Below are 57,671 nucleotides of genomic sequence, written 5' to 3'. Positions count from 1 at the left end.
TACGGCTGGCGCTACGTGTTCTTCGTGATGGGCGGACTCGGCCTCATCATGGGCATCGCCTGGATCAAGACCGTCTACGGGCCGAAGGAGCATCCTTCGATCAACGAGGCCGAGTTCGACTACATCAAGGAAGGTGGTGCGCTGGTCGATCTCGACGCGCCCAAGGAGGAGCGTGCGCCCGAGTCCGGCTCCGGATGGGACCATATCCGCCAGCTGCTCTCCAATCGCATGATGCTTGGCGTCTATCTCGGCCAGTACTGCATCAACACGCTGACCTATTTCTTCCTGACCTGGTTCCCGGTGTACCTGGTCAAGGAGCGCGGCCTGTCGATCCTCCAAGCCGGCTTCGTCGCGACGCTGCCTGCGCTGTGCGGCTTCATCGGCGGCGTGCTCGGTGGCATCATTTCCGACGCCATCCTGCGCAAGACCGGCTCGCTGACCATGGCGCGCAAGATCCCGATCGTCGGCGGCATGCTGCTGTCGATGTCGATCATCGCCTGCAACTATGTCGACGGCCAGGCACTGGTGGTCGGCTTCATGGCGCTCGCCTTCTTCGGCAAGGGCATCGGCGCGCTCGGCTGGGCGGTCGTCTCCGATACCTCGCCAAAGGAAGCCGGTGGCGTCTCCGGCGGCCTGTTCAACTCCTTCGGCAACCTCTCCTCGATCACCACGCCGATCGTGATCGGCTACATCGTGGCCGCGACCGGCTCGTTCAGCGGGGCCCTGGTGTTCGTCGGCATCAACGCGCTGGTGGCCGCGGTCGCCTACCTCGTCGTGGTCGGCAAGATCGAGCGGGTGGTGCTCAAACGTTCCTCCTGAGCGCTCCGAGTCATCGGAGCGGGACAGGCAACTCAACGGCGGCCCTCAAAAGCCGCCGTCTTTGTTTTGGGGATGATCGATGCTAGAAGTGCCGGGGAAACGCCTTATTCATCTAAGGCATGTATCGATGTTCGACCTCAACCAGCTCCGCTGTTTCGTTACAGTAGCGGAGGAACTGCATTTCGGCCGCGCCGCCGCGCGGCTGAACATGACTCAGCCACCGCTGTCCCGGCAGATCCAGGTGCTCGAGCACATCATCGATGCGCCGCTGCTGGAGCGCACCAGCCGCTCGGTGCGCCTGACGCCGGCCGGGCGCAGCTTCCTGCCCGAGGCCCGCCGCATCCTGAAGCTCGCGGAAAGCGCCTCGCAGGTCGCCCGCCGCATCGCACTCGGCAAGACCGGCTCGTTGAAGATCGGCTTTACGGCCGCAGCCGCCTATGGCTTCCTCCCCGAGCTGGTCGCGGCCTGCCGCGCCAAGCTGCCCGAGGTCGATTTCTCACTCAAGGAGATGGTCTCCGGCGACCAGTTCGAGGCGTTGACCTCGGGCCAGATCGATGCCGGCCTGCTGCGGCCGCCGATCGCGCGACCTGAACTGACCAGCCGCCGTGTCGTCGCCGAGCCCCTGCTCGCTGCGATCCCGAAGAAGCATCCGCTGGCGAATGCGGAAAACATCACCATCAAGGACTTCGACAACCAGCCCTTCGTGATGTATTCGCCCTATGAGAGCCGCTACTTCCACGATCTGCTGGTGGCGCTGTTCACTCGCGCCGACATCCTGCCGCGCTATGTCCAGCATCTCAGCCAGATCCACTCGATCCTCGCGATGGTGCGCGCCGGCCTTGGCCTCGCCATCGTGCCGGCCGCAGCTGCCGGCCTGAAAATCTCCGACGTCCGCCTGCGTCCCCTGAAACTGCGCACACGCGTTCCCGTCGAGCTGTTCATGGTCTGGCGCCGCGACAACGAGGATCCGCTGCTGGCGGCGCTGGTCAAAATCGCAGGTGAATTGTCCTCAGCCGAGCTGGTGGAAGATTGATGCTCAATCCGCATCGGTCGATATAGGCTTTGGCTTGGACGCGCATCGAACGGTCTCCTAAACAACGGCGAATGGACGCGGCCTGCGTCCTCCACAACACACAATCAGGGAGCAGCGCCCGTGAGCAAAATGACCCCGCAGGAAATGGCCCAGAAGATCGGATCCGGCCTCCTGTCCTTCCCCGTTACGCCGTTCAAGGCGGATTATTCCTTCGACGAGGCGACCTACCGCGCCAACATGGATTGGCTGTGCGGCTATGATGTCGCAGGTCTGTTCGCCGCCGGCGGCACCGGCGAGTTCTTCTCGCTGACCCCGACCGAGGTCCCGCACGTGGTCAAGGTCGCAGTCGAGGAGACCAAGGGCCGCGTGCCCGTGCTCGCCGGCATCGGCTATGGCACGGCGATCGCCCGCGAGATCGCGATCGGCGCAGAGAAGGCTGGCGCTGACGGCCTGTTGCTGCTGCCGCCTTATCTGACCCATTCCGAGCAGGACGGCCTTGCCGCCCACGTCGAGGCCGTCTGCGCCTCCGTGAAGATCGGCGTCATCGTCTATAACCGCGACAACGCCATCCTCCAGCCCGACACGGTCGCCCGCCTCGCTGAGCGCTGCCCGAACCTCGTCGGCTACAAGGACGGAATCGGCGATATCGAGCTGATGACCCGCGTCTACACCAAGCTCGGCGACCGGCTGACCTATGTCGGCGGCCTGCCGACCGCCGAGACGTTCGCGCTGCCCTATCTCGACATGGGCGTGACGACCTACTCGTCGGCTGTGTTTAATTTCGTTCCGGAATTCGCCACCAACTTCTACGCCGCGGTGCGCAAGCGCGACCATGCGACGATCCACGCCGGCCTGAAGGATTTCATCCTGCCGCTGATCGAGATCCGCAATCGCAAGAAGGGCTACGCGGTCTCGATCATCAAGGCCGGCATGAAGATCATCGGCCGCGATTCCGGCCCGGTCCGCCCGCCGCTGACCGATCTCACCGAGCAGGAGGTTGCGGAACTGGCCGCGCTGGTGAAGAATCTGCCTGCCGCAGGATCGACACGACAGGCGGCAGAATAAAGCAAGACAACAGGGAGGAGCGTGCGATGGCCCAGACTGAGATCTCCGGCACGCCAGTCGCCGGCGCACCGGTCGTCACATCGATGCAGGTGATCCCGGTCGCGGGTAGCGACAGCATGCTCCTGAATCTGAGCGGCGCGCACGCGCCGTTTTTCACCCGCAACATCGTCATCCTCACCGACAATGCCGGTCACACCGGCCTCGGCGAGGTGCCGGGCGGGCAGAAGATCTGGCAGACGCTCCAGGATGCCCGCGATCTCGTGATCGGCAAGACCGTCGGCGCGATGAACAACATCCTCGCGGATATCAGAACCACCTTCGCCGACCGCGACGCCGGCGGCCGCGGCAAGCAGACGTTCGATCTGCGCGTGATGATCCACGCGGTTACCGCCATCGAATCCGCCCTCCTCGACCTGCTCGGCCAGCATCTCAATCTTCCCGTCGCGGCCCTCCTCGGCGAAGGCCAGCAGCGCAAGAGCGTCGAGACGCTCGGCTATCTCTTTTTCGTCGGCGACCGCCGCAAGAGCAAACTCGACTACATCAAGGGCGAGACCGGCAAGGCCGAATGGTTCAACCTCCGCCATCAGGAGGCGATGACGCCGGAGACGGTGGTGCGACTGGCGGAAGCCACGCAAGACCACTACGGCTTCGCCGACTTCAAGCTGAAGGGCGGCGTGCTCCGTGGCGAACAGGAGATCGAGGCCGTCACGGCCATTGCAAAGCGCTTTCCCGACGCGCGCGTCACGCTGGACCCGAACGGCGCCTGGTCGCTCGACGAGGCGATCCGTCTCTGCAAGGACATGCACGGCATCCTCGCTTATGCCGAAGATCCCTGCGGCGCCGAGGCCGGCTTCTCCGGCCGCGAGATCATGGCCGAGTTCCGCCGCGCCACGGGCCTGCCGACCGCAACCAACATGATTGCGACCGACTGGCGCCAGCTTTCGCACGCGCTGCGGCTTGGCGCGGTGGACATTCCGCTCGCCGATCCCCACTTCTGGACGATGCAAGGCTCGGTGCGCGTCGCCCAGACCTGCCGTGACAACGGCCTGATCTGGGGCTCGCACTCCAACAACCATTTTGACATCTCGCTCGCCATGTTCACACATGTCGGCGCTGCCGCCCCCGGCAAGGTCACCGCGATCGACACCCACTGGATCTGGCAGGACGGACAGGCGCTCACCAAGGAGCCGCTCCAGATCAAGGGCGGCAAGATCGCGGTCCCGGATCGTCCGGGCCTCGGCATCGAGATCGACCGTGCGGCCATCGAGGCCGCGCATGAACTCTACAAGCAGCATGGACTTGGCGCCCGAGATGACGCCACGGCCATGCAAGACTTGATCCCCGGCTGGACGTTTGACGACAAGCGTCCCTGCCTCGTGCGTTAAGAAACTCAGGCTTGATCCCGGAAAAGCGGAGACCGGTTTTCCGATAAGGATCATGCCCCTTAAATGGAGGAACGAGATGACTGCGATCCTGAAGAACTTCATCGGCGGCGAATGGGTCGACGGCTCCGGCGTCACCAAGAACATCAACCCCTCCAACACCAACGATCTCGTCGGCGAATACGCCAAGGCCGACAAGGCACAGACCGAAAAGGCGATCGCCGCCGCAAAGGCCGCCTTTCCCGCCTGGGCGCAGTCGACGCCGCAAGCGCGCTATGACGCGCTGAACAAGATCTCGCTCGAAATCATTGCCCGCAAGGAAGAGCTCGGCCGCCTGCTCGCCCGCGAAGAAGGCAAGACGCTCCCGGAGGGCATCGGCGAGGTCGCGCGTGCCGGCCAGATCTTTGCGTTCTTTGCCGGTGAAGCGCTGCGCCTGATCGGTGAGAAGGGCGCCTCCGTGCGTCCCGGCCTCGACGTCGAACTCACCCGCGAGCCGGTTGGTGTCATCGGCATGATCACGCCCTGGAATTTCCCGATCGCGATCCCGGCCTGGAAGATCGCGCCGGCGCTCTGCTACGGCAATACCGTCGTGTTCAAGCCGGCTGAACTGGTGCCGGGTTCCGGGCACGCGTTGTCCGAAATCATCGCGCGCTCCGGCATTCCGGCTGGCGTGTTCAATCTCGTGGTCGGCTCCGGCTCCGTCGTTGGCCAAACGCTGCTTGAGCACCCGGACGTTGCGGCGATCTCCTTCACTGGCTCGGTGCAGACTGGCCGCAAGATCGCGCAGGCCTGCGTGCTCTCGAACCCGATGAAGAAATTCCAGCTCGAGATGGGCGGCAAGAATCCGCTGGTCGTGCTCGACGATGCCGACCTCAAGACCGCCGTCGAGGTCGCCGTCAACGGCGCCTATTTCTCGACCGGCCAGCGCTGCACGGCTTCCTCCCGCCTGATCGTCACCGAAGGCATCCATGACCGCTTCGTCGCAGCGGTGGCCGAACGCCTGAACGGCCTGTCGGTCGACGACGCGCTCAAGGCCGGCGTGCACATCGGCCCCGTGGTCGATCAGAGCCAGCTCGACCAGGATCTGCGCTACATCAAGATCGGCCGGGACGAAGGCGCCAAGCTCGCCTTCGGTGGCGAGTTGCTCAAGCGCGAGACGCCCGGCCACTACCTGCAGCCGGCACTGTTCACCGAAGCCAACAATAACATGCGCATCGCGCGTGAAGAGATCTTCGGCCCCGTCGCCGCCGTCATCCGCGCCAAAAACTACGACGAAGCGCTGGCGATCTCCAACGACACCGAATTCGGCCTCGCCTCCGGCATCTGCACCTCCAGCCTGAAATACGCCTCGCACTACAAGCGCAACAGCGAGTCCGGCATGGTGATGGTCAATCTGCCGACCGCCGGCGTCGACTATCACGTGCCGTTCGGTGGCCGGAAGGGTTCGAGCTATGGCGCCCGCGAGCAGGGCTCCTATGCGCGCGAGTTCTACACAACGGTGAAGACCGCCTATACCTATCCCGGCTAACCAAGAGGAAGATATCGTAGGGTGGGCAAAGCGAAGCGTGCCCACCGCTTACGTTCGGTATGAAGTATCGTGGGCACGGCGCGTTGCGCCTTTGCCCACCCTACGACTTCAGTTTCTGAGGTAAAGCAGATGGACCAGGACGTCGCGGCAAAAGAACAGCCCCGCTACATCAAGCTCAACGCGCGCGACAATGTCGCGATCGTGGTCAATGATTTCGGGCTTCCCGCCGGCTCCCGCTTTGCCTGCGGACTGACGCTGCGCGCCTTCGTGCCGCAGGGGCACAAGACGGCGCTGGTCGACATCGCACAGGACGCAGAGATCGTCCGCTATGGCGAGGTGATCGGTTACGCGCTCGCGCCGATCCTGGCCGGCGAATGGGTCGATGAGGCGCGCATCCGCATGCCGGAGGCCCCTGACCTCGACAAGCTCGAAATATCGACCGCTGTCCCCGCGCCGCTGCCGCCGCTCGAAGGCTTTACCTTCGAAGGCTTCCGCAATACAGACGGCTCGGTCGGCACCAAGAACATCCTCGGCATCTCCTCCTCCGTGCAATGCGTCAAGGGCACGATGGAATATGCGGTGAAGCGCATCCGCGCCGAACTGCTGCCAAAATATCCGAACGTCGACGACGTCGTGCCGCTGACCCACGCCTATGGTTGCGGCGTTGCCATCAATGCGCCTGATGCGGTGATACCGATCCGCACGCTGCAGAATATCGCGCAGAACCCGAACTTCGGCGGCGAGATTTTGGTCATCAGCCTCGGCTGCGAAAAGCTCGCGCCCGAGCGGCTGGTGCCGGAAGGCGTGAGCGATGCCATCGTGCGCATGCAGGACGAAGCCTTCGACGGTTTTGGTGCGATCGTCGACGCAATCATGACCCAGGCGGAAGCGCGCCTGAAGGTCCTCAACAGGCGTACCCGCGAGACCTGCCCCGCGTCCGATCTCGTGATTGGCCTGCAATGCGGCGGCAGCGACGCGTTCTCCGGCGTCACCGCCAACCCGGCGCTCGGCTTCGCTGCCGACCTCCTGGTGCGCGCCGGCGCCACCGTGATGTTCTCGGAAGTCACCGAAGTGCGCGACGCCATTCAGCTGCTCACGCGGCGGGCCATCAACGAGGATGTCGGCCGCGCGCTCGTGCGCGAGATGGCCTGGTACGATTCTTATCTGGCCCGTGGCGGCGCCGATCGCAGCGCCAACACCACACCCGGCAACAAGAAGGGCGGCCTCGCCAACATCGTCGAGAAGTCGCTCGGCTCGATCGTCAAGTCCGGCTCGAGCGCGATCACCGGCGTGCTCTCGCCCGGCCAGAAGGCGACGCAGAAGGGCATGCTGTTTGCAGCAACGCCCGCGAGTGACTTCATCTGCGGCACGCTCCAGCTCGCTTCCGGCATGACCCTGCAGGTGTTTACCACCGGCCGCGGCACACCCTACGGACTGGCGGCTGCGCCCGTGATCAAGGTCGCGACCCGCACTGAGCTTGCCCGTCGTTGGAAGGACTTGATCGATTTCGACGCTGGCGGCATCGCCACCGGCGCAAAGACCATCGAGGAAACCGGCTGGGAGCTGTTCCGCCTGATCCTCGACGTCGCCTCTGGCCGCACCAAGCCATGGTCGGATCGCTGGGGCATCCACAACGACCTTACGCTGTTCAATCCGGCGCCCGTGACCTGAGCGCGACTTCCGCGCCTGCAGGACCAAAAGGACCGCTCGATGTCCGGCATTACGACCCTGCGCACGATCCGCATCGACGAGCGCCCGAACTTGATCTGGGTCGAGATCGAGACCGACGAGGGACTGACCGGCCTCGGCGAAAGCTTTCGCGGCGCGCAGGCGGTCGAGGCCGCGTTGCACGAACTCGTCGCGCCGCTGGTGCTCGGCCAGGATTCCCGCCGCATTGAAGCGATCTCGCGGCAATTGCTGACGCCCTATCTCGGCTTTCACAGCGTCAGCGCCGAGGTGCGCGCGGCCAGTGCGATCGACATCGCGTTGTGGGACCTCAAGGGCCAGCGCCACGGCATTCCCGTGCATGAGGCACTCGGCGGCGCCAGCCGGCTCGAGATCCGCGCCTACAACACCTGCGCCGGCTATGCCTACAACACCAGGAGCTCCAGGCGCCGCGAGATCGGCGCTGACGATGCAGCGCTCGGCCCCTATGACGATCAGATCGCCTTCATGCGCGATGCCGGGTCGCTTGCCGAAAGCCTTTTGAGCGAAGGCTACGGCGCCATGAAGATCTGGCCGTTCGATCCCTTTGCCGCGAATGGCGGCCACGCGATCTCGCTCACCGACCTCAAGATCGGACTGGAGCCGTTCCGCAAGGTCCGCGACGCGGTCGGCGATCGCATCGAGATCATGTGTGAATTGCACAGCCTGTGGGGCACGCACGCCGCCGAGCGCATCTGCCGTGCGCTCGAAGATTACGGCGTGTTCTGGGTCGAGGATCCCCTCAACAAGATGGATGATGTGCAGGGCCTTGCCGATCTCAGGCGCCGCGTGAAGACACCGATCTGCGGCAGCGAGACGCTGGCGGGCGCGGCGAGCTTCCGCAATTTGCTTGCGGCAGACGCCGTCGACGTCGTGATGCTCGATATCGCCTGGTGCGGCGGCCTCAGCGAAGCGCGCAAAATCGCTGCACTTAGCGAAGCCTACAACAAGCCGCTCGCCCCGCACGACTGCACCGGACCCGTCGCACTGATGGCGGGCCTGCATCTGGCGCTGCATGCGCCGACCGCGATCTTCCAGGAGGTCGTGCGCGCGACGCTGTCGACCTGGTACCGCGACCTCGTCACGGCGCTGCCGATCGTGAACAACGGCATCGTGTCAGCACCGACGGCACCGGGCCTCGGGCTCGCCCTCAATCCGGAGCTGCGCCGCCGCGCGGACGCAGTGGTGCGAGAGACCAAACTCGGCGCGTAGCACGATCGCCCGTCTTTCGCGAAGCCGTCTGGAAACATTTGACGCGGAGAATTTCTTGCTCATTTCGTCATGTCGTCTCACGCAACCAAATTTATCCGCGTGCGAGAGACGAATGTCGGTACACAAGCGAACCTGTTGCGGCAGTGCCGCGACCTAACGCCCGCATCCAGTGCGGGCGCCGTCAGCATTCTCACGTCATGCTGCCCGGCATGAAACACCGCACGCGTGGGTGACCGTCGATATAGTGCTTCCACACCATGGTGCGGCCGATCTTGTTCGGCTCGGTGACCACGGCACCATCGGGGACGACGACCCATTCGTCGTCGAGATGCACGCGGTAATGTCCTTTATCGGACTCCCAGTCGACATCGGCGACGACATAGCCGTCGGCATCCGAACAGCACTGTCCGTACTCGCTGCGCAGACTCTCGAACCAGGGTTTGAGCGGCGAGTTCGCATAGCGTCCGTCGTCGCGCGCCATCGCCGATGTTACCAGCAGCAGCAGCAACGTCGCCGCACACGGTCTTGCAAATCCCATAGCGTCATCTCGCGGATCGAAGTCGGCGCCACGAGGAACAGACGACGTTGCTCACGCCCTTTGACCATGCGCGGAAGCGGCGACTCGTCCCTCCAGCAGATTTGCCGACAGCTATGCAAATCCAGCGCCAGCGCGCATTCCGGGGAACTACTGGCGCAGACCTGGCGAGCATTCGTCTTTCGACGCATGCGCCGCTGAGGGGAATGACAATGACGTGTGAGGCAGCGGCCGCGACGGCTGCGCGGCCAGCTTACTTCTTCGCTGCCGGCGCCATCATCATCGCGCCGCCCTTCTTGGTGGCGGGCGCGGGCTTCGGCGCAGTCGCGGCGGCCTGCGCGGGGAGATATTTGGCGATGATGGCCGGATCGACCTCGGCCATGTTGGCATCCGGCAGGCGCTGCCAGGTCTCGTCCTTGCCGAACAGGGAAATGCCGAGGAAGCCGCGCATGGTCAGGACCTGACCGTCCGGGCTGACCGTCATCTTGGCCTTCCAGATATTGCCGTCGCGCGGATTGACCACGTTGCCACCCTCGTACTTCAGCCCGTCACGCTTCATGTCGCGGATGAAGGAAAGCCCGAGCACCGGCTGGTTCTTGCGATCATCCGTGCACTTCGTGCAGGTCTCGTTCGGGTCGTCGCCAGCACGCGGGAAGGTCTTGGCGATGACGCCTTCGAAGATGCCGTTGTGGTCGATGAAGAGGAACCAGCCGACCGTCTTGCCGTCCTCGACCTTCTGCCAGAGGCCAGCAGCGGTTGGCTGCTGTGCGGCAGCCGGCTTCGCCGCGCCAATCGACAGCACGACGGCGAGTGTCAGGAGCGAGAGCAGCCGAAAGCTCGAAAAAGGATTCCGCATCATGATCACCTTGCTAAGCCGCCACTGCAATGGCCGCAGACTACGGCGATTTCGCGAACGATTCCAGCACCAGAAACATGGGGCATCGCCCGTCCGTTCCCGTCGCGATCAGTTGACACCGAGTTTCTTTTGCAGGCTGGAGGACGAGGTCGTGTACTGGAACACGAGCCGCTTCTCCGGATAGACGTAGCGGTGGGCTTTTTGCGACATCAGTGCGGCCTCGTGGAAGCCGCACAGGATCAGCTTGATCTTGCCGGGATAGGTGTTGATGTCGCCGATGGCGAAGACGCCAGGCACGTTGGTCTCGAACGCGGAGGTCTCGACCGGCACCAGATTGTTCTCCAGCGCAATGCCCCAATTCGCGACCGGGCCGAGCTTCATGGTCAGTCCGAAGAACGGCAGCATCGCATCGCAGGCAATATCGCTGACATTGTTGTCGTTGCCCTTGACGGTGGCGCCGGTCAGTTGGCCGTCAGCGCCTGACAGCGCGGTGACCTGGCCGAGCCGCAAATCCAGCTTGCCGTCGGCCACCAGCGCGCGCATCTGCTCGACGCTGTGGGGCGCGGCACGAAAATCGTCGCGCCGATGCAGCAGTGTGATGCGCTTGGCCAGCGGATGCAAATTGAGCGTCCAGTCGAGCGCAGAATCGCCGCCCCCGACGACCAGCACGTTCTTGTCGCGGAACGTCTCCATCTTGCGCACGGCGTAATGCACCGAGGTGCCTTCATAGGCTTCGATGCCCGGCACCGGCGGACGCTTCGGCTGGAACGAGCCGCCGCCCGCCGCGATCACCAACACCTTGCATTCGAACACCTTGCCGGCGTCAGTGGTGCAGCGAAAGGCGGGGTCGCCGATTCTCTCCACGGTCTCGATCATCTCGCCGAGATGGAAAGTCGGGTGGAACGGCTTGATCTGCTCCATCAGTGCGTCGGTGAGACCCTGCCCCGACACCTGCGGAATGCCGGGAATGTCGTAGATCGGCTTTTCCGGATAGAGCTCGGCGCACTGTCCGCCGACCTTGTCGAGGATGTCGACGAAATGCGCCTTCATGTCGAGAAGGCCAAGCTCGAAGGCGGCGAACAGACCGCAAGGGCCGGCGCCAATAATCAGCACATCGGTTTTGATCACGTCGCTCATGTCGTCTCTTTATCGGTCGTTATCGGTTGGACGGCGCCCTTTTGGGCCGAGGTGACCCTGCCTGTCTAGCCAACGGGGATGGATCAGGGAAGGCATAAAAGCGGGTGCGCCCCGCAGCCGCGCCCACTTGCAGGGTCAAAATAACTGGGCTGTAACGAGGTTGGATATGACGGAGATCAATCGGTGAACGCACCAAGCCGCCTCGATACGACGCCGCGCCTGGAGGACTTCCCCTTTCGCCTCGGCGACAACGTCCGCTTCGGCGATCTCGACCCGAACCAGCACGTCAACAACGCGGTCTACGCCACCTATTTCGAGACCGGCCGTGTCACGCTGATGAAGAGCCCGGAATATGGGCTGACACCGCCGGGGCTCGCCTGGATCATGGTGCGGCTCGACATCCACTTCCGCGCCGAACTGCGCTGGCCGAACACGATCGAACTCGGTCTCGGCGTGGTGAAGCTTGGGCGGACGTCGGTGACCTTCGAGCAGGTCGTGTTTTCGAACGGGACGTGCATTGCGTCGGCGACGTCGGTCGGTGTCCTGCTCGACGAGACGACGCGCCGGCCAGCACCGCTGACCGCTGAGGTGATCGAGAAATTCAGACCCTGGCACAAGCGCGGCATCGAGGTCCGGCCGCCGAGCACGTAAGCAAGAAGAATCAGGCCTGGCGTTCCGGCGTCGCCACCACGAGCCCGTCGAGTTCGTCGGAGACCTTGATCTGGCAGGACAGGCGCGAGTTCGGGCGCACATCGAAGCCGAAGTCGAGCATGTCTTCTTCCATCGGCGTCGGGCTGCCGACCTTCTCCCGCCAGACTTCGTCGACATAGACATGGCAGGTCGCGCAGGCGCAGGCGCCGCCACACTCGGCTTCGATGCCCGGAATGCTGTTGCGGATGGCTGCTTCCATCACGGTCGCGCCGTTCTCGACGTCCACTGTGCGGGTTTCGCCCTTGTGATCGACAAAGTGAATTTTGGCCATGTGTGCTCGTGCTGCCGCGATCTGGGGAAAAGGAGGGTCCGGGCTGTCCTATAACGGGTCGATCCGGACCGCGCCATAGCGTTTTCAAGCGAAGTGGATACCGGTTCGCGGGAAGAAAACGCGTCAAAACAAAAGACTAGTGCGCAAGGCCCCTGACGCCGGGGGCGCCAACCTAGTGCTTGAGGATCGCCGCAATAGCCGCGCGAACTTCGGTGACCGCCTCTTTCAGCGTGGTGAAGGCGTGGGGCTGGTTGTGGCCGATCCGGATCGCGGTTTCGAGGCTGGCGGCGGCATCGGCGACCGCAAAGGCTCCGATCCCGCGCGCCGAGCCCTTGAGCTTGTGCGCGAGCGCGCCGGTCTCGGCCGGAAGCGCCGTCATCGCCGCGATGAGCCGAACCGCCTGCTCGGCGAACATCGCAAGTACTTCCTGCTCCAGTTCGGCATCGCCGAGCGTCATGCGCGAGAGGTGGTCGAGGTCAAGCGGGCTGTCGATGGGCGCTAGCGGGGGCGAGGGCATCCATTCCATCCGTTGCAGTTCAGGCGTCATGACACAGGCCCCGGCATCGCGGATGTTCCGCCGGTCCGGCGGTGAGCTTTGCCTCACCCAAGCATGGAAATGGTTAACGAAGTGTTGGCACCGTTTTACGCAAATCCGCCCGTTTATTGACGAAAAGTTGCCGCAATCGGCCAAGTTCCGTGGAGAATTTCATTTAGGGCTAAGGCGTTACGGCGCGATCCTGTTAACGATGATTAAGATTGTCTTAATCGCGGGCATTTCATTCGCGACGCTCTGCCAATAGGATGTTGCGGAAATTGGCGGACAAGCCGTCCGGGTGGGGATGGCTCGGAGATCCGCGCAAGCGGCATGATCCGGTCTGTGGGCTTGCGCAGCGCGCAGGGCTCGCGGGGGGACGCGTACAAGTAACGAGGGCTCGGATTGAACATGGCCAACACTCCCAAAAAGGTCAAAGACCCCACAGAAGTTGCGCTTTCTGCAATCCAGGAAGCCCTCAACATCAGCGACACGGCCGCCGATACCAGCCGCAACGCATCGATGCGCAACGAAACGGGGCCTTCGGTGGCGCCGCCGATGCCTCCCGTGTTCGACGAGGCGGCCTTCGAGCCGCGCCCCGCCGCCAATGAGCGCGCCGTGTTCGATCCGATCGAGGAACCGCGCTCGTCGCGCCGCGCCGCCAATGACGACCGCGAGACCATCGGCCAGCTGCTGCAGTCGCTGCAGACGGGCCGCCCTGCCCGCAACATCTACACCGGCGCAACCATCTTCACCGTCGTCTGGCTTGCGGCCTGTGCCGCGCTGACGGTCGGCTTCCTGCCCTCGATCCGGGCCTCGATGGGCGAGAGCGGCGGCGTGCTGGCGATCGCCGGCCTCGTCACGATGTTCTTCGCGCCGATCATGCTGTTCTACTTCCTCGCCAGCCTGGTCTGGCGCGGCCAGCAGATGAGCCAGGTCGCGCAGGCGATGGCCCAGGTCGCGATCCGCTTCTCCGAGCCCGAAGGCTCGGCATCCGATTCCATGGTCACCGTCGGCCAGGCCATCCGCCGCGAGGTCGCGGCGATGGGCGACGGCATCGAGCGCGCGATCGCGCGTGCCGGCGAGCTCGAGACGCTGGTGGCCAACGAGGTCGCAGCACTCGAGCGCGCCTATTCCGACAACGAAGTGCGCATCCGCGCTTTGCTCCAGGACATCGCGCATCAGCGCGACAATCTGGTCGGTCAGGCCGAGCAGGTTCGCAGCGCCATTTCCGGCGTGCAGATCGACCTCCGCCACGACATCGCGCTGATCTCGGACGCAATCGCCTCGCGCGTCGACGAGGTGGCGAAATCCATCACCGGCGCGCTGGAAGAGCGCGGCGCCCACATCACCGGTGCGCTGAGCCACGCCGGCGACAACATGATCCTGGCGCTCGGCGAGCGCGGTGGCGACCTGCTCGACCGCCTCGAGGAGGCCAGCGCCGAGACAACGCGCGCGGTGCTCGACGCCAGCGAGCGGCTGACCACCAGCCTCAACTTCAAGACCGGTCATGTCCACGACGAGTTCGTCGACCTCGCCGACCGCGTCCACGAGATGCTGAACGAGCGCATCGACCGCATCACCGGCGAGTTCGAGCAGCGCTCTTCGGCGATCGTCGACGGCATCTCCGACCGCACCGAGCAGGTGCACGACTCCCTGAAGAATTCGTCGGACTCGCTGCTGCTCGAGCTCGAGCTGCGCTCCAACGACCTCTCCGCCAAGATCGACGACGCCGGCAACCGCCTCGCCGGCCAGATCATGACCTCCGGCGACAAGGCGAGCGAGGCGCTCGACGCCACTGTCAACACGCTGGTCGCCAAAGTCGTCAGCCAAACCGAGACCGCGCACGACTCGCTGTCGCTGCAGATGAGCGCGTTCGACGAACTGGTGAAGAATCAGGGTTCCGAACTGGTCGAGAAGTTCGCTCGCGATTCCGGCACGCTGGGTGCCCTGATCACGCGCCACATCTCCGAGTTCGACCGCACCGTGAAGACCTTCGGCGGCGACATCGTCGAGCGCATGGGCCAGCGCACCCACGAGATCCATGAGTCGCTGAAGACCTATGTCGATAATTTCGACACCCGCTTCACCTCCAACGGCGGCGCAATCACCGCCGTGCTCGACCAGCGCCTGGTGCAGTTCGAGACCACGATCGGCGAACGCGTCACCAACCTCGATAACTCGCTGAACGGCAAGATCGCCAGCCTCGACGGCACCATCGAGGGTCACATCAAGACCTTCGACGACCAGCTCGTCGGCCGCGTCGCCGCACTCGAGCAGTCGTTCGACACCCGCGCGAAGTCGGTGACCGAGACCATCGACGGCCGCTTGAACACGCTCTCCACGTCCCTGACCGACGGTGCCGCGCAGGCGATCCAGTCGATCGACTCCCGTTTGACGCACCTCACCGCGACGCTGACTGACGGCGCTTCGCAGACGATCCACTCGATCGATACGCGTTTGACCCATCTCACGACGGCGTTTAACGGCGGCGCCTCGCAGGCGCTCGAATCCATCGACACCCGCCTCACCTATCTGACGACCGCTCTGACCAACGGCGCCTCGCAGGCCGTGCAGTCGATCGACACCCGTCTCACGCTATTGACCTCGACGCTCACGGACGGCACCGCGCAGGCGATCGAGGCGGTCGACCGCCGCATCACCGGCGTCGCCGATCTCATCGACGGCCGCACCATGCACCTGACCGACACGGTCACGGCGCGCTTCCAGGACATCCACCAGGCAATCGAGACCAAGGTCGGTTCGGTTGCCAACGACATCGACGTCCGCGTGGCGCAGTTCGAAGACCTGCTCGGCTCGCGTGTCGAGGCCGTCGCCGGCCGTATCGAAAGCAGCGGCCGTCAGGCCAGCGAGGACATGATGTCCCGCGCCGAGATGATCTCGACCGCGATCCGCTCGCATGTGGAAGACGCCGAGCGTTCGCTCACCAACCTCGTGGTCAACACCAGCGAGACGATCCAGACCGGTGCGCGCACCGCGCAGCAGTCGCTGATGACGGTCTCCTCCGACGTCAACGCCCAGCTCAAGATGACCTCCGCCGAGGTTGAGCGCGCGCTGACCGCAGTCGGCACCGGTGCAGCGAACTCGATCCTGACCAGCGCCCGCGAGGCGCAATCGTCTCTGGTCGCGGCCTCGGGCGATGCATCCAACCAGATCAAGGGGCTCGCCGCCGACGTCGAGCGCACGCTGTCTTCGGCAGGCTCGGCCACTGCGGCCTCGATCCTGGCCGGCGCGCGCGAGGTGCAGACCACGCTCGTCACCGCCTCTTCGGACGCGGCCAACCACGTCAAGACGCTCACTGCCGACGTGCAGCGTTCGCTGTCGCTCGCCGGCACCAGCACGGCGGAATCGATCACCGCCGGCGCCCGCGATGCGCAGGGCACGCTGATCGCGGCCTCGACCGAGACCGCCAACCAGATCAAGGCGCTGTCCTCGGACGTGCAGCGCTCGCTCTCGATGGCAGGCACCTCGACGGCCGAGACGCTCATGAGTGGCGCCCGAGAGGCCCAGAGCACGCTGGTCAATGCGTCCTCGGATGCGGCGAGCCAGGTCAAGTCGCTCGCGGCCGAGGTGCACCGCTCGCTCTCGCAGGTCGGCCAGTCGACCGCCGAGACGATCACGACCAGTGCCCGCGACGCGCAGAGCACCCTGCTCGCGCTCTCGGCCGAACAGACCGGCCAGGTCCGTTCGCTCGCAGCCGAAATGCAGCGCGCGCTGGCGACCGCCGGCGGCGCCACCATCGAGGCGCTCACCAGCGGCGTGCGCGAGGCCCAGGGCACGCTGATCTCGGCATCGACGGATGCTGCAAGCCAGATCAAGTCGCTGACGACCGACATCGAGCGCACGCTGACCTCGGTCGGCGCCGACACCGCCTCGACGATCCTCAGCAGCGCACGCGAGGCGCAGACCTCGCTGACCTCGACCTCGGCTGATGCCGCGAGCCAGATCCGCACGATCTCGACGGAGATCGAGCGCGCGCTGAGCACAGCGACGTCGAACGCCACCAACGACATCCAGACCAGCGCGCTCAACGCCCAGAACGCGTTGATCAATGCCTCGAACGAGGCGAGCTCGCGGGTCAAGTCGAGCTCGGCCGACGTCGAGCGCTCGGTGCTCGCCGCCAGCAGCAGCTTCGGCCAGGCCATGACCGGCAAGACCGACGAAATCGTCACCTATGTGCAGCAGCAGGCTGATCGCCTCTCGAACATGATCGACGCCAAGCGCGGCTCGCTCGTGGATGCGATCGGCACCAAGACCAGCCAGCTCACGCTCGACATCGACCGCGTCACCTCCGACGCGCTGAAGTCGATCGAAACGCGCGGCACGGCCTTCTCGCAGACCATGATGGGCAACGGCAACGAAGTCGCCCGCACCATCAATTCGGCGAGCGAGATCGCGACCAGCGCGGTCGGCAGGTCGCTCAAGGACCTCGAGACGGCCTCGCGCGCGGCGATCGACCAGTCGCGCCAGGTCTCGATCGCGGCCGTCACCGAGATGCAGGAGACCAGCAAGATCCTGCGCACCGACACGGTCGCCCTGTTCGAGCGCCTGCGCGAAGGCAACATCCTCCTCCAGGAGGTGCTGACCGGTGCCCACGACAACCTCAACTCGCTCGAGCGGGCGCTGGTGACGCGCGTCGCCGACTTCGTCTCGGCGATGAACGACGTCACCTCGCGCAACGGCGCTGCGACGCAGAACCTGGAAGACCAGCTCAACGTCTTCAACACGAAGACCACGCGGGCGCTGCAGGATCTTGGCGAGCTGTCGACCCAGTTCGACGCGCACGGCAAGGCGCTCGTCGAGGCCGCGCAGGTCGTCGAGCAGAGCAACAAGAACACGACCGCCTCGCTTGCCGAACGCAAAGCCGCGCTGGAATCGCTCGTCACCACCATCGACCTGCGCACCGCCGATCTCGACCAGCGCCTGTCGCGCTTCACCGGGCTGCTCGATGAGTCGCTCGCTGCGGCCGAAGAGCGTGCCCGCGACATTGCCCGCGTGGTCGCGGAGACCGCCGGTGCGGGTTCCGCCGCGATCACCCGCCAGTTCGAAGCGGTGCGGTCGGCCTCCGAAGAGGAGCACCGCCAGACCATCGATGCCATGCACGACATCTACCGCCAGACCACCGACGAGGCGGATGCGATGTTCAAGCAGTCGACCGAGAAGTTCGGCAACCTCGTCGGCAGCATGAAGCAGATGGCGTTCGAGATGCACAACGAGCTCGAAGCCACCCGCAACGAGCTGCGCCGTGGCGTGCTCGAGATGCCGCAGGAGGCCGCCGAGAGCACCGCGCAGATGCGCAAGGTGATCGTCGACCAGATCGAGGCGCTCGCCGAGCTCAACCGCATCGTCGCCCAGCACGGCCGCGGTCTCGACGTCACCACGACGGGCCGCGCCAGCGTGCAGCGTCAGGAAGAGCCGATGATGGCGGCCGTCGGCGGCCGCAGCAGCGAAACGCGCGTCCGCGAAAGCACCAGCGCCTCGACCCTGCCGCCGCCGGACCTCGGCGTGCCCGCCGCTCGCCGCACCGAGGCGCCGCCGGTTGCCCCTGGCGGCAACGACCAGGGCCGCGACGGCTGGCTGTCGGATCTCTTGAACCGCACGGACGCCAACCAGGCTGCTCCCACCGGTCGTGAGACCCCGCGCGGCCGTCAGGCCGCACCCGCCCCGCAGCCGCAGGCCCCGCAGAGCAGTGGCAATCCGCTGGAATCGCTGTCGCTCGACATCGGCCGGCTGATGGACCGCAACCTCGCTTCCGAAATGTGGGACCGATACCAGCGCGGCGAGAACAAGGCCTTCACCAAGCGCCTCTACACGCCCGCCGGCCAGAAGGCTTTTGACGAGGTCGCCCGCAAGTATCGCGCCGACCGCAACTTCAAGAGCACGGTCGACCGCTATATCGGCGAGTTCGAACGCCTGCTCGACGAAGTCGCCCGCGACGGCCGCGGCCCGCAGGAGCTGCGCAGCCACCTGACCTCGGAGACGGGTCTGGTCTACACACTCCTCGCACATGCGGCGGGTCGGTTGGGGTAACACTCGCAAGTAGCGAGTAGCGAATGCAAACGGAGGCCTCCCGGCCTCCGTTTTTGTTTGAGCGTGTTATTCAAACGAACGCTTGGGGGCCGCGCGCGCCAATCCATCCCGTTACCCTGAGGCGCCGGAGCGTAGCGGAGGCCTCGAAGGGCGACAGCCCGGCGGCGTATCTCGGCCGTTCATCCTTCGAGGCTCCTCGCGCGCCGCGTTGCGTCGCGCGGCTCGCACCTCAGGATGACGGGACTGATAGTTAGGTCTGACCCAGCAACCGTCATTGCGAGGAGCACAGCGACGAAGCAATCCGGCTGTCCCCGCGGAGACAGACTGGATTGCTTCGCTTCGCTCGCAATGACGGAGGTGAGAGACGCGAACGCCGCCCCTACTGCCGCCTACGCTCGTTCGCGGGCGCCGGCTTCGGTGCCTCGGCCGGCGGCGGGGCGGCGGCTGGTGCGCTGTTGCTGGCGCCGAACAGCACGCGGGTCGGGTTGCGGTCGAAATTGTTCACGGCGCGGCTGATGTCGCCGAGCGTGCGGCGGCCGTCGGTTATCAACGCACCGGAGCGCTTATCGAAATCCTCGGCGAGCTCGCGGATCGATTTCACCGTCAGGAACAGCTCGCCACCGTCCTTGCCGCCAGCGAGCGAGTTGAGGCCGAGCATGAGGTTGTCGGCCTTGAGCATGACGCCGTCGACCTTGGCCATCACGCCGTCGATCTTCTCGGAGTTGCGCGCGAGCGAGTTGGTGAAGATCTCCAGGTTCTTTAGCGAGTTCTTCACCGATTCCTGGTTGTCGGCGACGATCTTGTTGATGTTCTGCAGCGTGCCGCGGATCGCCTCGGTGACGTCCTGGAGCTTGTTCGGATCGGCCGTCAGCGTTGGGATGCCGTCCTCGGCGAGCGGCGGCGGCGGAGCCGCCTCCTCGCCGCCCTTGAGCGAGATCGCGGCTACACCCGTCAGGCCCTGGAATTCGAGGCCGACCAGAGTGTCCTTGCGGAGCGGAGTGTTGTTCTCGATCATGGCGAGTGCGACAACCCGCCGCGGATTGTCGAGCTTCACCGAGACCACCTCGCCGACCCGGATACCATTGAAATTGACGCTGCCACCGTTGCGCAGGCCCGCCGCGGGGCCCTCGAACACGACGCGGAAGGGGCTGCGCTGCTTGGTGGTATGCAGCGACTGGAACCACAGCACGAAGCCGATTGCAGCCGCGATCACGGCCAGCGTGAAGGATCCGATCAGTACGTAATTCGCCCGCGTTTCCATCAGCTGCTCCGGCTACTCAAGTCACGACCGAGCGGGCGCGCTTGCCATGGAAATACTGCCTCAGCCAGGGATGCTGCGAGGCCTGCATGTCGGCGATCGACCCTGCCGCAATGATCTTACCGTTCCCTAAAACGGCGATCCGGTCGCAAGCTGTGTAAAGGCTGTCGAGGTCGTGGGTTACCATGAAAACGGTCAGTCCCAAAGTACGCTGCAGCGTCCTGACCAGCTCGTCGAAGTCGCCGGCGCCGATCGGATCGAGGCCGGAGGTCGGCTCGTCCAGGAAGACGAGATCGGGATCGAGCGACAACGCGCGGGCCAGCGCGACGCGCTTGATCATGCCGCCTGAGAGTTCCGAGGGGAAACGCTCGGCCACCTCAGGCTTGAGGCCGACCATGGCGAGCTTCGCCATCGTGATCTCGTCCATCAGCCGCTGCGAGACTCGTAAGTACTCGCGCATCGGAAACTGGATGTTCTGCCGCACCGTGAGCGAGGAGAACAGCGCGCCCTGCTGGAACAGCACGCCCCAGCGCCGCTCGACATTGCGGCGCTGCAAAGTGTTGGAGGAATCGAGATCGACGCCGAACACCTCGATCGAGCCCGCGACCTTCGGCACCAGGCCGATGATGGTCCGCGTCAGCACCGACTTGCCCGCGCCCGACGGGCCGACAAATCCCAAAATTTCGCCGCGCTTGACGTCGAGGTTGAGGCCGTCGAGCACGCGCGTCGCGCCGAACTGCACGGTGATGTCGCGAACGCGGATGATGGGGTTTTGAATCGCGTTTTGCGCTTCTTGCGCCATCGTCACATTCCGATCGACGCGAAAAAGATGGCGAACACGCCGTCCATCACGATGACGAAGAAGATGCCCTTCACCACGGACGCGGTCGTGTGCTGTCCGAGCGATTCCGCGCTGCCCTGCACCGCGAGGCCCTCGACGCAGGCGACGATGCCGATCACCGCAGCCATGACGGGCGCTTTCACGATGCCGACGATGAAATGATCGATCGAGATGGCGTCGCGCAGGCGCAACAGAAACGCTTCGGGATCGACGCCGCCATAGAGCCAGGCGACGAGCCCGCCGCCATAGAGCGCGGCCATGGCGCCGAGGAAGGCGAGGATCGGCAGCGCCAGCACCAGCGCGAGCATCCGCGGCAGCACCAGAACCTCGATCGGGTCGAAGCCCATGGTGCGCAGCGCATCGATCTCTTCGCGCATCTTCATCGAGCCGAGCTCGGCGGTATAGGCGCTGCCCGAGCGGCCTGCGACCATGATCGCGACCAGCAGCACGCCGATCTCGCGCAAGACCAGCACGCCCAGCATGTCGACGACGAAGATGTCGGCGCCGAAGCGGCGGAAATGGAAAATGCCCTGCTGGGCGATGATGCAGCCGATCAGGAAGGTGATCAGCACCACGATCGGCACCGCGCGCCAGCAGACCTGCTCGAGATGATGCACGGTCGAGGTCAGACGAAACGAGCGTGGGTGGATCAGCGTGCGCGCACTCGCCGCGAGCACCGCGCCGAGCATGTCCATCAGGCCGGCAACCGTCCCGCCGACGCCGGCCACGGCGCGGCCGATCTGCTCCAGCATGCCGGTGATGGTGATCGTGCTGCTGTCGATGACGGGGGTCGCCCGGACCCGGCGCACCTCGTCGACGAGGCTCGAATAATTGGCGGACAGCCCCGCGATCTGCGCCTCTACAGCGCCTTGGGTGAGGCTGCGGCGCAGCCGCTCGATCAGCCAGGCGCCGAACGTGTCGAGCTTGGCGACCTCGGAGACGTCGATGAAGATGCTTTGGGGGCCGCCGGCGAGCTTCTCGGCGTCGGCCACCATCCGCTCCAGGACCGGCGCGAAGCTCGCAGTCCAGGTTCCGGTAGCGCAGAGGGCCAGCGCGTTGCCTTTGGCAATCCGTTCCAGCTTCGGATCGCCGCTCAAGGTGTCCGCTCCCGTACTTGGGCGGAGGAAATCAAATCGTTGCGCACGCGCCCTTACCCAGAATAGGTATCCCCAACTGGTTAATGTTAGTTGCTAGAGGTAACCAGCAGGTTCAGATTTCGCCAGAGTTCAAAATGACTTCCAGCAAAGTTCCGGCCCTCGCCGCCCGAATCGAGCGGTTTCCCATCGCCGGCAGTTTCACCATCAGCCGGGGCGCCAAGACCGAAGCCATAACCGTTGTGGCTGAAGTGAGCCAAAATGGCCTGACCGGCCGTGGCGAATGCGTCCCCTATCCCCGCTATGGCGAGACGCCCGAAGCGACACTGGCCGCGATCCAGGCCATGCAGTCGGCCGTGGCGGGCGGACTGACGCGGCAAGCCCTCCAGGCCGCCATGCCGCCTGGAGCCGCCCGCAATGCGCTGGATTGCGCCCTGATCGACCTCGAGGCCAAGGCGGCCGGCCGGCGGGCCTGGAACCTGCTTGACCGCCCGGTGCCGGGTGAGCGCACCACCGCCTACACGATATCACTCGGCACGCCGGACGCCATGGCGGCAGCGACCGCGAAAGCGGCGCACCGGCCGCTGCTCAAGATCAAGCTCGGCGGCGACGGCGATCCCGAGCGGATTGCGGCCATACGCAAGGCGGCACCTGAGTCCGAGCTGATCGTCGATGCCAACGAAGCCTGGACCGAGGCCAACCTCCAGCACAATCTCGCGGCCTGCGCGGCCGTCGGCGTCACCCTGGTCGAGCAGCCGCTTCCGGCCGGCAAGGACGACGCGCTGGCGCGGATCAAGCGACCGCTCACGGTCTGCGCTGACGAGAGCGTGCACGATCGCAACTCGCTGGCGCCCTTGCGCGCGCGCTACGACGCCGTGAACATCAAGCTCGACAAGACCGGCGGCCTCACCGAGGCGCTCGCCATGGCCGATGCCGCGCAGGCGCTCGGCTTCGAGATCATGATCGGCTGCATGGTCGCGACCTCGCTGTCGATGGCGCCCGCCATGCTGGTGACCCCGCAAGCGCGCTTCGTCGATCTCGACGGCCCCTTGCTACTGGCGCGAGATCGCGATCATGGACTGCGTTATGACGACAGCCTGGTCTATCCGCCGGACTCTTCGCTGTGGGGATAAGCCTTGAGCCGATGCCGCGCCGACCAGATGACAATCGCGCCCGCAGCGGCCATCGCGGCCATGACATAATAGAGGCTGTCGCCGATGCGGGCGTAGATCGCGCCTGAGGCGATCGAGGTCACCGCGCCCAACAATCCGCTGCACGCTGCGAGGTAGCCCTGCCCGCGCGCGATTTGATGCGACGGCACGCGCTGCACAAGCAGATTCATGGTGCCGACAACAGTCATCCCGAAGGAGAGGCCGTGACCGAGCTGCGCGATCGCGAGCAGCGCCAGCGACGGCTCCTGCGCCGTGACGATCCAGCGCAGCACCGCGCTGACGCCGCCGATCGCCATCAGCGATGACGGATGCAGCGAGAAGCGCGGCGACAGCGCGAACACGACGATCTCGGCGATCACACCCAGCGTCCACAGCCCCGCGATGGTCAGCCCGCTCAGACCCTGGATCTGCCAGTTGATGGCGGAGAATATGTAATAGGCGGCGTGACTGCCCTGGATCAGCGCAGCCGAGGCGATCACGGCCCAGAAGCCGCCATCGCGCAACAAGGCCTTGCCGGCCGGGGTCTCCGTCGTCTTGCGCCTGGCATCGTCGAGCGGCTGAAGCAGCATGCTGGCGAGCACCGCGACCACCGCCCATGCGACGATGATCCAGATCAGGTTGCGCGCTGCGATGCTGTCCACGAGGTAGCCGCAGGCCAGCGAGCCGGCCGCGAAGGCCGCCGAACCCCACAGCCGCAAAGGTCCGTAGTCGAGCCCGTAACGCGCGACGCCGCGCAGTGCATAGGCGTCGGTGAGCGGCGTCGTCGGCGTCCACATCACGCAGGTGAGAGCGTAGATCAGGAACAGCGCCAGCGGCTGTTGCTGCAAGCCGAGGGCCGCAAGGCCGATCGCGGTGGCCAGCACCGAGATCATGATGCCGGCGCGAATCGCGTGTCGCTTTTCGGCAAAGGCGGTGATCTGCGGCAGTGTGGTGAAGCGCGTGAGCGACGGCAGCGCGTTGATGATCCCGATCCAGGCCGCATCGACGCCGACCGCCTTGAGCCAGACCGGGAAGAAGGGCAGATGCGTGCCCGACACGGCGAACACGGCCGAGTAAAACAGCGCGAGACGCACGGCGAATCGCCGCTTGACGGGTGTCGCGATGGGGATTTGTGATTCGCCTGCCATCAAACCAATTGCGATTCGGTCGATATCGTGGTGATCGTTACAGTAACGCGTAGTGATTTGCGCGACGAGATTGTCATGGCCAACGAAGCATTCGCCCTCTCGCCTATGTCTGCCCGCGCGGCCGAGCCGAACGAGCAGGATTACGACGCGATCAGCGAAGCCTTCATGGAGACCGCGCGCGGCCGCTGGTTCCTCGGCGAATACGCCAAGCGCAACCGCAATGCCGACACCAGCATGGTGCTCGACGCGGTTGCGAAAATCGAAGAAACCCTTGCGGCACAGCGACAACCTGTCGTCGAGGACCGCCTGCCTGAAGCGTTGGTCGCGATCCGCCGCGCGGTCGAGGACACCGAAGCGTCCGTCGCCAAGGCGCTCGATCCGGGCGCGATCGAAGCGAGCCTCGCGGCAATCCCGCGCGGCGTGCGCATCATCAAGGAGATCTCCTGGCGCTGGCGCGAGATCGGCGCCGACGGGCGAATCTGCGACCTGATTGATTCGCAGCTCGCATCGATCGAAGCGGCCTGCGCCCAGATTTCGACTATCGACCCGCGCGCCGACCTCAAGGCCGCCTTCGATCTGCTCAAGGACCGGGTCGAGCAGACGGATGTTGGCGGCATCGCAGCGTCGCAATGCTCCGTGCGGCCTGCTCCGGCGCCAGCGACGCCCGTGGCGGAAGCGCCCATGGCAGAAGTGCCGGCTCCGGCGGCGAGCGAAGCACCTGTGGCATTTACGGAGACGCCACCGGAGATCGCTCCCGAGCCCGAGGCGACAGCAGACGTGAGCGGCATCGCCGAGGACGCGGTGATGGACGTCGCGATCGAGCCTGAGATCGCCGCGAGCACCGTCGAAGAGAGCTTTGCTGCGGTCGAGGATGGCGTCGCCGATCCTGCAGCCGTTACCGAAAGCACCGACGAGTTCTCGCTCGATGCCGCCGCGGAGGCCGAAGACGACGCCGTGCTCGCGCGGATCGCAATGGAGATGGCCGCGCCCGATCCGGAGTTCGACGAGATCATCGAGCCCATGGAAATGGAAGCGGCTATTCCCGAACCGATGCCGGAGCCAATGGTCGCGGAGATCGCGGAGCCGGTCGCAACGGAGGCGCCGATCGCACCTCCCTTGGAGGAGCGGGTTGTCGAGCAGCCGCTTGCCGAAGCCCCGATCGCGATGGAATCGCTCGCGCGCCTCACCGATGCCATTGCCGAAGCCGCCGCCGAAGTGATGGAGCAGCCGGCCCTCGCGATGACGGCCGCAGCAACATTCGGCGCAGCACCGACCGCGACGCTGCCGATGCCGTCCCCCCTGCCCGACCCCTCACTTGGCGCCACGATCCTGGCCAGCGGCATCCTGCAAAAGCCCCGCCCCGCCGCCAACGACGCGATGGCGCCGATCCGCCGCATGACCCAGGCCGAGAAGATCGCGTTCTTCTCGTAGACTGGCCGTCGCGGCTGACGACTCCTCCCGGCCCGAACATTCAGGCCCAGAACAATCCGATCCGCATCAACAACGGCGTAAAACTCAACAACAACCCGGTGAACAAGGTGCAGGTCCAGAACAGCCGGCCGCAGTTCAAAGCGATGGGAAATGGCGGCGGCAACAATGTCCGTCAGTCGATGAACCAGTCAAACAAGAACGGCGGCAACAACCGCCGCGGCTTCGTGAACTGATCGCGACGATCGCACACGGCAAAGGGGCAGAGCGGCAACGCACTGCCCCTTCTTCATGTCAGATGATCAGGCCACCAGCTCGGCGAACAGATCGGCGTCGACATTGCCGCCGGAGAGCACAATGACCACGTTCTTGCCCGCGACGTCGAGACGCCCGGCAAGCAACGCTGCAAGACCCACCGCGCCGCCCGGCTCGACCACGAGCTTCAGCTCGCGATAGGCAAAGGCGACGGCCGCGCCGACTTCCTTGTCCGACGCGGTCACGCCGCGCGCGAGCAGCTTGCTGTTGATCGCAAAGGTCATCTCACCGGGGATCAGCGCCATCAGCGCATCGCAGATGGTGCGGCCCGCCGGCGGGTGCGGCTCGCGATGGCCTGCGGTCAATGACAGGCCGTGATCGTCGAATGCCTCGGGCTCGGCCACCACGATCTCGGCTTGCGGATAGCGCGCCTTCACGGCCGTCGCGACGCCCGCGATCAGGCCGCCGCCGGAGGCCGGCGCCACCACGATGTCGGGTGAGAGACCGAGAGTTGCCATGTCCTCCGCGATCTCGCGGCCGGCGGTACCCTGCCCTGCAATCACGAAGGGATCGTCATAGGGCCGGACCAGCGTCGCGCCGCGCTTCTCGGCGATGCTACGCGAGATCGCCTCGCGGTCGTCGCGGTCGCGATCGTAGAGCACAACCTCGGCGCCATAGGATTTGGTGCGCTCGCGCTTCGACAGCGGCGCGTCCGCCGGCATCACGATGGTCGCCTGCATGGCGAGGATTTTTGCCGCCGCCGCCACGCCCTGGGCATGGTTGCCGGAGGAGAACGCGACGACGCCGCCGGCGCGCTTGTCCTGCGGGATCGAGAACACCTTGTTGAAGGCGCCGCGGAACTTGAAGGAGCCGGTGCGCTGGAGCATCTCCGGCTTCAGAAAGACCTTTGCGCCAACGCGCTCGTTGAGCACGGGAAAGGACAGCAACGGCGTGCGGACGGCGAAGGGCGCGAGCACGCGCGCTGCGGCATCGATATCGGCAGGGCCGATCGGAAGAGGCTGTTCGGTCATGTCCGATGTTATCGCGGTCGGCAATGCCCGGGCAAGACACCTCCGCGAGAGGATTTACCGTTCAGGCGACAAAGCGCGGCTGTTCCGCGCCAGCCCGACCGGGGAGTACCGCGCCGACCGCCGAAATGCTGTCGACGAACGCCCGGGCCGAGGCCTCCCAGGTGTACTTGGAAGCAAATTCGACGCAGGCCGGCCGCGAAATCTCGAGCGCGGCGAAACAGGCATTGCGCAGATCATGGTCCATCGCGCCGACCGGCGCATCGCCGATGACGTCGCGCGGCCCCTTCACCGGGAAGGCCGCGACCGGCAGGCCGCTCGCTAGCGCCTCGAGCAGGACCAGGCCGAACGTGTCGGTCTTGCTCGGAAACACGAAGACGTCGGCCGCCGCATAGATGTCGGCCAGCTCCTCGCCGTGTTTTTCGCCGAGGAAAATCGCGTCGGGATAAGCCTCTTCCAGCGCGTTGCGCGCCGGCCCGTCGCCGACGATCACCTTGGTGCCGGGCAGATCGAGGTCGAGGAACGCTTCGAGATTCTTCTCCACCGCGACCCGGCCGACCGAGAGAAACACCGGGGCCGGCAGGCAGAGGTCGACGGCCCGTGGGTGGAACAAATGCGTGTCGACGCCGCGCGGCCACAGCACGACATTGTCGAAACCGCGCTCGGCGAGCTCCCGGGCCAGCGCAGGCGTTGCCGCCATTACGGCCCGGCTCGAGCTGTGGAAACGCCGCAGCGCCCGCCAGATCAGGGATTCCGGAACCGGCACCCTGGCACGGACATATTCGGGAAAGCGGGTGTGGAAGCTGGTCGTGAACGGCAGCTTGCGCTGCCGGCAGTAGCGGCGGACCATTAGACCGATCGGCCCTTCCGTCGCGATGTGAATGCTGTCGGGCCGCGCTTCCTCGATCAACTTTGCGATGCGCGCCGGACGCGGCATGGCGAGCCGCACGCCGCGATAGCTCGGCATCGCAAAGGTGCGGAACGATTGCGGCGTCAGGAATGTGAACTCGACGCCAAAACCTTCGAAGCCAAGACCTTCGACGCGAAGCGTCTTGGCGGCGTCAGCGAGCTTGGTCAGCGTCCGAACCACACCGTTGACTTGCGGGTGCCAGGCATCAGTCGCGACCAGGATGCGCATCAAACGGCTTTCGTTAGGCAGCTCTTGCTGCCACCTGCGGGACTTCCGCCGGCTTTTGCACATGATCCGCCCAGGTGATGATCTCGAAACGGCCGTCGTCGTGTTCGACGAGCGCAGTGCAGCTCTCGACCCAGTCGCCGCAATTCATGTAGCGAATGCCGTTCTCGTCGCGGATCACGGCGTAGTGGATGTGGCCGCAGATCACGCCGTCGGCGTTATGGCGCCGCGCTTCGGCGGCGAGCGCCTGCTCGAACGCGCCGATGTAATTAACGGCGTTCTTGACCTTCTGCTTGGCCCATTGCGACAGCGACCAGTAAGGCACCTTGAACATGCGGCGGAAGAAGTTGACGAAGCGATTCATCTGGATCGCGAAGTCGTAGGCCTTGTCGCCGAGATGGGCGAGCCAGCGTGCGTTCTGAACCACGAGGTCGAAGATGTCGCCGTGGATGACGAGATAGCGCTTGCCGTCCACGCCGGTGTGAACAGTGTTCTCGACGACGTCGATGCCGCCGAAATGCGTGCCGTAATAATTGCGCAGGAACTCGTCGTGATTGCCGGGCACGTAAATGACCTTGGCGCCCTTGCGCGCCTTGCGCAGCAGCTTCTGCACCAGGTCGTTATGCGATTGCGGCCAGTGCCAGCTCGATTTCAGCGCCCAGCCATCGACGATGTCGCCGACGAGATAGATGGTGTCGGCATCGTGGTAGCGCAGGAAGTCCAGCAAAAGGTCGGCTTGCGAGCCGCGGGCTCCGAGATGAACGTCGGAGATGAACAACGTGCGAAAGCGCCGCTCCGGGCTCTCGTCACTCACATCGTAACTTCCCATGCGACAGCCTGTAACAATATCCCGTGACAGGGGGATGACGATTGAACCTTTGAGGCACCCTCAGATACGAATCAGACCTTGCCTCGCCCTCCCCGCGAATAGCAGTCGCATGCGACAATCCGGCGACATGAAACGGCAATGATTGTCCGCAAGACGCCGGAACCGCGGCCTCATTGGAATGCCGGAATGAATGGCGCGGCGCGGAGCCCGCGTCAGTAAAACTTGTGGAAATGATGGATCGGCCCGTGGCCGTGTCCAACGCTGAAGCGATCGGCGGCCGCGATCGCCGCGCTGATCCAGCTCTTGGCATTGCGCACGGCCGTCTCGAGATCCTCGCCCTTGGCAAGGCCCGCCGCCACCGCCGAGGACAGCGAGCACCCGGTGCCATGGGTGTTGCGGGTTGCGACGCGCGACGCGGCGAGCGCAATCGTGTTGTCGGCACTGACGAGATAGTCGATGCTCTGACTGCCCTCGCCGTGCCCGCCCTTGATCAGGACTGCGCGGCAGCCCAGCCCAAGCAGACGACGCCCCTGGCTTTCGATCTCGGCCTCGCTGCGCGCGACCGGCTCATCCAGCAGTGCAGCCGCCTCCGGCAGATTGGGCGTGATCACCGAAGCAAGCCGCATCAGCTTCGTGCGCAAGGCGTCGACGGCTTCTGCGGCTAGCAGGCGATCGCCGGAGGTTGCGACCATCACGGGATCAAGCACGACATGGCCAGGCTTCCAGCGCGCCAGCGCCGAAGCAATCGCATCGATGCTCTCGGCTTGGGCCACCATGCCGATCTTCACCGCGCCGACGTCGAGATCCGAGAACACCGCGTCGATCTGCGCGGTGACGAATTCGGCGGGCACCGCGTGAATGCCGGTGACGCCTTGGGTGTTCTGCGCCGTCAGCGCCGTGATTGCGGACGCGCCATAGACGCCGAGCGCGGCAAAGGTCTTCAGGTCGGCCTGAATGCCGGCCCCGCCGCTCGAATCCGAGCCGGCAACGGTGAGCGCCACTGGCGTGGTCATCGCAGGGTACACTTGCTTGAAGAAAACATGGCCATGATCTGTCCTAGAGCACGTACTTATAGCCGAATATTTGGTTCGGATGGAGCGAGAGACTTCAAACCTTCGGCTGCCCTGAGCTCGAAGGGCTTGGCCATCTGTATTCTCGCAACAACGAGCGCTCGCTCGAAATGAGTTCTCGCTCGAGCGGTGTTTGGCGGAACGAGGGCCAGCTCCACCTCTGCAGCAATGCAATAGGCCTCGGGCTCGTGCCAGCTTTCGCCGCTTTCGCTGATCCTTGCCAATGCGTTTTCGACAAGTCGCTGTCCGGCTTCGGCCCGCCCGCTCCGGGCATAGGCTGCGGCCAAAGCACTGAGATACCACGGCGCATAGGCTGTTGCGCCGGTGGATCTCATCGCCGAAATGCCCGCTTCGATCAAGTCGGCGGCCGCACTGTCGTTCCCCTCAAGGGAGAGCCCGCGGCCGCGAAGCAGCATGCCGTAAGCTTTCCAGAAAATTGATCTCTTTTCTTCCGCCAGCTGCACAAGTTCGTCAGCGAGTGCAGCCACTGCCGCGAGCTGCCCGAGCTGGATGAGCGTAAGCGACACGTGAGCAAGTGCATACATCAAGCTGGCGGCATGCCCGAACTCGCGTGCTTCCCTCAGCGCGTGCTCAGCGTCAGCCTTTGCTGCGTCGGCGCGACCGAGCGCCCAGTTCGACAGGGCTCGCCACGACAAGCCGGACACGAGGATGTCGTGGCCGAACCGCGTCGCGAGCGAACGATGCCTGGCGCGATCGTAGAGAACCTCGACTCGATCGAGTTCAACGAATCCGGAAGTAAAGTCCCCGGCGAGCACGAGTGAAATTCCCATCAACAGATGTCCGAGCACCAAGGGTGTTTCTGCCTTACGCTGCTCGGCGAGCGTCTGGAATTGGGCCGCGAGCTCCCGGGTTACCTCGGCCTGGAACGACATGCGGCTGGCAACCCAGAAGCCATACAGCACCGCAAAGAGCACGAGGGGATCGTCCGTCTCCTCGCCCAGGCTCTCCGCCTGCTGCACCAACGCGCGTGCCTGCGCAAAGACCGCCCGGGTCTCGGGGGCAGCATGGCCCTTCGTATGGATCAGGGCATTGGCAAGCTCGATCTGCAGCGTGATCCGCTCGCGTCGCAGCACCGCGGTCTCGGGCAACGCAGCGATCAAGTTGAGCGCGCGCGAAAGCTGCTCCGCCGCCTCGACCAGCGCCGATCTTGAAAGAGAGCGCCGTCCTGCCTTGCTCCATACGCTTGCGGCCTTTTCGAGCTGGCCGGCTTCGCTGCAATGCCGGGCCAGCACCTCCGGTTGACCGTCGGCGATATCTGCGAAATCCAGTTCGATCGATTGGGCCAGCGCTGCATGAAGCGCGCGGCGCTTTTCACGCAGGAGCGTTCCGTAGGCGGCTTCCTGGATAAGAGCATGATTGAACAGATAATTTGCATGGGGTGGCTCGCCCTGGCGGAACAGCAGGCCCGCCGCAACGAGACGGTCGAGCGAGCGACCGAGCTCGGGATCGGCAACTGGCGCGATCGAGGCCAACAACGCATGGCTGAACTCGCGACCAATCGCGGCCGCCATTTGAGCCACTTCCTTGGCCGGACCAAGCCTGTCCAGCCGGGCCATCAGCGACGCGTGCAGCGTGGCCGGGACCGCGCTTGCGGCGGCCGGGATCGCGCCGGCCATTCGCGCTTCGGTACCCGCCTCCAGTACCGCCTTGGTCATCTCCTCGACAAACAAGGGTATACCGTCGGCACGATCGATGATTTCCTTCAGCACCGGCGCCGGAAGAGAAGCCGCTCCGATCACCTCATTGACCAGAGCTTCCGTTTCCTGCGGATCAAGCCGAGTGAGGGGCATCGCGGTGACGTGGGGGCCCGCGGTCCAAGGTGGCACAAATTCGGTCCGAAACGTTGCAACCAGCAACACGGGAAGCGCAGCGATCGCATCGATGAGCTGGCTAAGCAATTCAAGGCTGGTCGGATCGATCCAGTGCAGGTCCTCGAATATGATGAGAACCGGACAAGAACGCGTCAGGTTCTGGATCTCCAGCACGATTGCTTCCAGCGCTCTCTGACGGCGCTGAGCCGGGGTCAGATTCTCTGCGGGATAACGACCGTCATTGACGAGTTCGAGCAGGCCGGCAAGCAGTGCCCTGTCCAGGACGGACGCAGATGAACGGCCAAGCATTGCGTCAAGCTTGTCGAGCCTCGTCTTGGTGTCATCATCGCGCGCGAAGTTCGCACGCCGTTCCATCTGCTTAACGATTGGATGAAGGGCAGTATTGGTATGCTGGGGAGAGCAGTGATAGCGTAGCTGCGTCGGTGCGTCCGCGTTGGCTTGGTCCAAAATGGCCGTTACCAGACGTGATTTACCGATACCTGCTTCCCCGGAAATGAGAACGATCTGGCCCTGGCTTGCTCGCGCCTTAGACCAGCTTCGCTGCAGCGATGCGCATTCGGGCTCACGTGCGACAAGGGCTCCCAGCCCGCGACCATGCAACGCGTCGAAGCGGCTCTCGGTGCTGTTCATGCACTCCACGGCCCAGGCTTGAACGGGACCGGCGAGACCCTTGAGATCTTGTGCACCGAGGCTCGTCAATTGGAAGAGATCACCGAGCAACCGCCGCGTAGCGTCGGCGATAACGACCATTCCAGGCTTTGCGATCGCCTGCAGTCGAGCCGCAAGGTTCGGCGTCTCGCCAACGACACCGCGTTCTTGCGCTTCTCCGGATCCAACGATGTCTCCGACGACGACGAGTCCCGTTGCGATCCCGACGCGTATCTCCAGCGGCCCCGGAACTGCCGTGTCGAGTTTGGCGACCGCGCCGATCAGGGCAAGCGCGGCCTCGGCAGCATGTTCGGCATCATGTTCGTGAGCCCTCGGGTAGCCGAAATACACGAGCACGCCGTCGCCCATATATTTAGCGACGAACCCGCCATGTCGTTCGACGACGGCCGCGCAGGTCCGGTGGTATGCACCGATGATCTTCCGCAGATCCTCCGGATCGAGCTGCGTGGACAGCGCCGTCGAGCCGACGAGATCGCAAAACATGACCGTCAGCTGGCGCCGCTCCGCGGAATCGAGAGGCGATTCTGCCGAGGCGGCAGGGGACGCGATGTCCCCGGGAGCATGCAATTCACGGATCGCGCGCAGTATTTTCTTGCGATCGCCAAGGACGACCCCGAGTTCCCTGAGGTCCTGATCGTTCAGATCCCGGAGAACGGAAATATCGACATGATTGTCGAGGAATCGCCGGGCGTAGGCAGACATGCCCAACTTCTCCAGCCATTCTTCAACCTGCCGCATCCGATTCTCGACGTCACGCTGCCTTAGGATCAAGCCGGATTATGGGGAACAGCGCAACCCGACCAATCCCGATGAACGAGGGCGCCAGGGCCTACCGCAGCCGTGTTTCGCAGCCCCGCCGGTCTCGTACCGGCGAATCAGGTCCTGCATCGCCTTGTCGTCCCGCAAGCGTGCACATCCAGTGAAATATGACCTGGGCATCGCCCGGCCTTGGCGTACCCATCCAGATGGGTGAAATGTTGGTAGATTCGCTAGCGATGCCATCTTGCGGGCCGCCCCGGCCTGCACCTCTCGGGAACCGACCATGTGGGCCTTTTTCGAACGTCTCCTCGATTCGTCGATGCTTTCACCGCACGGCATCTGCCTGTTGTGGGAGCCCGAGCTGATCTGGCTCCACGTCGCCTCCGACGCCATCATCGCCGCGGCCTATTTCTCGATCCCGTTCGCTCTCACCATTCTCGTCACCAAGCGGCGCGACCTCCAGTTCGGGTGGGTCTACTGGGCGTTCGCGATCTTCATCATGGCCTGCGGCCTGACGCATGTGCTGTCGATCTACACGCTCTGGGTCCCGGTCTACGGCATCGAGGGTCTGGTCAAGGCTGCGACCGCGGTTGCGTCGATCTTCACGGCGACCGCGCTATGGCCGCTCCTGCCAAAGATCCTGACGATTCCCTCCCCGTTCGAGTTGCAGAAGGTTCAGGCCGCACTCGAGGAGGAGGAGATCAAGAGCCGGGACGCGACGCTGCTGCTCCGGCAGGTCGGGGACGCCCAGCGCGCGATGCGCGAAAGTGTCGCGCGCCTCACCGCGGTCGTCGAGACCGCGGTCGACGGCGTCATCCTGTTCGACGCGCAAGCCCGCATCCTCCTGTTCAACCCCGCCTGCGAACGGCTGTTCGGATATCTTGCCAACGAGGTCATGAATCTCGACATCGGCATGCTGATGTCCGACAAAGAGAGGCCCTCATCCCTTGGTCATGCGCCACGTTTCGCAACCGGGGAAACCGTAGGCCTGCGGAAGGACGGATCGAGCTTTCCGATGGATCTGTCGGTGGGCCAAGCCTGGCAAGACGGCGAGCTGATTTATGTCGGCATTGTTCACGATCTGACCGCGCGCAAGCTGACCGAGCAGCAGCTCCAGCAAGCGCAAAAGATGGAGACTGTCGGCCAGCTTTCCGGCGGCATCGCCCATGACTTCAACAATCTCCTCACTGTCATCATCGGCAACGCCGAGCTTCTCAGCGAACAACTCAAGGCGCAGCCCGATTTGCGACAATTTGCCGACGACATCTGCGAGTCCGGCGAACGCGGCGCGGAGCTGACGCAACGACTGCTGGCATTCAGCCGCCGCCAATTGCTCCAGCCAAAAGCGATCGATTGCCGTGAGCTGCTGGGGTCCATGCTCAAGCTGCTCAAGCGCACCTTGCGCGAAAACATCGAGATCAAGACGGCGTTCGGTCCTGACACCATCCAGGCCTTTGCCGACCGCGCCCAGCTCGAATCCGCGGTGCTGAACCTTGCGCTCAACGCGCAGGACGCCATGCCATCCGGCGGACATCTGACGCTGAGCACGGAGCTCGCCGGGATCGACCAGGATTATCGCGCCCTGCACCCGGAAGTAGCATCCGGCGCCTACGCGCTGATTTCCATCACCGACGATGGCGAAGGCATGACGCCAGAGGTCATCGAGCGCGCGTTCGAGCCGTTCTTCACCACCAAGGAGGTCGGCAAGGGCTCAGGGCTCGGTCTCAGCATGGTTTATGGCTTCGCAAAACAATCCGACGGCCATGTCTCGATCTATAGCGAACAGGGCCTGGGCACGACGGTCCGTATCTACCTGCCGCGCGCCGGCGGCGGACAATCGCCGGCCGACGTGCTGGAGAGCGAAGAGGCCGCGCCGCGCGGCCACGAGACCATCCTGATCGCCGAGGACGATCCGTTCGTGCGCTCCTCGGTCATCCTCCGGGTGGAAGCGCTCGGCTATCGCGTCGTCGCCGCCGTCAACGGCCAGGAGGCCCTGCAACGGCTGCGCACCGATGCCGGCATCGACATGCTGTTCACCGATATCGTCATGCCCGGCGGGATGAGCGGCTGGGAGCTCGCCGATCAGGCCCGGCGGATTCGACCCGGCCTGCCGGTGCTGTTCACCTCCGGCTATGCGTTGGAGACCCTGGTCGAGCAGGGCCGCGCGCAGGCGCAGGCCGTCGTGCTGACCAAGCCCTATCGCAAGGCCGAGCTCGCCCAGCGGCTCAGGGACGCATTCGCCGCGGTGACGGTGATTTCGTAGGGCAAAACCGGTATTTGCGCGCGGGCTTACTCCCGCGCCCCGGCAAGTCCGCTTGCCAGATCCGGCCGATTTTGGCCTATACTGGCGGCCAGATATGCCTTCGGAGTGACTGCAATGGTTCCTTTCTTCGTCCAGATCAAATGCAAGCTTGGCCAGTCCTATACGGTCGCCAATGCGCTTGCCGAAGCCGAGATCGCCTCAGAGATCTACTCCACGGCCGGCCATTACGATTTGCTGGTGAAGTTCTATGTCGACAACGACACCGACATCGGCCACTTCATCAACGAGAAGGTGCAGGTGCTGCCCGGCATCCAGGACACGCTCACCATCATCACCTTCAAGGCGTTTGGGGCCAAATAGCAGGCGCGATTGGCGCAAGCCGCGATGTTGCGCAGTTGGCCTGCTTCAGCCGCCACCCTCCTTGCGTTTGGGCGGCGTCGGGCCGTCGATCGGCGGCAGCGACTTCAGATAGGCGGCCATCGCGGCGCGATCCTCGGGCTTGAGCTGCGCGAGGTTCTTGATCACCGGCCGCATCGAGCCCGATGCGCTGTCGCCTTCGGGCATGTCGCCGGTCTCGAGGAAGTCGGCAATATCCTTCTCGCTCCAGCTACCTAAACCCTTCTGCGTGATGTTCGGCACCCAGCCCTCGCCTTCGAGATTGGGGCCGCCGGCGAAGCGTTGCGCGGTGATGACGCCACCGAGAAAATTGCGCGGGCTGTGGCACTCGGCGCAATGTCCAAAACCGTTGACGAGATAGGCACCGCGATTCCACTGCGCGGAACGCTTTGCATCCGGCATGAACGGCCTGACATCCATGAACAGCAATTTCCAGATGCCGACATTGCGGCGGATGTTGAAGGGAAACGGCAGATCGTGGTCGCGCACGCGGCCGGACACGGGCGGCAGCGTTTTCAGGTACGCAAAGAGATCGCGGACGTCGTCGACCTTCGCAATGTGATAGGAAGTGTAGGGAAACGCCGGGAAGTAGTGCGTACCCTCGGGCGAGATGCCGCGCATCACCGCGTTGACAAAATCGGCCTCGCTCCAGCGGCCGATGCCGTCGGCGGCATCAGGCGAAATATTCGGGGCATAGAATGTCCCGAACGGCGAGCCAAGCGCCAGGCCGCCGCCGAGCCGCAGGCGGTCGGGCTGGTTGGGCACGGCATGGCAGGACGAGCAGCCGCCGGCATTGAACAGCTCCTGCCCATTGGCGAGATCAGGCCCGCGCGTCGGCGCCGGCAGGGCGAGCGCGGTCGGCGCGGTCAGCCACCAGTAGATGGCTAAGGCTGCGACGGCGGTAATCAGAATGACATAAATTGTTCGTCGCAGCATGGAGGATCCCATCGGGCTCGGACGAATTTACGGATCATCCCGCAGCCGCTCCAGCCACGAATAATTTAGATGGTTTGATCGGAATCCGGGAATAAAGTCGGAACCGCACTGTTTGCAAGTTGACAGCAATCAGGCGTCAACAGGGAGAGACCCATGAACAAAGCGCTTTTTGCCACGCTGGCGCTCGGAGCCGCCGTCGCGTTCGCAGGCTCGGCCAGCGCGGAGAAACTCAAGGCGACGCTGGACGGCAAGTCCGAAGTCCCCGCCACCACCAGCAGCGGCACCGGCAAGGCCGATCTCGACTATGACGCCGCCACCAAGAAGCTGTCCTGGAAGCTGACTTATTCCGGCCTCTCCGGTCCCGCCACCGCCGCGCATTTCCACGGCCCGGCCGAGACCGGCAAGAACGCCGGCGTCGCAGTGCCGATCCCGGGTGCCGCCAACAGCCCGGCCGAAGGCTCGGCGACGCTGACCGACGCGCAGGCCGCCGACCTGCTCGCCGGCAAGCTCTACGTCAACATTCACACCGCGGCCAATCCGGGTGGCGAAATCCGCGGCCAGGTGACCAAGTAAGTTTCACAGCAACTTTTTCGGCGAAGGCCGGGCGCAGCAGCGTTCGGCCTTTTCGATTCCGGCGGAGCGTGTCAGGCTGGACGCTTGCTCACAGCGACCTGATGGCTCCTGAGGATCACCTCGTGTGGGCGTAAGGGCCCCGGGCCCGCTCGACGACGCGCGCGCGAAGCTGCGACAGCCGGGAAGACTCGGTCATCAGGACCTTGGCTGCATGATGACACCGGCCATTGTCCCGTCGATCTGACGCTTTATGATCGCCTCCAGAGAAAGGGGCGCAACATGACCACTCCCGACGCGAATGATCCCGCCTTCTCAGATAAATTATCGCACCTGGGGACCTGCCGGAAGCCTGCTCTTACACCATTGCATCGTCTCGCGGGCGTTGTCGTTGCCGCCACGGTTCTTGCATTCTCTGGACCGGTCGTCGCGCAAACCGACATGGAAAGGCAGGCTCAATGCGAGCTGTCCGCCATCCGCGATACGAGATCGCCGCTTGCGGTCCAGTATATCCGCTCGGCCTGCAACTGGCTCGTGGTCAATGGCGACTCCCTGCTGAATGCGTCCAGCAAAGGCTATTATGTCTGCCTCGTGCGGCAGCTCTCGGGCGCGCAGAGCAACGAGGCTGCTGCGGCCATCATGTCGGCATGCCGCACGTCCAATCCGCTTTGAGTAGCGTTCAGGCCGCGCTCAGTGCATGCTCGAGATCCGCGATCAGGTCCGACGGATTTTCAATGCCGATCGACAGCCGGATCGTGCAATCGAGCACGCCGATCTTGCGGCGGATGTCGGCGGGGACGCCGGAATGGGTCATCGTCGCGGGCAGGCTTGCCAGCGATTCCGTTCCGCCAAGGCTGACCGCGAGCTTGAAGATCTGCAAGCCGTTGAGAAATTTCTCCGCCGCCGCCTGGCCGCCGACGATGTCGAACGAGAATGTCGATCCCGCGCCGAGGCATTGCCGCGCGAACACTCGTCCGGCCGGCGAGGTCTCCTCGTGATGACCGAGATAGTGCACCTTGGCCACCTTGGCGTGGTCGCGCAGATAGTCGGCCACGAGAAGCGCGTTACTGTTCGCCTTCTCCATGCGCAGGCTCAAGGTCTCGAGCGAGCGGTTGATCATCCAGCAGGAATGCGGATCGAGCTGGGTGCCGATGGCGCCGCGCAGCGCCTTGACGCCCTTCATGATCGCCTTGGTGCCGAGCGCGGCACCCGCAATCAGGTCGGAATGGCCGCCGACATATTTGGTCAGCGAGTACAGCGAGAGGTCGGCGCCTTGCTCGATCGGCCGCTGAAACACGGGACCGAGCAGCGTGTTGTCGCAAGCGATGATCGGCGTGTGGCCCTGGGCCTTTCCGATGGTGTCGGCGACGCGGCGCATCAACGCGATGTCGACCAGGCCGTTCGTCGGGTTGGCTGGGGTCTCGATCAGGATCATCGAAACCCGCCCCTTGCGCATCGCCTCCTCCGCGGCCTGGTTGACCGCCGCTTCGTCGATGCCGTCGGCAAAGCCGACTGCGCCAATCGAGAGCCGTGCCAGCGTGTTGGTCAACAGCGTTTCCGTGCCGCCATAGAGCGGCTGGGAGTGCAAGATCACGTCGCCGGGGCGGACGAAGGCCAGAATCGCAGTCGAGATCGCCGCCATGCCGGATGAGAACAGGGCGCAGCTCTCGGTGCGCTCGTAGACCGCGAGCCTGTCCTCGACGATCTCACTGTTGGGGTGGTTGAAGCGCGAATAGACGAGGCCAGCACCCATGCCCTCCGGCGGCTCGCGGCGCCCGGCGACGTAGTCGAAAAAGTCCTGCCCGTCTTCGGCTGTCTTGAACACGAAGGTCGACGTCAAAAACACCGGCGGCTTGATGGCGCCTTCCGACAGCTGCGGATCGTAGCCATAGGTCAGCATCAGCGTTTCCGGATGCAGCATATGGTTGCCGATATGGGTTTTTGACGGAAACGGTTTTGCCATGGCCTGTCTCGCTGTTGCCTGAGATCGCCGCCGCGCGTCGAAACTCTGACATCGTGAGGCATCAACGCCGCGACGGCGCGAGCAAACATAGTCGTTCTAACGGCGATCCGTCAGGCCATGGGAGAAGAAATTGCTGATGAGTTGCCGTAGCCTGGATGGAGCGAAGCGCAATCCGGGACAGGCCTATCCGCGTCGACAGCTCACCCGGAATTCGCTGCGCTCCATCCGGGCTACGAACTGCAACTGCTACTTCAGCTTCAGCCGATACGTCTCGTGACAGTCGGTGCAGCGGTCGTTGACCGCCGTGTAGGCGGCCTTGAGGCTCGCCACATTGGTGATCTTGCCCTTGACGTCCGCGATCGCCTTTTGCACTGGCGGGATTTTGGAGTCGAAATCGGCCTTGTTCTGCCAGACTTTTGGCGACGCCCCGTAGGTCGCGTTGACCACGTCCTGCTTGGGATTGACCTCGAACGTCTTCGCGATCTTGGCGACGTCGGTCTCGAGATTGGCGATCGCCTCGTCGACGGCCTTCTGGTTGTAGGGGATATCGCCCTTGGTCATCTTCAGAATGACGGTGTAGAGGCTTTTGGCCTGCGAGCGCATCAGATTGTCCTGCTGCACGGCAATGTCCTGCTGCGCCATCACGGCGCCCGCACCCAGAAGCAGGGAGCCCGCAACAATCAATGTACGTTTCATCGGCGTGTTTCTCCGGCTGGCGAGTCGGCTTGGGGGAGGATCATTCATGGTTAGAACCCGGCGGCGGGCGATTATTCCCGCCGCAGGCGCCACGCTTTACAGGCTGTGGCGGCGATGGTGCTCGTTGATCGCGATCCAAACACGTTCTGGTGTCGCCGGCATGTCGATGTGGTCGATCTTGTATTCGCGCCAAAGCCCGTCGACGATGGCGTTGACGACGGCTGGACACGAGCCGATCGCGCCAGCCTCGCCCGCTCCCTTCACGCCCATCGGGTTGGTGGTGCAGGGAATGTTGTTGGTCTCGAACACGAAGGACGGGCCGTCGGCTGCGCGCGGCAGCGCATAGTCCATGAAGGTTGCGGTAATGAGTTGGCCGTCGCCCGCGCCGTAGACCACCTGCTCCATCAGCGCCTGGCCGATGCCCTGCATGGCGCCGCCATGCACCTGGCCCGCCAAAAGCAGCGGATTGAGCGTCTTGCCGAAATCGTCGACGATCACGTAATTGACGATCTTGATGATGCCGGTGGCCGGATCGATCTCGACTTCCGCAACATGCGTGCCGTTGGGATAGGTGCCGTCGGCACTGGCGAAGGTGGCGCTCGCATTCAGCTTCGAAGGATCTGCGCCAGGCCGGTTGGCGAGATCGGCGAACGAAATCGAACGATCGGTGCCGGCGATGCGCACCACGCCTTCCGATATCTCGAGGTCGCCGGCGCTGGCTTCCAGCGCCTGCGCCGCGATCTCCTTGAGCTTCTGGCCGAGATCGCGCGTGGCGCGCTCGACGCTGACGCCGCCTGAGGGAATCGAGGCCGAGCCGCCGGTGCCGAGGCCCGTGGCGATCATGGCGGTATCGCCCTGGTGGACGTGCACGCGCTCAGGCGCAACGCCGAACTGCTCGGCGACGATCTGCGCGTAGGCGGTCTGGTGGCCCTGCCCGCTCGACTGCGTGCCGATCAGGACGGTGATGTCACCATTGGGGTCCATCCGCACATTGGCGGTCTCCTCGCCCATCGTGCCGCAGACCTCGACATAGCTCGCAAGCCCAATGCCGCGGATCAGGCCATTCTTCTTGGCCGCCTTGGCGCGCTTGGAAAATTCCTTCCAGTCGCCGATCTCCATCGCGCGCTTGAGATGTGCGGCGAAGTCGCCGGAATCGTAAACCTTGCCGGTTGCGGTCTTGTAGGGCAACGCCTTCGGCTGGATGAAATTCTTGCGGCGGATCGCGTCCGGCGTCGTGTCGAGTTTTCGCGCGCAGGCATCTACAAGCCGCTCGATGACATAGGCCGCCTCAGGCCGGCCCGCGCCACGATAGGCATCGACCGGCACGCTGTTGGTGAAGATGGTCCGCACGCGACAGTGGAAGGCCTGGATGTCGTAGAGGCCCGGCAGCATGCCGGCGCCGCCATGCGGGATGTAGGGCCCGAAGGTCGAGAGATAGGCGCCCATGTCGCCCATCAGGTCGCAATCCATCGCCAGGAACTTGCCGTCCTCAGCCAGCGCCATCTTCGCGGTGGTGACGTTGTCGCGACCCTGCGCGTCGCCCAGGAAATGCTCGGAGCGGTCGGCCGCCCATTTCACCGCTTTCTTCAACTTACGCGCTGCGACCGCCACCAGGGCGTATTCACGATAGGGAAACAGCTTCGTGCCAAAGCCGCCGCCGACGTCAGGGCAGATCACGCGCATCTTGTCGGTCGGGATGTTGAGCACGTTCTGGCAGAGGATGTCGCGCAACCGGTGGCTGCCCTGGCTGCCGATTGTCAGCGTCAGATGATCGTTCTTGGCGTCGTACTCGCAGACCGCCGCACGCGTCTCCATGAAGCTAGCGACCACGCGCGGATTGACGATAGAGATCTCGGCGACCGTATGCGCCTTGGCAAACGCTGCTTCAGTCGCGGCCTTATCGCCGATCGAAACATCGAACAACACATTGCCGGCCTTGTCCGGCCAGACCTGCGGCGCGCCCTTCTTGATGGCGTTGACGACGCCGGTCACCGACGGCAGCGGGCTCCATTTGACGTCGATCGCCTCGATCGCGTCGCGAGCCTGGTCGATGGTCTCAGCAACGACGAAAGCGATGGAATCGCCGACATGCCGCACCTCGTCCTTGGCGAGGATCGGGTAAGGCGGGCCGGTGAAGGGATCGGTCTCGAGATTGAACAGGCATGGCAGGTTGCCGAGATCCGCGACATCGGCGGCGGTCAGAACCAGCGCAACGCCGGGAAGCGCACGGGCGCGGCCCGCATCGATGGTGAACTTGGCATGCGCATGCGGCGAGCGCAGCATCAGGCAGCGCAAAGCAGCCTGCGGCGCATAATCGTCGGTATAGCGGCCCTTGCCGCGGATCAGCGCGTCGTCCTCCTTGCGCAACACGCTTTGGCCAACGCCGAACTTGATGGGAGCCGCCATTCTTTTTTCCCGTCCTATGGTTGTTTTGCCGGCATATTGCCGTGGAACGAGGGGGAGCGCAAATGGCTTTAGCAATTTGTCGTCCGTAAATGCCATGCGTAGAGATCGTGCAGCGCCGTGCCTGCGCGGGCTTTCCACGCCCTGCGTCCGTTCAATCAGGCCCTCAAATTGCCATAGAGGTCTTCGGGCGACCGGGCCGCATCTTGCCCGAAAGCCACTCGTTAACGCACCTCGGTTAGCGTGGGTGCGCTTCCTCGCAGGATAGGCCCATAAGTTCGGAGATGAGTTCGGAGATGAGTTCTGAGATCGGAGACGCTTCCCGCCAGGCGCGCGTCAGCCCGCACGACCGCGAGCGGCCGGCCCCGATGCCCTGGCTGCTGATCGGCGCCGTGTTTGGGCTCGCGATCCTGATGCGGCAGATCGTTCCGCTCAATACCGATGTCAGCTGGCTGCTCGTGGTCGGCGAGCGTATGCTGGACGGCCAGCATCTTTATCGCGATATCATCGAGATCAATCCGCCGATGGCGGCGTTTGCCTATCTGCCCGGCGTTGCGCTGGGCCGCCTGCTCGGCATCGATCCGCGACACGTCATCGATGCTCAGCTTCTGCTGCTGGCGATGGCTTCGCTCTATGCCGTGTCGCGGATCGTGCGGCTGTCGCCGGCATGGGCTCAGGCGAACTGGGGACCATTTGCGATCTGGGCCGTGGCCGTCGTCACCATCTTGCCGATGCACGTGTTCGGCCAGCGCGAACATATAGCAGCGCTGACCTTCCTGCCCGCGCTCGCGGTTTATGCGTTGCGCAGCGATCGCCTTTCGGTTCCGCTGTGGGCGATCCTGATTGCCGGCTTGGGAGCCGGGATCACGCTCGCCTTCAAGCCGTTCTTCGCTGTGCCGGTGGGGTTGTGCATCCTGGCGAGCGCCGTTCGCGCGCGTTCGTGGCTTGTGTTGTTTGCACCGGAAAACATCATCGCGGGGGTGCTGGTCGCCGCCATCAGTGTCGGCACCTACCTCCTCTATCCCGAATATTTCACGGTGACCTATCCGCTGGTGCGCGACACGTATCTGTCCTGGTCGATGCCGCTCTCCGTCATCTTCCTGAATGCGGCCTCGCTGCTCTTCGCCATCGCGATGCTGTCGGTGCTGTTGACGACATGGGAACGAACGCCCGACTCGCTGCTGCTCGCGGCCGTTCTGTCCGCGAGCGGATTTGCGATCTCGTTTTTCCTGCAGCGGCGCGGCTGGGCCTATCATTCCTATCCGATGGTGGCGGTCGCCATGCTCGCGATGGGATACGCGTTGCTGGTCGAGTACGAGGCGCCATCGCGCCGCCGCTTTGGCCTGGCGGCGCCGCTGGTCCTGGCCGCGACCTATTTGTTCGGCGCGCAATGGTTCAACGGCAATGTCTATGTCGGGCCTGTTGCGGAAGCGGTCGCCGCCCTCAAGCCACATCCCCGGATCCTGGTGCTGAGCGGCGAGGCCGCCATCGGCCATCCGCTGGTGCGCGACATCGGCGGCACCTGGGTGTCCCGGCAGGAGAATCTGTGGATCCGCGAATTCGTGCGGCTGACGCGCGAGAAGACTCGTGTCGATGCGGCGACCGACGCGAGGTTGAAGGATTATCTGGCGCTGGAGCGCAACTGGCTGATCCAGGATTTCCGAAAGATGCCGCCGGATATCGTGCTGGTCGATAATCTTCGCGACGGATGGGGCGATTGGGCGCGCGCCGACGCCGAGCTGTCAGTGTTGCTTAAACCCTATACGCTGGTGCGTTCGGTGGAAGGAATCGACCTGCTGCAGCGGAACGACTAGTCCTTCCGGCCGGCGCTATTTCCGCGAGACGCCGATAATGAACGTGTAGGGCACACGCGAATAATCGTCGCGGATCGCGAGATTTACCTTGCCGAAAGCGCCGCGCAGCACCTGATCGTAGCCGGCGTGATCCCTGACGAATTCGCCGCGGTCATTGTCCAGCAGCCATCTTGCGATGCGCGACTGCCCCTCGCTATAGCAGCCGTCGAGCGTGAACAGCACGCCGTCCGCCTTGAGCACGTCCCTGATATCGACAAGCGTGGTTTTCAGATCCGCGTCGGCGACGTGATGCAGCACGCCATTCATCATGACGACGTCGGCGCCGGCAAATTCCTGCGCGGCAGCGGCATCGAAATGGCGACAGTGGAAGATACCGAGATGGCCGAATGCACGCTGCGCATATGCGATATAGGCTTGGTCGATGTCGAAGCCGGTATAGTCGATTCCATCGGGCAGATGACGCAGAATGTAGCCGGGCCCGCAGCCGATATCGATCACCCGCATGCCCGGCCGCAGCGTGAGATAATCCGCGATCGCCTTGACCCGCGCGCCGAAAAAACCGCCGGCGTTCTGGTAGACCTGATAGAGCACGGGATGGTTGAGGATGGCCTTCATCAGGGCACCTCGTCGTGAAGCTGTGTCCGCGCCTCCGGCCCGGATTGCGCGAGCAAGGTCCTGAACGGCGCCCGCTCCAGATCGGTTGCCGGGTCCGCACCGTGCGGCAGCCGGCCGCGGCGGTGGATATGCGAGATCAAGAACAGCGGGCGGTTCTTCGACTGGATATAGATGCGGCCTATGTATTCGCCCATCAGCCCAAGCACGAGGAGCTGCACAGAGGAGATCATGACGACCAAGAGCGTCAAGCTGGTCCAGCCGGGCACGGTGCCGGAGAACACCCAGCCAATCACCGCCGCGATACCGACAAAGGTCAGCAGAGTCGTCAACAGGGCGCCGACATAGGTCGCGATCCGCAACGGCACCATCGAAAAACTGATCAGCGCGTCGGCAGCAAAACCGATCATCTTCACCAGCGGATATTTGGTGGTGCCGGCGAATCGCGGATGGCGGTCGTATTCGTAGGCAACCTGCTTGTAGCCGAGCCATGCCACCATGCCGCGGATGAAGCGGTCATGCTCCGGCATCTGCACGAGCTGGTCGGAGATCCGTCGGCTCATCAGGCGGAAATCGCCGGTGTCGACGGGAATATGGACGCGCGTGACTTTGGCGAGCAGGCGGTAGAACGCTTCCGCCGATTGCTTCTTGAAACGGGTTTCGCCGGCGCGGCTTCGCCGCATGCCGTAGACGACGTCGGCGCCTTCGCGCGCCATCATCTCGTACATCGGCGTCAGGAGTTCCGGCGGGTCCTGCAGGTCGGCGTCGATGACAAGCACGAGGTCGCCGCGCACGGTCGAAAGTCCGGCGGTGAGCGCCAGTTGATGGCCATGATTTCGCGCGAGCCGGACCGCGACGACGTTGCGGTCCTCCGCCAGAAGTTCGTTGATGATCTTCCAGGTGTTGTCCGTCGATCCGTCATCGACCAAAATCAGCTCGAACTTTGCGCCGCACAGCGCGCGCGCCGCCGCAACCATCTGGCGGTGGAATTCGCGCAGGCCCTCTTCCTCGTTGTAGCAGGGCACAACGATCGACAGGAACATCTTTCCAGGGCGCGGCGTCTCGTCCTGAAGGTCCATCTATCAGCCAGCCTGTCAGAGGGTGAATCGGTCCGATTCCTGCCGCCGATATTCGGCGAAGTCCGGTTAATTGTTCATCAATTTTTAGATCGCCTGATGCATGATTCGGGCAGGCCAATACCGATATTCAATCAAAACGCCGGATCGCTGGATCGCCGTATGGACAAGGCCGAATTCGATCGCTTCGCCGACGCCTATGAGGACCAGCATCGCGAGAACATCGCGGTGACCGGCGAGGGCCCGGAATATTTCGCGGAGTACAAGATCAAGGCGTTCCGGGAGATCGTCGATCGCGCCGGCATCGAGGTGAACAGGATTTGCGATTTCGGTTCCGGGATCGGCAATTCGATTCCGTATTTCCGGCGTTATTTTCCTGAGGCGGCGCTGACCTCGTCCGATGTCAGCGAACGCAGCCTCGCATTGGGCCGGCAGCGGTACCCCGAAGCCGGCAGTTGCGTGCTGATCGAGAACAACCGGATTCCGGTCGAGGCCGACAGCTTCGACGTGGCGTTTTCAGCCTGCGTGTTCCACCATATCCCGCACCGCGAGCACCTGACGTGGTTGCGGGAATTGCATCGCGTCACGCGGCCGGGCGGCCTGATTGCCATTTTCGAGCATAATCCGCTGAACCCACTCACGGTGCATGCTGTGAATACTTGTCCGTTCGACGAGAACGCCAGGCTGATTTTCGCCCGAGATCTGGCGAAGCGGCTGCAAGCCGCCGGCTGGGCTTCATCGCGCATCCAGTACAATCTGTTTTTTCCTCGCGCCCTTGCCCGGCTGCGGCCGTTTGAGAACAAACTCGGCTGGTTGCCCCTGGGGGCGCAATACGTCGCCACCGCGCGCAAGGTTTGATGCTGCGGCTATACGACGAACCACAGCACGTGAGAACAAGCAGCCGCCGTGACTGACCGCCGCTTGCTCTCAGAATGCACGTCCACGCTCGCAGTTGATCATTTACATCCCACCGCGGCTCAATAGATACCACGTGCTGTCTCTCAGCGTATCGATCGCTCGCTGAGGCGTGAGGTGGTCGATCTCGCCGCGCGTCAGACCGATATCCATCAGTTCCCTGTCACTCAGGTCCTGCAAGGTTAGCTGTCGGTTCTGGCGCCGTTCCAGAAACGCGAGCCAATATTGCCTGAGAATGCCCAGGATGCTTCGCGTCGATGCGGCCGGTGGACCGGCAGCATCCTTGTCCGGCAAAGTGTCGTCCAGCGCTGCAGCGGACGCCTTGAGGCGTGCTGCCAAAGCCTGGTCGATCGCGTCCTTCGCCTGCACGATGGAGAGGTTGAGGCCGCGCCTTGCGGCTGCGCCCTCAATCCCGGGTGACATGTTCGTCAGTTGAGGTGGCATCGCATGCTCCTGCTGTTGTGCCGGCAGGGAGCGTGGCCAAACAAAAAGGCCCCGTCCGATGCCGGCGGGGCCTGGTGGAAAAGATGTCGTCGTCGAATTGCTAGCGCACGACTCCTTCCACGGCCCAGCCGAAGCGGGTCATGTGCGAGAAGTTGACTTTGCGCGACGATTTAATCATGGAGCACTCATACCACGGCAATTGCGCAAAATCAAGAGATGTGCGGATGTCGATTGCACCCTGGAGGCGAGCACCCGCTCGCACCTTAATTTAGTTGCGCACCAACGAAATCGCGCCGTCATGATCGTTGGCCGTGATCCGCCGCGCGACATCTCCGGCAGCAGCACCGTGCCGATGGCGATGCCGCCCGCGATGGAATGCCCGCTCAAGTCGCGGTGACCAGATAATCTCTCAGGCTTGTCACGTTTGTATCTTCGACGTGCTGCCTATGGCCGCAGGGCGTCACACTCATTGCTACATCATGCAAAAAGGCGCCCGATGGAGCAACTTGCATCTGTCCACGATCGAACGGGCTTTTGCAATCTCACAAAAGCCTTGTGATGCTCCTTGCCCCCGGAAATCCCATTTTACATGAGATGCCAATCGCTGGGAACCCCGCCCAGACTGCCAATTGGATGCACGGAAAGCGCTGCCGCGTCGTCGTGGACGGCGCTCGCCAATACTCCCTGATGCCCATCGAGCGTATCGAAATTGAATGCACCGGGGGCGGTTGGGTCGACAAGCTGGAACGTGTCCGCGGTTGTTGACGCTGTCGGCGAACTGTGCAGGCGACTAAAATCGAAGGAGTCGCTCGACCCGGCGCTGCTGACAACATTCAACGCGGCCGGCGCGGCGCTCGTTCCGGCGTTGACCTGTACTTTGGACCAAATCCCATTGCCAGAATAGGCGTGGCCGTCATAGGCGATCATACGAACATCATCGGAACTGCCCGCGGCTCCCGCCACAAACGTTGTTTGTGAGAGCTGGGCCTGCGTGACCCAGAACGGGGTCGTCTGCGGCACCACGGTCCCATTTACCTCGAAATGGCCATGACCGGCCGTCGTTGTGCCGTCATAGACCAGATAGCTCAGCATATCCCCATCGGCATCGGTGGCGCTGAACAGGCTGCTGATTGAGAGCGCATGGCCAGCGGTCGTCGACACGCTGCTTCCGCTCGGCAAGGTCATCTGCGGCAGAGAATCCGCCGCGAGCACGCTCACCTTGGCCCACACCCCGCCGCCCGAATAGGCTTGCCCGTCATACGCGATCATGCGGACATCGTCGGTGACGCCGATCGTTCCCGTCACGAACGTCGTCTGTGCGAGCTGCGCTTGCGTCACCCAAGTGGGGGTCGCCTGCGGCACGACGTTGCCGTTCACCACCCAATGGCCGTGACCGGCCGTCGTCGTGCCGTCGTAGATCAGATAGCTCAGCGCATCGCCATCAGCATCGGTGGCGCCGAACAGGCCGTTGGCCGCCAGCGATGAGCCGGGAGCCGCCGCCACATTGGCGCCGTCCGGCAAGGTCATCACCGGCGCGGAATTCGCCACGTTGACCAGCGCTTTGGTCCAGACCCCATCGCCGGAATAAACGTGGCCGTCATAGGCGACCATCCGGATATCGTCGGAAGTGTCCATTGCCCCGGCCACGAACGACGTGTGTGCGAGCTGCGCCTGCGACACCCAATAGGGCGTGGCCTGCGGCACCACCGTCCCGTCCACCACCCAATGGCCATGACCGGCTGTCGTGGTGCCGTCATAGATCAGATAGGTCAGAGCATCGCCGTCGGAATCGCTTGCTCCGAAGAGGCTTGAGATCGCAAACGATTGACCTGCCTTCGCGGCAACGTTCGCTGATACCGCCGTCACCACCGGTTGGTCCAGCGTGAAGGCAATGCTGGCATTAGCGGTGTTGCCGGCGATGTCGGTGTCGGTCACCACCACGGTGTGGTTGCCGTCGACTGTCGGAGCGATGTAGGTCGCCGCCAGCGGCCCGCCATCCACTGAGTAACTGCGGCTGACATCACCGGCTGCCGTGCTGACGGTCAGCGCGGCGTTCCCGGTAATGTGGTCGGTGTTTGAGCTGCCGCTATCGTTGGTCAATGCCACAGTCGGGGTCGCGATCGTAGTGTCGAGTGTGATTGCCAGCGCCACCGTAGTTGATGAATTTCCGGCCACATCGGCAAAGCTCGCGGTGATCGACTTCGTGCCGTCCACGCCAAGATCGCCGGCCGTCACGGTCAACTGCACGGAGCCGGCCACGACCTCGCCTGCGGTGATGGTGTGCAGAACGGGATGCGTCAGCGATGCTCCATTAAGTTTCAACTCCACCGTATCGCCTGCCTGCACGGTTGGATCGAGCGCCACCTGGAACGTCGGCGCGGTATCCTTGGTGATATTATCCGTGCTCGACGAACCGGTATCGCACGCCGCGATGAGATCGGGCGCGCCGCCCGTCGGCGCCGTGGTGTCGAGCGTGAATGCCAGCGCAGGGGCAGTCGATGAATTTCCGGCTGCATCGGCGAAGACCGCGGTGATCGACTTCGTGCCGTCCGCGCCCAGATCGCCGGCTGTCACGGTTAACTGCACAGAACCAGCCGTGACCTCACCTGCCGTGATGGTATGCAGCACGGGATGCGTCAGTGATATTCCACCAAGCTTCAACTCGACAGTATCGCCCGCCTGCACGCTTGCACCGAGCGCCACCTGGAACGTCGGCGCCGTCTGGTTGGTGATGTTGTCAGTGCTCGATGAACCTGTGTCGGACGCCGCGATCAGATCAGGCGCACCGCCCGTCGGTATGGTGGTGTCCATCGTAACGGCAAGGACGGCAGACGAAGTGCTCGTATTCCCCCAAGCATCGGTCGCTTTCGCGGTGATATTGTGCGTGCCCTCGGCTAGCGCCGATGTCGTAATACTGAACGCACCAGTCGTCAGATCCGCAGTGCCCGTGCCGAGCACGGTCGTGCCGTTGCTATCGTACACCGTCACCGCGCTGCCGCGCTCGGCTGTGCCGTCGATCTTGACGTGCGCAAAGCCGGTGATGCCATCGCCGATCATACCGCTGTCGGTCGTCGCGTCGAGCGACAGACCGGTCGGCGGGACCGGCGCCGTCGTATCCGGATGGACGCTGACCTGAGCTACTGCCGTTTGCCACCATCCGTTGGCGACATATTCATTCGATATCCAGAACCCGTTCGGGTTGTTCGGATCGGCGATAGCGGTCGAATAGGTGCCCCAGCGCTGGTCGTTCAGAGCACCGGAATCGAAATACGTACTGCTCGCCTGGTAAAGCGTCGGCGTGGTGAAGTCGGAAGCGCCGGCGCCGAGCACCGTATAATAGTCGGAAGGGTATATGTTCGGCCCGGAGGCCGAGAAATTGATGAGCACGTCGCCGTTCTGGTCGACCGCAATCGAAGGGGTGAACACGGCGACACCCGTGCCGATGGACGCGCCGGAAATGACGTTCCCGATGACATATTGCGGATTCGTGGGATCGGTGACATCGAGCTTGAACCACTCGATTTGCGCGAGCCCCCCCGCACTCGGCATGGCTTCGCTCACGCCGTAGACGTAGTTGTGTCCTCCGGAGGAGGTGTAGGCAAGGCCCTGGATGCGCCCGTCGCCAATGTCCAGCGTCTTCGTCGTGCCCAACTGCGCAGCGGTGTGGCCGCTTCCGCCCACATCGGCGTCGCCAAGGAAGAGCGTTTGGGTCCCGCTGAAGCCGTGCGTCGGATCGTAGGTTTGATATGTGAGCGCGGTCTCCCTGGCGGTCGAATAGGCGCTCAAATAGTAGGTCACCCCGTTGTCGCAGGCGATATTGCGCATGATGCCGCCGATCCCAGGCACGCTAGTGCTGGCATCAGGCGTGATCGCGGTGTTTGCAGCGGCTATGACGCTGCTTTCGTTGACGACGAATTCGCCGTTGTTGTAGCCGCCTCCCGCGTCCAGAAACTCGGGCGTGGAGATGTAGATTTTGCCGTTGCTGACCGACAGATAGGGCATGTCCGATTGGGTCGTGGCGCCGTTGGACGTGTCGATCGAAGCCAAATACCAGCCGTCGCTCGGATTGCTATCTATCGACACGGCGATATCGATATTGGTGGCGAAGTTCCCGACTCCCGGTTGAAAATTAGTGGCGACGACCACGTAGTGGCCGGTCGAACTGTCATAGGCGGCGCGCGCGTCGAGAAGGTTGTTGTCGAGCGTGACGCCAAGCGGCGAGAACAAGCTATACAATGATCCGTTGGATACGATTGGATTGCCGCTGAGGTCGGTTATCGCGTAATGAGTGGTCTCCGCGGTGAAAATGTAATTCGGCCCTACCGCCAACGCATTTTGGGGCGGAGTGTTGGACGGATCGGACACTCCGGAAAATGACAGGGTGACCGAGGCGGACGACGTCGGTGGCGTCGACGAATAGAAGTTGAGCGTGGGCACGCCGGCGCTGGCGCCGATCGCCGCAGCACCATAAAGGCTTTCGATCGTGGCAAGCAGGGAATAGTGATCAGCCGGAGAATCGTTGACGGTCCCGGCCGGGATGCTTGCGCCGACGACGATCGCCGCAACGTGATTGGGGTAGCTCACCGCTGGATTGGTGTTGTTTTCGTCGAAGGTGACGATCAGCAGCGAATTGTTGGCCTGCGCCCAGGCCGCGTAGGCGGAGAGATTGGCCTGGACCCAGGCGTCGCCCGCCGGAATCCCGCCGCCGTTGTCGCTCGTCGGCGTCATGTTGTCGGCGTCGTTGGGCGAAACAAAGGAGACGGTCGGAAGGTTGGCAAAGCCGGCCGCGGTCTGAGGAAAAGCGCTGAAGTCGTGAGCGGTGTTGGCCGAATTGGCGAAGTGGCTCCAAGGCTGGCGTTCGGGATCCGCATTGGTTTCGGCGTAACCGCCGAAGGTGTACCCGCTGGCAGCGAGCGTGCTCGCCAGCGTCGGTACGCTGGCCGGAAGCTGGGGAACGGCGCCGTTGGTGGTGACGCCCTGCGTCGAGCCGGAAAACAGGGCAATGTAATTGGGTTGGCTCGGATGAGTCACACCGTAGAAGTTGGTGAGCAGCATCCCCTGAGCGATCAGCGAGTTCAGGTAAGGCGCCTGGGGACTACCTACGATGTCCGAGTAGTTCTCGTTTTCCAGGGAAAGGACGACAATGTGGCTCGGAGTCGTGGTCATGATCGTCAGCCCTCCCTTGCGGTTCGACGCGCGCAACCTTTTTCATCAAGGTGCGCTGATCTTTCCATTCGTCGCTGCGGCGACTCCAGAAGGCGGACGGGACAGGCCAAGTGTGGGAGATCGCGGTGCCTGTTGGTCGAGAGAGCAGGTTTCAGGACGACTATTGCTGCAGTCTCGGAACGACGGGTACTTGACGTCCGCATGAATTCCTCTCCGGAGTGCGGCAATAGAGATCCAGGCGCGCCGCTGCCGCGGTCCGCTCGGCCTCTTCAAAACTGCTGATAACAGAAAGCCCCGACTCGCTGAATCCGAGACGCGACGAACTGCGATTTTGTCTGGATACTCGCCGAGTTCACCTATCGAGCCAATGGCTCGGAGGAGGTACCTCATTCAATCACATGAGACGCGGTGTGCTGAGAACTCAATAGCCATTTCGGTCATCAGCGCTCACCAAACGTCTGCTTTCAATCGATGACGAAGCTTGTAGCTGCAGCGAGAAAACGATCCGGCTCGCCATCGCGCTGGAGCATTTCATGATCCTGCGCGCAATCGAACGCGGAGTGCCCGACGAAAGGGCGGCGTAAGCACCAAACGTTGACGTCCACCAGATCAAGCATTCCAGAAAGATGCTGAAAGAAGATGCCAGCAGGCCAGAACGGCCTTGCGATCTGAGTTCGAGCGCCGTCGCGCCATTCACTCATGATTGACCGCGCGGCCACCAAGCGGCGCGTCCAAAACCGATAGCCGGTGATGATGAATTCAGACCTTGCTAGGCTCGGGCCCCGGAATGACGGAGGGAGCCACTGAAGTCACAAAACTAGTTGCGCACCAGCGAGACCAGCCAAGTCCGGCCGAACAGCACAAGGATCGCGAGCGCATAGACGATGGTGCCCCCGACGGCCAATAGGACCAGCGTCACCTCGTCCCGGAAGTGCATCGCGCCCAGCGAAGAACCGCTGAATCGTGCGATCAGCCAGAAGGCGACGGCGAGAATCATTCCAGTCAGCAGGAATTTGGCGAGCGACAACAACCAAGCCCGGTCGAGCTCGAGAAAGCCGCGCCGCACGGCGAAGAAGAGAACCAGCAGCAGATTGGTCCAGACCCCGACGGCGGTCGCCAGCGCGAGGCCGATCTGGGCGAGCGATCCCATCAAGGCCAGCTTTAGCGCGACGTTGACCGCGATGCCCGACAGCGAGGCACGCACCGGCGTCGCGGTGTCCTTACGCGCATAGAACGTCGCGACTGCGCTGCGGATCAGCACGAAGGGGATCAGACCGATGGCATAGGCCGCGAGCGTCGCACCGGCGGCGGCGGCATCGGCCTTGGAGAACGCGCCGCGGGCGAACAGCGCGCGCATGATCTCGTCGGGCACGGTGAGGAAGGCCGCGACGAACGGCACCGAGAACAGCAGCGTGAAGTCGAAAGCGCGGCGTTGCGCCTTCATCGCGCCGTCATGATCGTTGGCCGTGATCCGCCGCGACATCTCCGGCAGCAGCACCGTGCCGATGGCGATGCCGATGACGCCGATCGGCAGTTGATTGAGGCGGTCGGCATAGTAGAGCGCCGACAGCGCGCCCGCGGGCAGGAAGGTCGCGATGATGGTGTCGGCGAACAGCGCGACCTGCGTGCCCATCGAGCCCAATGTCGCTGGTCCCAGTGCCCTGAAGAAGGCCCGGACGTCTTCGTCGAGTTTGAGCGGAGCAAAGCGCGGCAGGCCGCCATGGCGGGCGAGATCGCCGGCGAGCAGGAAATACTGCAGGAAGCCCGAAATCAGAACGCCCCAGGCGGCTGCGTGGCCCGCGGTCGGAAACCAGGCAGCAAGCGCCAGCGTCATCATCATCGCGACGTTGAGGAAGATCGACGCGGCCGCAGCACTGGCAAAGCGCTGCATCACGTTGAGCATGCCGCCATAGAGCGTCACCAGCGTGATCAGCAGCAAATAGGGAAAGGTGATCCGGGTCAGCTCGATCGCGAGCGTGCGCTGCTCCGCGTCCTCGCTGAAGCCGGGCGCCAGGATGCTCATGGCCTGCGGCATGAACAGCCAGGCGACGATCAGCAGCACCACCTGCGAGGCCAAGAGCAGCGTGAAGATGCGGTCGGCGAACAGCCGTGCTGCCCCCTCCCCGCGCTCGCCATGGACATGGGCATAGGCCGGCACCCAGGCGGCGTTGAAGGCGCCTTCGGCAAAGATCGCGCGGAAATGGTTGGGCAGACGCAGCGCCACGAAAAAGGCGTCGGCCACGGGGCCGGCGCCGAGGATCGCCGCGAGCATGATGTCGCGGGCAAATCCCGTCAGCCGCGAGAGCAGCGTGTAACCACCGACCGTGAAGATGCGTCCGAGCATGCGTCTCTTCTAGAGGAAGAGAGGGCTCGCTGCAAAATCAGGGCAGATCAGGCCGAAAGCGCGCCGCGCACGGCAGCGATGATTCGCTCCTGGTCGGCTTCAGTCAGGTAAGGGTGCATCGGCAGGCTGATGACGTCCTGCGACAGGCTCTCGCAGCCCGGCAGGCCGCCCTCGGCGACCGGATACTGCCTGTAGGCGGTCTGCTGATGCATCGACTTGCCGTAATAGATCGCGGTCGGCACGCCCTGGGCCTTCAGCGCGGCGGCAAAGCCGTCGCGGTCGGTCCCCTCAGGCAGGCGGATCGTGTACTGCGCCCAGACTGAGGTATTGCCGGGGCTGAGACGCGGCACGGTCACGACGTTGGACAGGCCGCGCGCGTAGCGCTCGGCGACCTTGTTGCGGGCGGCGATCTCATCGTCAAAGATCTTCAGCTTCTCGATCAGGATCGCGGCCTGCATGGTGTCGATCCGGCCGGTCAGGCCGAGGCGGACGTTGTCGTATTTGTCGACGCCCTGCCCGTGCACGCGGATGCTGCGTAGCGTGGCGGCCAGTTCGTCGTCATCGGTGAAGACCGCGCCGCCGTCCCCGAAGCAGCCGAGCGGTTTTGCCGGGAAGAAGCTGGTTGTGGTGGCGAGCCCGAAGGTGCCGAGCTTGCGCCCCTTGTAGCTTGCGCCAAAACCTTGCGCGGCGTCATCGATCACGAACAGGCCCTCGGCCTTTGCGATCTCGGCAATGGCGTCGTGATCCGCGGGCTGCCCGAACAGATCGACCGGAATGACCGCAACAGGCCTCAAGCCGGCCTTGCGGGCGGCCGCGATGCCGCGCTTCAGCGACTCCGGGCTCAAGTTGAAGGTGGCTTCATCGACGTCGACATAAACAGGCGTCGCGCCCATCCGTGCAGCCGGCGACGCGGTTGCGATGAAGGTGAACGACGGACACAACACCGCATCGCCGGGACCGACGTTCTTCGCCATCAACACCATGAGAAGCGCATCGGTGCCGCTGGCGCAGCCGATAACGTGCTTGGCGCCGCAATAGGCCGCGAGTTGCTTTTCGAGCTCAGCAACCTCAGGACCATTCACGAACTGGCAATGGTCGAGAACGCGCTTGACGGCGGCATCGAGCGTGTCGCCGAGCCGGCGACGCTGCGATGCAACATCGATGAAGGGAATGGGTTCGGAACGCAGATGCTGGTTCATGGCCTGGTTCTTGGCGCCTTGCGTGGTCGACATGGAAAGGGTTTAGCCGGCGACGCGGCGCGGGCCCGTGCGGGCGGGCGCCTTGGCCGCGGGCCGCGACGGCGTTTCGAGGCACTGCGTCGCGATCTCGAGGCTGGCGACGCCTTCATCGCCCGTGACCGCCGGCGTCTCGCCGCTACCAACGGCCTTGAGGAACGCGATCAGCTCGGCGCGCAGCGGCTCGTCATGGCCGACCGGCAGATGCCGCATCGAATAGCTGCCGTCAGGCTTGAAACCGAAGCATTCGGTGACCTGGCGCGTGAGTAGATCGCCCATCACATATTTGCCGCGGGTCGCGACGGTGACGCTGCGCGCCTTGAACGGCGTCAGCCAGTTGGTGTTGATGTGGGCGAGCACGCCGTTGGCGGTGCGGAACTGCAACAGCGCGATGTCCTCACGCTCGGCGACCGCGCTCGACAGCTGCGGCTGCACTTCGACGATGTCGGATTCGGTGAACCAGCGGATTAAATCGATGTCGTGCACGGCCAGATCAATGACGACACCGACATTGGACATGCGCGGCGGGAACGGACCGACGCGTGTGATCGCAATCGAGAGAATGTCTTCGCCCGCAATGGCCTGCTTGACGGCGGCAACCGCCGGATTGAAGCGCTCGACATGGCCGACCATCAGCGTGACGCCGGCTTTTTGCGCGGCGCTGACGATCTCGCGACCTTCTTCCACCGTGGATGCGATCGGCTTCTCGACCAGGACGTGGATGTTCTTGGCGATACAGGCGAGCGCGACCTCGTGATGCAGATGGGTCGGCGCAGCGATGGTGACGGCATCGACGCCTTCGGCGAAGAGCTGGTCGAGCGTCTCGAAGCTCGCGCAATTGGCAAGTTCCATCGCACGCGTACGATGCGTCGGCGACGGATCGACCACGCCGACTAGGCTGACGCCGGGCAGACCACTGAGCACGCGCGCATGGTTGCTGCCCATCACGCCGGCGCCGATGACGCCGACGCGCAAGCCGGCCTTTGCCGGTTGTGATCCTTTGGAACTCATCTGATCGAACCCCGATTCAACGCAAATCCCCGGGCCGCTTCTAGCACGGGTGCCACATTTGTGGCGAATGCCGGCAAAACTGCCCGGACACGATTTGATTCAAAAAATTACATGTTCTCCGGGCCTTAAGCCGCCCAATGTGGACTTTTCAGGCTCGGATCCCATGATTCGGAGTTGGTTGGTTACGACCTTTGATAGTCGTCTTCAATCCGGATGATGTCGTCTTCCCCGAGATAGGAGCCGGTCTGGACCTCGATCAGTTCCAGCATGATCTTGCCGGGGTTCTCCATCCGGTGGACCGCGCCCATCGGGATGTAGATCGACTCGTTCTCGTGCACCGTCTTCACGGTCTCGTTGACGGTGACGCGGGCTGCGCCCCGGACCACGATCCAGTGCTCGGCGCGGTGATGATGCTTCTGCAGCGACAGCCGCCCGCCCGGTTTCACCACGATGCGCTTGACCTGGTGGCGCTC

At 63.9% G+C, this 57,671-nt stretch carries 44 protein-coding genes and 1 pseudogene (1 of these 45 running past the window's edge); 18 read left to right on the top strand and 27 right to left on the bottom strand.

Going from position 1 to position 57,671, the window contains the following annotated elements:
• The 7 genes from ABIA96_RS33445 to ABIA96_RS33415 form a co-directional block, all read left to right on the top strand.
• A protein-coding gene (locus ABIA96_RS33445; protein ID WP_354141180.1) for an MFS transporter crosses the window boundary here: on the top strand, nt 1–819 show its 3' portion. It extends 522 nt beyond the left edge of the window; 819 of the gene's 1,341 nt are visible here — the last part of the coding sequence; its start codon lies beyond the left edge, outside the window; its stop codon occupies nt 817–819.
• A 127-nt stretch (nt 820–946) separates the two neighbouring features.
• Nucleotides 947–1,852 (top strand): LysR family transcriptional regulator, encoded by a 906-nt coding sequence (locus ABIA96_RS33440; RefSeq protein ID WP_354141179.1) that lies wholly within the window; start codon nt 947–949, stop codon nt 1,850–1,852.
• A gap of 120 nt (nt 1,853–1,972) precedes the next feature.
• Nucleotides 1,973–2,917: a 5-dehydro-4-deoxyglucarate dehydratase gene (kdgD, locus tag ABIA96_RS33435; protein ID WP_354141178.1), complete on the top strand. Its 945-nt coding sequence runs from the start codon at nt 1,973–1,975 to the stop codon at nt 2,915–2,917.
• Between the two features lie 26 nt (nt 2,918–2,943).
• Entirely contained in the window at nt 2,944–4,302 is a 1,359-nt protein-coding gene (gudD, locus tag ABIA96_RS33430; protein WP_354141177.1) for a glucarate dehydratase, read from the top strand.
• Nucleotides 4,303–4,378: 76 nt separating this feature from the next.
• Nucleotides 4,379–5,827, top strand: a complete 1,449-nt coding sequence (locus tag ABIA96_RS33425; protein ID WP_354141176.1) for an aldehyde dehydrogenase family protein — start codon at nt 4,379–4,381, stop codon at nt 5,825–5,827.
• A 129-nt stretch (nt 5,828–5,956) separates the two neighbouring features.
• On the top strand, nt 5,957–7,498 hold the full coding sequence (gene garD / locus ABIA96_RS33420; RefSeq protein ID WP_354141175.1) for a galactarate dehydratase: 1,542 nt from the start codon (nt 5,957–5,959) through the stop codon (nt 7,496–7,498).
• 39 nt (nt 7,499–7,537) lie between these two features.
• A complete protein-coding gene (locus tag ABIA96_RS33415; protein WP_354141174.1) occupies nt 7,538–8,743 on the top strand; it encodes a mandelate racemase/muconate lactonizing enzyme family protein in 1,206 nt (401 codons plus the stop codon).
• Nucleotides 8,744–8,933: 190 nt separating this feature from the next.
• Here ABIA96_RS33415 and ABIA96_RS33410 read toward each other — a convergent pair whose 3' ends face one another.
• From ABIA96_RS33410 to ABIA96_RS33400, 3 genes are all read right to left on the bottom strand, one after another.
• Nucleotides 8,934–9,281 carry a hypothetical protein gene (locus ABIA96_RS33410; protein WP_354141173.1) on the bottom strand — a complete coding sequence of 116 codons (348 nt, stop codon included), beginning with the start codon at nt 9,279–9,281 and terminating at the stop codon, nt 8,934–8,936.
• A gap of 250 nt (nt 9,282–9,531) precedes the next feature.
• Entirely contained in the window at nt 9,532–10,134 is a 603-nt protein-coding gene (locus ABIA96_RS33405) for a DUF2147 domain-containing protein (RefSeq protein WP_354141172.1), read from the bottom strand.
• A gap of 108 nt (nt 10,135–10,242) precedes the next feature.
• Complete coding sequence (locus ABIA96_RS33400; protein ID WP_354141171.1) at nt 10,243–11,271, bottom strand: NAD(P)/FAD-dependent oxidoreductase; 1,029 nt, start codon at nt 11,269–11,271, stop codon at nt 10,243–10,245.
• Nucleotides 11,272–11,454: 183 nt separating this feature from the next.
• On the opposite strand from ABIA96_RS33400, the gene ABIA96_RS33395 reads away from it, so the two are divergent.
• Entirely contained in the window at nt 11,455–11,922 is a 468-nt protein-coding gene (locus tag ABIA96_RS33395; RefSeq protein ID WP_354141170.1) for an acyl-CoA thioesterase, read from the top strand.
• A gap of 10 nt (nt 11,923–11,932) precedes the next feature.
• On the opposite strand, the gene ABIA96_RS33390 is transcribed toward ABIA96_RS33395, so the two are convergent.
• Both ABIA96_RS33390 and ABIA96_RS33385 read right to left on the bottom strand, forming a co-directional pair.
• Entirely contained in the window at nt 11,933–12,253 is a 321-nt protein-coding gene (locus ABIA96_RS33390) for a 2Fe-2S iron-sulfur cluster-binding protein (RefSeq protein ID WP_148740958.1), read from the bottom strand.
• A gap of 172 nt (nt 12,254–12,425) precedes the next feature.
• Nucleotides 12,426–12,770: an Hpt domain-containing protein gene (locus tag ABIA96_RS33385; RefSeq protein WP_354141169.1), complete on the bottom strand. Its 345-nt coding sequence runs from the start codon at nt 12,768–12,770 to the stop codon at nt 12,426–12,428.
• A 426-nt stretch (nt 12,771–13,196) separates the two neighbouring features.
• Here ABIA96_RS33385 and ABIA96_RS33380 point away from each other — a divergent pair, with 426 nt between their 5' ends.
• On the top strand, nt 13,197–18,836 hold the full coding sequence (locus tag ABIA96_RS33380) for an apolipoprotein A-IV repeat region-like domain-containing protein (protein WP_354141168.1): 5,640 nt from the start codon (nt 13,197–13,199) through the stop codon (nt 18,834–18,836).
• Nucleotides 18,837–19,215: 379 nt separating this feature from the next.
• Here the strand turns inward: ABIA96_RS33380 and ABIA96_RS33375 are convergent, their stop codons facing one another.
• Genes ABIA96_RS33375 through ABIA96_RS33365 form a run of 3 tightly spaced genes read right to left on the bottom strand, consistent with a single transcriptional unit; the run spans nt 19,216 to nt 22,032 of the window.
• Nucleotides 19,216–20,097: an MlaD family protein gene (locus ABIA96_RS33375; RefSeq protein ID WP_354141167.1), complete on the bottom strand. Its 882-nt coding sequence runs from the start codon at nt 20,095–20,097 to the stop codon at nt 19,216–19,218.
• A 16-nt stretch (nt 20,098–20,113) separates the two neighbouring features.
• The gene (locus ABIA96_RS33370) at nt 20,114–20,896 is read right to left on the bottom strand and encodes an ABC transporter ATP-binding protein (protein WP_354141166.1); all 783 of its coding nucleotides are present in this window, start codon (nt 20,894–20,896) and stop codon (nt 20,114–20,116) included.
• Nucleotides 20,897–20,898: 2 nt separating this feature from the next.
• On the bottom strand, nt 20,899–22,032 hold the full coding sequence (locus ABIA96_RS33365) for an MlaE family ABC transporter permease (RefSeq protein WP_354141165.1): 1,134 nt from the start codon (nt 22,030–22,032) through the stop codon (nt 20,899–20,901).
• Nucleotides 22,033–22,166: 134 nt separating this feature from the next.
• Between ABIA96_RS33365 and dgcA the strand changes: the two genes are divergently transcribed.
• A complete protein-coding gene (gene dgcA, locus ABIA96_RS33360; RefSeq protein ID WP_354141164.1) occupies nt 22,167–23,162 on the top strand; it encodes an N-acetyl-D-Glu racemase DgcA in 996 nt (331 codons plus the stop codon).
• Here the strand turns inward: dgcA and ABIA96_RS33355 are convergent.
• A complete protein-coding gene (locus tag ABIA96_RS33355) occupies nt 23,132–24,328 on the bottom strand; it encodes an MFS transporter (protein ID WP_354141163.1) in 1,197 nt (398 codons plus the stop codon). The genes dgcA and ABIA96_RS33355 overlap by 31 nt on opposite strands.
• A 75-nt stretch (nt 24,329–24,403) precedes the next feature.
• Between ABIA96_RS33355 and ABIA96_RS33350 the strand changes: the two genes are divergently transcribed.
• Complete coding sequence (locus tag ABIA96_RS33350) at nt 24,404–25,759, top strand: hypothetical protein (protein ID WP_354141162.1); 1,356 nt, start codon at nt 24,404–24,406, stop codon at nt 25,757–25,759.
• 35 nt (nt 25,760–25,794) lie between these two features.
• Nucleotides 25,795–25,992, top strand: a pseudogene (locus tag ABIA96_RS33345) (caspase family protein); the annotation flags it as partial.
• 66 nt (nt 25,993–26,058) lie between these two features.
• Here the strand turns inward: ABIA96_RS33345 and ABIA96_RS33340 are convergent.
• The 5 genes from ABIA96_RS33340 to ABIA96_RS33320 form a co-directional block, all read right to left on the bottom strand.
• A complete protein-coding gene (locus ABIA96_RS33340) occupies nt 26,059–27,042 on the bottom strand; it encodes a threonine/serine dehydratase family protein (RefSeq protein WP_354141161.1) in 984 nt (327 codons plus the stop codon).
• Nucleotides 27,043–27,103: 61 nt separating this feature from the next.
• Nucleotides 27,104–28,177 (bottom strand): glycosyltransferase family 4 protein, encoded by a 1,074-nt coding sequence (locus tag ABIA96_RS33335; protein WP_354141160.1) that lies wholly within the window; start codon nt 28,175–28,177, stop codon nt 27,104–27,106.
• A 13-nt stretch (nt 28,178–28,190) separates the two neighbouring features.
• On the bottom strand, nt 28,191–29,003 hold the full coding sequence (locus ABIA96_RS33330; protein ID WP_354141159.1) for a UDP-2,3-diacylglucosamine diphosphatase: 813 nt from the start codon (nt 29,001–29,003) through the stop codon (nt 28,191–28,193).
• A gap of 212 nt (nt 29,004–29,215) precedes the next feature.
• Complete coding sequence (gene thiD / locus ABIA96_RS33325) at nt 29,216–30,016, bottom strand: bifunctional hydroxymethylpyrimidine kinase/phosphomethylpyrimidine kinase (RefSeq protein WP_354141158.1); 801 nt, start codon at nt 30,014–30,016, stop codon at nt 29,216–29,218.
• Nucleotides 30,017–30,072: 56 nt separating this feature from the next.
• Entirely contained in the window at nt 30,073–33,333 is a 3,261-nt protein-coding gene (locus ABIA96_RS33320; RefSeq protein WP_354141157.1) for an adenylate/guanylate cyclase domain-containing protein, read from the bottom strand.
• 304 nt (nt 33,334–33,637) lie between these two features.
• Between ABIA96_RS33320 and ABIA96_RS33315 the strand changes: the two genes are divergently transcribed.
• Nucleotides 33,638–35,617, top strand: a complete 1,980-nt coding sequence (locus ABIA96_RS33315) for an ATP-binding protein (RefSeq protein WP_354141156.1) — start codon at nt 33,638–33,640, stop codon at nt 35,615–35,617.
• Between the two features lie 114 nt (nt 35,618–35,731).
• Nucleotides 35,732–35,977 carry an Lrp/AsnC ligand binding domain-containing protein gene (locus tag ABIA96_RS33310; protein ID WP_015684892.1) on the top strand — a complete coding sequence of 82 codons (246 nt, stop codon included), beginning with the start codon at nt 35,732–35,734 and terminating at the stop codon, nt 35,975–35,977.
• A gap of 45 nt (nt 35,978–36,022) precedes the next feature.
• Here the strand turns inward: ABIA96_RS33310 and ABIA96_RS33305 are convergent, their stop codons facing one another.
• The gene (locus ABIA96_RS33305; protein WP_354141155.1) at nt 36,023–36,949 is read right to left on the bottom strand and encodes a c-type cytochrome; all 927 of its coding nucleotides are present in this window, start codon (nt 36,947–36,949) and stop codon (nt 36,023–36,025) included.
• Nucleotides 36,950–37,102: 153 nt separating this feature from the next.
• Here ABIA96_RS33305 and ABIA96_RS33300 point away from each other — a divergent pair, with 153 nt between their 5' ends.
• Together ABIA96_RS33300 and ABIA96_RS33295 are read left to right on the top strand one after the other, a co-directional pair.
• Nucleotides 37,103–37,522, top strand: coding sequence for a CHRD domain-containing protein (locus ABIA96_RS33300; RefSeq protein WP_354141154.1), 420 nt, complete (start codon nt 37,103–37,105; stop codon nt 37,520–37,522).
• Nucleotides 37,523–37,801: 279 nt separating this feature from the next.
• Nucleotides 37,802–38,191, top strand: a complete 390-nt coding sequence (locus ABIA96_RS33295; protein WP_354141153.1) for a VF_A0006 family four-cysteine protein — start codon at nt 37,802–37,804, stop codon at nt 38,189–38,191.
• Nucleotides 38,192–38,198: 7 nt separating this feature from the next.
• On the opposite strand, the gene ABIA96_RS33290 is transcribed toward ABIA96_RS33295, so the two are convergent.
• The 3 genes from ABIA96_RS33290 to ABIA96_RS33280 form a co-directional block, all read right to left on the bottom strand.
• Nucleotides 38,199–39,482 carry a cystathionine gamma-synthase family protein gene (locus tag ABIA96_RS33290; RefSeq protein WP_354141152.1) on the bottom strand — a complete coding sequence of 428 codons (1,284 nt, stop codon included), beginning with the start codon at nt 39,480–39,482 and terminating at the stop codon, nt 38,199–38,201.
• 246 nt (nt 39,483–39,728) lie between these two features.
• Nucleotides 39,729–40,178, bottom strand: a complete 450-nt coding sequence (locus ABIA96_RS33285; RefSeq protein ID WP_354141151.1) for a cytochrome c — start codon at nt 40,176–40,178, stop codon at nt 39,729–39,731.
• Between the two features lie 96 nt (nt 40,179–40,274).
• Nucleotides 40,275–42,584: a xanthine dehydrogenase family protein molybdopterin-binding subunit gene (locus ABIA96_RS33280; protein ID WP_354141150.1), complete on the bottom strand. Its 2,310-nt coding sequence runs from the start codon at nt 42,582–42,584 to the stop codon at nt 40,275–40,277.
• A gap of 293 nt (nt 42,585–42,877) precedes the next feature.
• Between ABIA96_RS33280 and ABIA96_RS33275 the strand changes: the two genes are divergently transcribed.
• Entirely contained in the window at nt 42,878–44,395 is a 1,518-nt protein-coding gene (locus tag ABIA96_RS33275; RefSeq protein ID WP_354141149.1) for a glycosyltransferase family protein, read from the top strand.
• 15 nt (nt 44,396–44,410) lie between these two features.
• On the opposite strand, the gene ABIA96_RS33270 is transcribed toward ABIA96_RS33275, so the two are convergent.
• A complete protein-coding gene (locus ABIA96_RS33270) occupies nt 44,411–45,010 on the bottom strand; it encodes a class I SAM-dependent methyltransferase (RefSeq protein WP_354141148.1) in 600 nt (199 codons plus the stop codon).
• A complete protein-coding gene (locus ABIA96_RS33265; RefSeq protein WP_354141147.1) occupies nt 45,010–46,050 on the bottom strand; it encodes a glycosyltransferase family 2 protein in 1,041 nt (346 codons plus the stop codon). The genes ABIA96_RS33270 and ABIA96_RS33265 overlap by 1 nt, the downstream gene beginning before the upstream one ends.
• Here ABIA96_RS33265 and ABIA96_RS33260 point away from each other — a divergent pair.
• Complete coding sequence (locus ABIA96_RS33260; RefSeq protein ID WP_354141146.1) at nt 45,991–46,941, top strand: class I SAM-dependent methyltransferase; 951 nt, start codon at nt 45,991–45,993, stop codon at nt 46,939–46,941. The genes ABIA96_RS33265 and ABIA96_RS33260 overlap by 60 nt on opposite strands.
• Before the next feature lie 102 nt (nt 46,942–47,043).
• Here the strand turns inward: ABIA96_RS33260 and ABIA96_RS33255 are convergent, their stop codons facing one another.
• The 7 genes from ABIA96_RS33255 to ABIA96_RS33225 form a co-directional block, all read right to left on the bottom strand.
• The gene (locus ABIA96_RS33255; protein ID WP_354141145.1) at nt 47,044–47,442 is read right to left on the bottom strand and encodes a DUF1127 domain-containing protein; all 399 of its coding nucleotides are present in this window, start codon (nt 47,440–47,442) and stop codon (nt 47,044–47,046) included.
• A gap of 585 nt (nt 47,443–48,027) precedes the next feature.
• Nucleotides 48,028–52,608: an Ig-like domain-containing protein gene (locus ABIA96_RS33250; RefSeq protein WP_354141144.1), complete on the bottom strand. Its 4,581-nt coding sequence runs from the start codon at nt 52,606–52,608 to the stop codon at nt 48,028–48,030.
• 464 nt (nt 52,609–53,072) lie between these two features.
• Nucleotides 53,073–53,309 (bottom strand): hypothetical protein, encoded by a 237-nt coding sequence (locus ABIA96_RS33245; protein WP_354141143.1) that lies wholly within the window; start codon nt 53,307–53,309, stop codon nt 53,073–53,075.
• A gap of 116 nt (nt 53,310–53,425) precedes the next feature.
• Nucleotides 53,426–54,952, bottom strand: coding sequence for a murein biosynthesis integral membrane protein MurJ (gene murJ / locus ABIA96_RS33240; protein WP_354141142.1), 1,527 nt, complete (start codon nt 54,950–54,952; stop codon nt 53,426–53,428).
• A gap of 47 nt (nt 54,953–54,999) precedes the next feature.
• Nucleotides 55,000–56,151, bottom strand: a complete 1,152-nt coding sequence (locus tag ABIA96_RS33235; protein ID WP_502918870.1) for a DegT/DnrJ/EryC1/StrS family aminotransferase — start codon at nt 56,149–56,151, stop codon at nt 55,000–55,002.
• A 42-nt stretch (nt 56,152–56,193) separates the two neighbouring features.
• Nucleotides 56,194–57,198, bottom strand: coding sequence for a Gfo/Idh/MocA family oxidoreductase (locus ABIA96_RS33230; protein ID WP_354141140.1), 1,005 nt, complete (start codon nt 57,196–57,198; stop codon nt 56,194–56,196).
• 182 nt (nt 57,199–57,380) lie between these two features.
• Nucleotides 57,381–57,671, bottom strand: a 291-nt coding sequence (locus tag ABIA96_RS33225; RefSeq protein WP_354141139.1) for a cupin domain-containing protein, incomplete at its 5' end; no start/stop codon positions are given.

The organism is Bradyrhizobium sp. LB11.1, from assembly GCF_040549385.1.
Classification (GTDB): domain Bacteria; phylum Pseudomonadota; class Alphaproteobacteria; order Rhizobiales; family Xanthobacteraceae; genus Bradyrhizobium.
The sequence above is the reverse complement of the archived record's forward strand: the minus strand, read 5'-3'. Positions and strand labels throughout refer to the sequence as shown.

Excerpts from the sequence above, each read along its gene's own strand:
- ABIA96_RS33305 (WP_354141155.1), bottom strand. The coding sequence starts at position 36,949 with ATGCTGCGACGAACAATTTATGTCATTCTGATTACCGCCGTCGCAGCC.
- ABIA96_RS33385 (WP_354141169.1), bottom strand. The coding sequence starts at position 12,770 with ATGCCCTCGCCCCCGCTAGCGCCCATCGACAGCCCGCTTGACCTCGAC.
- ABIA96_RS33310 (WP_015684892.1), top strand. The coding sequence starts at position 35,732 with ATGGTTCCTTTCTTCGTCCAGATCAAATGCAAGCTTGGCCAGTCCTAT.
- ABIA96_RS33320 (WP_354141157.1), bottom strand. The coding sequence starts at position 33,333 with ATGCGGCAGGTTGAAGAATGGCTGGAGAAGTTGGGCATGTCTGCCTAC.
- ABIA96_RS33275 (WP_354141149.1), top strand. The coding sequence starts at position 42,878 with ATGAGTTCTGAGATCGGAGACGCTTCCCGCCAGGCGCGCGTCAGCCCG.
- ABIA96_RS33265 (WP_354141147.1), bottom strand. The coding sequence starts at position 46,050 with ATGTTCCTGTCGATCGTTGTGCCCTGCTACAACGAGGAAGAGGGCCTG.
- ABIA96_RS33390 (WP_148740958.1), bottom strand. The coding sequence starts at position 12,253 with ATGGCCAAAATTCACTTTGTCGATCACAAGGGCGAAACCCGCACAGTG.
- murJ (WP_354141142.1), bottom strand. The coding sequence starts at position 54,952 with ATGCTCGGACGCATCTTCACGGTCGGTGGTTACACGCTGCTCTCGCGG.
- ABIA96_RS33410 (WP_354141173.1), bottom strand. The coding sequence starts at position 9,281 with ATGGGATTTGCAAGACCGTGTGCGGCGACGTTGCTGCTGCTGCTGGTA.
- ABIA96_RS33380 (WP_354141168.1), top strand. The coding sequence starts at position 13,197 with ATGGCCAACACTCCCAAAAAGGTCAAAGACCCCACAGAAGTTGCGCTT.
- ABIA96_RS33250 (WP_354141144.1), bottom strand. The coding sequence starts at position 52,608 with ATGACCACGACTCCGAGCCACATTGTCGTCCTTTCCCTGGAAAACGAG.
- ABIA96_RS33255 (WP_354141145.1), bottom strand. The coding sequence starts at position 47,442 with ATGCCACCTCAACTGACGAACATGTCACCCGGGATTGAGGGCGCAGCC.
- ABIA96_RS33330 (WP_354141159.1), bottom strand. The coding sequence starts at position 29,003 with ATGGGAAGTTACGATGTGAGTGACGAGAGCCCGGAGCGGCGCTTTCGC.
- ABIA96_RS33245 (WP_354141143.1), bottom strand. The coding sequence starts at position 53,309 with ATGAGTGAATGGCGCGACGGCGCTCGAACTCAGATCGCAAGGCCGTTC.
- ABIA96_RS33375 (WP_354141167.1), bottom strand. The coding sequence starts at position 20,097 with ATGGAAACGCGGGCGAATTACGTACTGATCGGATCCTTCACGCTGGCC.
- ABIA96_RS33280 (WP_354141150.1), bottom strand. The coding sequence starts at position 42,584 with ATGGCGGCTCCCATCAAGTTCGGCGTTGGCCAAAGCGTGTTGCGCAAG.
- ABIA96_RS33335 (WP_354141160.1), bottom strand. The coding sequence starts at position 28,177 with ATGCGCATCCTGGTCGCGACTGATGCCTGGCACCCGCAAGTCAACGGT.
- ABIA96_RS33340 (WP_354141161.1), bottom strand. The coding sequence starts at position 27,042 with ATGACCGAACAGCCTCTTCCGATCGGCCCTGCCGATATCGATGCCGCA.
- ABIA96_RS33425 (WP_354141176.1), top strand. The coding sequence starts at position 4,379 with ATGACTGCGATCCTGAAGAACTTCATCGGCGGCGAATGGGTCGACGGC.
- ABIA96_RS33235 (WP_502918870.1), bottom strand. The coding sequence starts at position 56,151 with ATGAACCAGCATCTGCGTTCCGAACCCATTCCCTTCATCGATGTTGCA.
- ABIA96_RS33440 (WP_354141179.1), top strand. The coding sequence starts at position 947 with ATGTTCGACCTCAACCAGCTCCGCTGTTTCGTTACAGTAGCGGAGGAA.
- ABIA96_RS33415 (WP_354141174.1), top strand. The coding sequence starts at position 7,538 with ATGTCCGGCATTACGACCCTGCGCACGATCCGCATCGACGAGCGCCCG.
- ABIA96_RS33370 (WP_354141166.1), bottom strand. The coding sequence starts at position 20,896 with ATGGCGCAAGAAGCGCAAAACGCGATTCAAAACCCCATCATCCGCGTT.
- dgcA (WP_354141164.1), top strand. The coding sequence starts at position 22,167 with ATGACTTCCAGCAAAGTTCCGGCCCTCGCCGCCCGAATCGAGCGGTTT.
- ABIA96_RS33290 (WP_354141152.1), bottom strand. The coding sequence starts at position 39,482 with ATGGCAAAACCGTTTCCGTCAAAAACCCATATCGGCAACCATATGCTG.
- ABIA96_RS33295 (WP_354141153.1), top strand. The coding sequence starts at position 37,802 with ATGACCACTCCCGACGCGAATGATCCCGCCTTCTCAGATAAATTATCG.
- ABIA96_RS33355 (WP_354141163.1), bottom strand. The coding sequence starts at position 24,328 with ATGGCAGGCGAATCACAAATCCCCATCGCGACACCCGTCAAGCGGCGA.
- thiD (WP_354141158.1), bottom strand. The coding sequence starts at position 30,016 with ATGACCACGCCAGTGGCGCTCACCGTTGCCGGCTCGGATTCGAGCGGC.
- ABIA96_RS33285 (WP_354141151.1), bottom strand. The coding sequence starts at position 40,178 with ATGAAACGTACATTGATTGTTGCGGGCTCCCTGCTTCTGGGTGCGGGC.
- ABIA96_RS33315 (WP_354141156.1), top strand. The coding sequence starts at position 33,638 with ATGTGGGCCTTTTTCGAACGTCTCCTCGATTCGTCGATGCTTTCACCG.
- garD (WP_354141175.1), top strand. The coding sequence starts at position 5,957 with ATGGACCAGGACGTCGCGGCAAAAGAACAGCCCCGCTACATCAAGCTC.
- ABIA96_RS33230 (WP_354141140.1), bottom strand. The coding sequence starts at position 57,198 with ATGAGTTCCAAAGGATCACAACCGGCAAAGGCCGGCTTGCGCGTCGGC.
- ABIA96_RS33300 (WP_354141154.1), top strand. The coding sequence starts at position 37,103 with ATGAACAAAGCGCTTTTTGCCACGCTGGCGCTCGGAGCCGCCGTCGCG.
- gudD (WP_354141177.1), top strand. The coding sequence starts at position 2,944 with ATGGCCCAGACTGAGATCTCCGGCACGCCAGTCGCCGGCGCACCGGTC.
- ABIA96_RS33270 (WP_354141148.1), bottom strand. The coding sequence starts at position 45,010 with ATGAAGGCCATCCTCAACCATCCCGTGCTCTATCAGGTCTACCAGAAC.
- ABIA96_RS33405 (WP_354141172.1), bottom strand. The coding sequence starts at position 10,134 with ATGCGGAATCCTTTTTCGAGCTTTCGGCTGCTCTCGCTCCTGACACTC.
- ABIA96_RS33350 (WP_354141162.1), top strand. The coding sequence starts at position 24,404 with ATGGCCAACGAAGCATTCGCCCTCTCGCCTATGTCTGCCCGCGCGGCC.
- ABIA96_RS33400 (WP_354141171.1), bottom strand. The coding sequence starts at position 11,271 with ATGAGCGACGTGATCAAAACCGATGTGCTGATTATTGGCGCCGGCCCT.